A 57,671-nucleotide genomic window follows, 5' to 3' on the forward strand; every position below is an offset into this window, starting at 1 on the left:
ATTACAGGTACCACAACCGGTGTTGAAGACGACCAAAAAGTAACGGTTGTAGTAAAAGATGCAGCCGGTAACGAGCGTAGTTTTGAAGCCACCGTTACCAATAATGCTTACACAATAACAGGTGCAGACGTATCAGGGCTTAACGATGGCACGTTAACCGCCACAGCCACAGTCAGTGATGTAGCAGGTAATACAGCAACCGATACAGACACCGCCATTCACGATAAAACAGCCGTAACCAGCATTGATGTTGCAACAGGTGATGACGCCGTTATTAATACTGCAGAGCAAAACAATGTAGTCGTAAGCGGTGTAATTGATGAAGCCGATGAAAATCAAACCGCCACCGTAATATTTACTGATGTGAACGGTAAGGAAGTTACAGTTGAAAACGTCGCTATTGACGCAGATGGGCAATGGCGAGTTGATGCAGCAGACATAACAGGGCTTGCCGATGGTGAAATTACAGCAAGTGTTAGCGCATTAGACGTTGAGGGCAATTTAGCCACAAGCTCAACCACCTTCACCAAAGACGCCACCATTAATATTGATATTGATACTGGTGACAACGGTATTAACAGTAAGGCATTTAAAGCGGGTGAAGTAACCACGATAAACGGTACAACTGATGCTGAGGATACCTCTACCGTAACGCTTACTATTTTTGATGGTACCAACAGTGAAGTAGTAACTGCCACTGTTACAGATGGCGCTTGGAGTGTTAATGGTATTGACGTGTCTGCGCTCGATGATTCACAGCAGTGGACTATTGTTGCGGCTGTTACAGACTCTGCAGGTAATACTGCGCAAGACAGCACGCCAATACTTGATGCGCTTGATAGCCAAACACTTAATGAAAGCAATACAGGTAATGGCGGAACAAGTTCAGCGACTAGCTCAATAGAAATAGATAACGCTGACCTTACATTAAGTGAAAATCAATCAGGTCTTGAGGGTTTAAAAGTAAATGGTGATGCAGTAACTGTTACATTAGCAACTGATGGCTTATCACTACAGGTTAAAGACTCACAAGGTAACCTAGTGTTAAGTGTTGCGCTTGCGGGTGGTGAGCTTACTACCACGCTACATGCACCAATTGATCACGAAAGTGAAAGTTTACTTACTGATATTTTTGTAGACGCACTACAAACAGATGCCGATGGCACAACTGAGTTAGTAGTTGTACCAACAGCCGTTACTATTACCGATTCAGCCCCACAAAGTAGTGACGACAGCTTTACAGTAACAGAAGCCGATACCGATGCGGGTAGAGTATCAACAGGTAGCTTAGTTACTAACGATAGTGTAGTAGAGGGTGCGCCAACCGTTACAAGCGTAACATTTAATGGCACTGACTATGATGTAACAACAAGTAAACCAGCCACAATAGTAACCGATGAAGGCACATTAACGGTTAACAGCGATGGCACATGGAGCTTTAATGCTGTTGAGAACCAAGATTCTGACCCAGAACCAGAGTTTACTATTGAATACACAATAGCAGACCGCGACGGTGTAGGCAGCTCTACAAGCAAAGCCACATTTACTGTACAAGATGGCAGCGCAGCAAGTTTTATAAATCAAACAGCTACTTATACTGAAAGCGATTATGGCGTTACTACAACAAATAACAAATCCTTTGCTGTTGTGGCGGGCTCTGATGCATTAGTCGCCGATTCAATCACCTTTGATGACACTATCACAAACTTAAACGCACTTAATTTAACAAGTGCTGGTGAAGCTATTACCTTTGCTTTAAGTGCTGACGGTAAAACAATTACGGGCTCTACTAATAGCAGCGAAGTTATCCGCTTTAGCGTAAGCGCAACCCAAGATGCAAATGGCAAAGATTTAGATACCACCGTGCAAACAGTAATGAGTTTACCGATTGATAACCCTAGTGGGAATCGTGTTAACTTTGCACTTTCGCTCAATGGTGAAGATAGTGATGGCACCGCAATCGGTGGTGCTGGTAACGTAATCATTCGTATTAATGATGGCGGCACGCCAGAAGTTGCAGATACTACAGCAACACCAATCAATATTGACGAAAGTGGCTTAGATCCATCTAACAATGTTTCAGTGACTCAACAAGGTACCGTGAGTACAACGTTAGGCAGTGATTCGTTAAAATCACTTACTTTTTCTACCGACTCGCAACCAAAGCTAACCGCAGGTGGCGTAGCACTTGTATACACCTTAAGTGACGACGGACTTACAATAACCGCCAACACAGGTGACGGCACAGAGACAATATTTATTGCAACGTTACCTGTAATTGATGGTACAGCAAGCCAAAACTTAACTTACGACTTTACATTATATCGCCCATTTGATAACGATACAGGCGGAACAGCTGTTCCATTGCAAGTAGACGTACAAGACACTGATGGTGATAGCGATACAGCAACGTTAAATATTACCGTTAAAGATGGTGGCGCTGAGCATACTCAAAATAATATTGATTTAACTGTTTCTGAAACACCTAACAGCGTTGCAGATAGCAACGAAGACGGTGACAACCAAGCAAATACCGATACCGATAACACCTTTAAAGTAACCGCTGGCTTAGATGACGTAGTGGACATGCAAGTTGGTATAACAAATGGAACTGCAGTTTTAGATAGTGGCGGCAATCAGTTAACGCAAACCACGCTTGATAAAGATGGTAATAAAGTAACCACTAACATAGTTTGGTTGATAGGCAGTGACGGTACGGCGCAAGGTATTTTAGAAGGCACTTCAACAGAAGTCTTTAAAATTACGCTACCAGATGTAAATGTAGCAGCACAAACATCTGAAACCTACTCAATTTCATTTGAAATAACAGGTGCAATAGATCACACAGGTGTTACCACCGATGCTCCTCAAATCGTGATCCCAGTATATACAAAAGATACCGATGGCTCACAGGTTACAAGTAACGTCACGGTGACATTAAACGACGGTACCGACCCTGCAATAGCTGACTCAGCTGCAAGTGTTGATGAGGCTAGCCTTAGAGGTAATGACTCAATTACAACTACGGGGCAAATTACAGTTACTCAAGGCTCTGATGAAGTTGTAGAAATTAAGCTTGCAGATGACTTTATAACAACCTTTAACAACGAAGGTTACGTTACTGCGGATGGAAATAATGCAATTACCCTTGGTGATAAAAATGGTAATGACTGGTATATAGCTAAAGCCAATGGTGAAGAAGTATTCCGTATTAAATTTAATCCAGATGGTTCTTACACTTATAAGCAATCTGTAGCAATAGAACACCCTGATGCTGACGGAACAAATACGCAAGATATCAGCTTTGATGTAACTGCTGTTGATGCTGATGGCGATACTAATAACGCAGCAGTGACTATTAAAGTAACTGATGATACACCAACAGTAGATACCACACCTGTCGCTGTTAACCTTGTTGAGGGCGGCGGTAAAACACTCGAACTGCTTGATATTACTAGCAGTAACTTTGTTGGTAACACCAATAACCCAGGTGCAGATGGTGCTAAATTAGCTTCATTTATTTATGGTGGTACAACGTACACTGCGTTTGACTCAGGCTCTGATTCAACCGGTAACTATAAAGAAGTTGCCTTTAAAGGTGAGAGTAACGGTGATACGTCTGGCACATTAAGAGTATACGAAAGCGGTAAAGTAGTGATTACAACTGACGAGTTTGCTCAAAGCGCTGACGAGGATTTTACAGACTCAATTAGCTATACCGTTATCGACAACGATGGTGATGCCGCAACAGGAAGTATTGATTTAACAATAAGTGATTACAAAGGTGAGTTAACCGTTACTGCAACGGACATTAACGAAGATGCCATTGACGGTAGCGGTAATGCTAACAATGCACGTAGTGAAGTAACCATTACCATTGACAGAGGTGATATTACTGACCAAGACGAGACAGTAAGTGAAATAAAAATTGAGGTGGCGTCTTTACAAGGCGGAGAGCTTTACCTTAATGGTAACTTAGCTACAGACAGTGCCGATGTTACAATTGTGGATGGCTATTACGTATTTACAGGCGCAGCATTAACTACTAACGCTGATGAAACAGTGACAGTTGCTAATTTAACTTTTCAATCGGCAGAAAACAGCTCCGATTTTTCTAATACGGTTGAATTTAAAGTTGAAACCACAATAACCATTAAAAATGGTGGAACACCGCGAGAATTAAACGATTCGACTACCATATCAGTTGAATCAGTAGCGGATGCCCCAGAGTGGAATGCTGGTAATACTTACGAATACACCCTAGATGAAGACTCACCTGAAAACCTCACTATTAGTGCAGCATTAACTGATACAGATGGCTCTGAGAAATTGACTTATGTTATTTCAGGTTTAGACGATAACTTAGTACTTAAAATTGGCGGCAGAACAATAACCGAAGGTTCAATACTCACACAAAGTGAACTTAATAACTTAACGGTTAGCAATAAATTGCATGCAACTGGCGAATATACGTTTGATATTCAAGCAACAAGTACAGAAAAAGACAATAACAGCACAGCAACGGCTGATAAACAAACGGTTACAGTAACGATTGATCCAGTAGCCGACGCGCCAAAACTAGCTGTGCGCGTTGATACAATTAACGAAGATTCAAACCCTCAACTGAGTGACCTAATAAACGGACAGCTCGTTGATACAGATGGCTCTGAGCGCCTCAAGTACGAAATAGAAATACCAACTTTTACAGATGCTAATGGTAATGATCAAGTCGTTAAATTATTAGATGGTAATGGAGATGAAGTAGCGCCAGTTGATGGTGTTTACACTATTTTTGACACTGACTTAGCAAATTATACGCTTAAGTTACCTGAGCATTTAGCGCAAGAAGAAATTGCACTTAAGGTAAATGCAATTAGTGAAGAAGTTGTAGATGGTAATGTTGTTAGTAGTGCAGAAACTGGGGTAAAAGAATTTACCTTTAAAGTAGTGGGTGTTGCAGATTCACCTGTATTAAAAAGCAATAATGACTGGGCATACGACGACACAGGGCTTACTTTAACAAATACCACCGGTGTAGAAGATGAATTACTCACGCTCGACTTTTTATTCGAAAGTGAAGACACCGATGGCTCAGAAACCGTTAGTTTAGTAATTTCAGAATTACCCGATGGTGTAACGCTTGTAAATGCAACAACGGGAGAGCCTGCTAATTTACCTGTTGTAGGTATTGGCGCTAATGGCAACCCTAAGTACAGCTTGTTAGCCAGCGAGGCTGGTAATTATGCATTAAAACCAAGTGCTGATTTTAGCGGTAACGTTGACTTTAATATTACAGTGGTGACTACTGAGCCCGATACCGGTGAATTTAATACTAAAGATACTGAAATTAAGGCAAGTGTTACATTTACGCCGGTTATTGACTCCACCAACTTAAATACAAATGTTGTTGGCAATGAAGACAGCCAAATCTCACTTAAATTAAATCCTGAACTCTCAGATATTGATGGCTCTGAAAGTATTACAAAAGCGATTATTAATAGTATTCCAGATGGTACAACGCTTTATATAAACGGCATTGAAACAGCTGTTGGTAGTGGGCTAGATGTTACTGACTACTTAAATACAGATAGTGTTACGCTCAAACCTGATGAAGATTACTCAGGCGAGCTTAGCGTTGGTATAACTTACACGGTACAAGATACTTCTGCTGCTGTATCAAGTGATATAAATGCAAATATTGCGGTAACCGTTAATGGCAAAGTAGATGTAGCCTCAAGCATTGAGGCTGACGGCGCTGTTACTCGTATCGAAACCACAAATGAAACCATTACTAATGAAGGAAGTGGTAATGAGCGTCAAATTAATTTAACTGGCGTTGCATCATTCATTGAAGAAGATATTGATGGCTCTGAGCATATAACATACATCGAAATTATCTTGCCAGAAAACTCCTCATTAAAAGTTATTTACATGCAAGATGGTAAAAATATAGCTTCGCCAGATGGGACTGGCCGCTGGGTTATTCCTATAGACGCTGGTACAAGTGACGCTGGTACAAGTGACGCCATAAACGATTTACTTAATAACGTAATTATTGAAGCTAACTCATCTACTGGTTCTGACGTTGATGTGACAGTTAATGCACGCGTTAAAGACGGTGACGACAGCGCTCTTGTTAGTGGTAACTTTAAAGTACGGTTTAATATTGATGGCGAAGGTGAAACGACTACTGCATCGCCAGTTAATAAGTTACAAATAGAAAATGTTACGGCTGATGAAGGCGGTAGCGTTACTTTTGAGGCAAGTGACTTTAATTTAGGGGAAGATTTATCTCAAGATGCTGATGACAACTATAACGATGTAATCACTATTTATGTTGAGCAGAGCAGCTTGCCAGAAGGCTTCACTATTGAGGGCGATGGTATAATAGCAGTAGAAACAGACACGGGTATAGAGTACATAATTCCTGAAAGCTCGCTAAGTACAATGGTTATTAACAGTAACGATAGTGACTACTCTGGCTTATTAGAGATTCCAGTAAAAATAGTTGCCGTAGACCCGAGTGGCGACCGCGAAATAGATGAAAACCAATCACTACGTGTGGATATTAACCCTGTTGTTGATGGTGGCACCCTAACAGCTGCAACGCAGGCAATTAGTGAAGACAATACAAATACATCACTTGGTATTACGTTTACCTCAACAGACGAAAGTACAAGTTCGCAAGATGGCGGTATTGAAGAAATTGACTTTACTCAGGCAATAACAATTGAGTTACCAGATGGAGGTACATTATATGACCCTTCGGGTAATTTTGAGTTACAAACTGACGGCAGTTATTTATATAAAGGTGATGGCAGTACATTTGACGCTGATTTAGCCGGTGTTGGGATTAACCCACCTGAAAATGCCAAAGGCGACTTTGATATTAATATTAGTGCAACAATAGTAGATAGAGCCACGCTTTCGACAGGTGAAGTAAAAGCTAGCTCTACTATTAACCAAACAATTACAGTAAACGTAACACCTGTAACAGACGGTGTAACGCTTACTGCTAATAGCGTTACTGGCAATGAAGACAGCGAAATTATACTTACGGGATTAGCGGCTACTTCGCGAGATGACTCCGAAACTACCTATTTTACAATTAGCGGAGTACCAAAAGGTGCCACCCTAATTGATGCGGTAACAGGTGAAGAGCTACAAATAATTAATAATGGTGATGACGGTTCAGAAAATGGCACAACGAGCTGGACTATTCCACGAAGCTTACTTGAAGGAAATGCCGATAACATTGTATTACTACCTCCTCTGGATTTTAGTGGAGACATAACACTAAGCTTAAATGCGATTAGCCAAGATGGTACACAGGGCGAGTTATTACAGCAATCACAAAACTTTATTGTGAGTGTTAACCCTGTAGCCGACAGACTTGATTTTAGTCAAAAACCAGAAGATAACTATTCAGGTGACGAAGATAGCAACGTAACTATTGATCTTGCTGCCTTTAGCACTGAGGCTGATGGTACTGAGCAAGTGCAACTTAAAGTTATTATTAATGGCGATTCTGATGAATCTGCATTAGCTGGGTTAGAAAATGGCTATATAGAACTTGCCGATGGTACTAAAGTTAACTTTGCAAAAGAGGGTAATAACTATATTGCTACCGTAACAAGCGAAGAAGGCAGTGGTATAGAAAACTTTGACTTTAACGCTGGTGGCCTTGCGTTTGGCACATTTAATATGAGCGTTGAGGTAGCGACTATGGATAGCGCAGTTATTAATGGTGAAACCGTTACTGTAACGGGCACACCTGAAACGTCAGACTTTATTGTAGAGTTAGAACCACAAGCAGATGCGCCGTTATGGACAGCCGCTGAGGATGTTACAAGTAATTCAACTAATAATATTGCACTTAACCTTGATGTTGATTTACAAAACCCAGCAGCAGATGAAACCGGCTTTATTGAAATTACTGGCTTACCTGACGGTTATAACTTTAACTTTGGTGAAAAGGTAGGTGGTACATGGACTGTTAATATCAATGATATTGAGTCACTTGAGATTGTAAATGCGGATGCTGGCGATAGTTTTGACTTAACGTTAACTGCATTTTCAACACTTAACGGTGAAACTCAAGCAGCTTCGCCTGAGGAAATCAACGTGACTATTTCTGAGTCGGCTACAACTAGCTCAGCGCGTACCGCAAGTGCGAGCGGCGACAGCGCGCCTGATTATGGTGATATGTCTGGTAGTGGTAATACAGCACATGATGAGACAATTGCAAGTATGACCAGTGGCGATCAAAACTAATGAAGCTAATCCTAAACCGAGAACAAATACTGGCATTGGGCAAGCATATTGCCGATGCCCTGCATTTGCGCCATCAAAGCGACAACTTGTTACTTGGTTTACCAAGTAATGAGTTTTCGGCTCATCATTTAGAGCAAGCATTAAGTAATATTAATGTGAGTGCGCAGCAGCAAACTACGCCAAAGCATTATGCTTACCCTGCTTTGGTGCTTGATAAAGAAGGCTACTTTTGGTTTTTTGAAAACGATGGTAAAAGTACCTTTAGCTCACTTGATGAAGCAAAACCTAAACAATTAAGTGATATTGATAAAGAGCTTATTTGGTACTTGTCGCACGATAATGTAACAGATGAGCGCTCAGAAAAACTTCATACCCGTATTCCTAGTTGGTTAAAGCCGGCATGGGATCAAGTAAAACCATTTTATAACTCATTGTTACTCGCCTCGCTAACCGTTAATTTATTAGCTTTAGTGGTGCCGTTGTTTACCATGAACGTATACGACCGTGTTGTGCCTAATGCTGCACTTGATACGTTATGGGTACTGGCAACCGGTGCAACAATAGCTATTGTGTTTGACTGGTTATTAAAGCAAGCACGTGGAAATTTAACCGATGCGGCTGGCAGGCAAATAGATTTACGTATTAGCAGCATGTTATACGCAAAAGTGCTGGGTATGCGATTAGAGCAGCGACCTGCATCTGCTGGTGCTTATGCAAAACAAGTGCAAGACTTTGATAGCGTGCGAGAGTTTATAACCTCAGCAACCCTTGTATCGGTAATCGATTTGCCTTTTACATTGCTGTTTTTAGCACTTATTTTTTGGTTAGGTGGCTTAATTGTTTTAATACCGATTGTAGTACTTACTTTGGTTGTTATTACAAGCGCAGTATTACAAGCAAGACTGAGTGAAAGTGTTGAGCAGGCATCTAAGTTATCGACCCAGCGCCAAGCGTATTTAATCGAAAACCTAAACCAGTTAGTAGAGCTTAAACAAATGAACGGTCAAGCAAGTGCGCAGCAAAAGCTTGAACAAACACTCGCACAAATGGTTGATTGGCAAAATAAATCACGCCACAGTGCAACAACGCTTACACACACCGTAGGAAGCCTTAGCCAATTTACCAGTATTGCGCTTATTGTATTTGGTGTTTATTTAATTAGTAACGGCGACATAAGCATGGGGGCACTAATTGCTATTGTTATGCTGAGTGGGCGTGCATCGAGTTCTATTTCGGCTTTAGCTGGGCTTGTTTTAAAATATAAACAAACACAAACAGCCATTGAGTCGGTTAAAAATATAATGGCGCTTGAGCAAGAACAAAATAGTGGCGAAAACACGATTAATGCGCCTGTAAATGGCAATATTACAGCCCGCCATTTGAGCTTTCAATACCATGAGCAAGAACTTGAGGCAGTGCACAGTATTAACTTTGAAATTAAGCAGGGCGAAAAAATAGGTTTATATGGCCGTGCAGGCTCTGGTAAGTCTACCTTGCTTGCAATTATTGCTGGGCAGTACAGAGCTACATCGGGTCAGCTTTTAATTGACGACATAGATATAAGACACTGGTCGTTAAGTGCGCTGCGTAAACAAAGTGGCTGGGTAGCGCAAAGCCCCAGCTTGTTTTATGGCACAGTGCTTGAAAACATTACTCTAGGCGCACAAAGTATAACCCCAACAAACTTAACCAATGCGTTAGTTAAATCTGGCGTAAGCCGATTTATTGACCGTTTAGAATCGGGGCTTGAAACTCAAGTAGGCGAGTTTGGTCGGCTTTTATCGGGCGGACAACGTCAAGCTGTATGTATTGCCCGCGCTTTGTTAAAAGACGATAACGCATTACTTATTTTAGATGAGCCTTCGTCGGCAATGGACGACGGGCACGAAAAGCTCCTTATTAAAACCCTTCAAGAGCGCACTGAAACGGTTGTTATTTCGAGTCACCGTAAAGATATGCTGTCTATATGCGACAGAATATTTGTGCTCGACCATGGTCGCTTAAAAAGTATAGAAACCCCAAGCTCATTATTTAGTAATAAAGTGCATGGTGGTGTAAAGCTAGTAAGTAAAAAAGTGACAAGGGTGAATAAAACAGAGACTGGGAGTTCATCTAACTAATGGCTGATTTATATATGGGGCAGCTACAAGCTGCTAAACAAGCTAAGAGATTGGTTATTATAGTTTTTGTATTGCTTTTTACTGTGGTTTTATGGGCTAAATTTGCTAAGCTAGAGGAAGTTGTTGTAGGCCAAGGTGCTGTTATACCAGTACAGCGTGTTCAAACTATAGAAAATCTTGATGGTGGCATTTTAAAAGAAGTATTAGTCAAAGAAGGTCAGCTTGTTGAGGTGGGGGATCCGCTGTTATTAATTGATGAGACTCGTTTTGCAGCTGCTTATGCAGAATCAAACCAAGAACTTACGTCGTTATTAGCAAGGCGTAATCGTTTGGTGGCAGAGCTTAAAAGTGTTGTTTTAAATGATAAAAGTAGTTTTGGTGCCGATATAGATCGTTTAGAAATACCTCGAAAAGATATAACCGTAGATGTATACAAACAAGCATACAATACGTATACCTCAAGACTTACTCAGTTAGAATCTCAGCTTCAGCAACGCACTCAAAACTTAATGCAGCAAGAGCAAGCAAGTGTTGAGCAACGTGCAAATATATCGGCACTTAAACAAAACTTAAAACTTATCGCCAGAGAAGTGCTGCTAACACAAGGGGCGGTAGATGCCGGAGCCGTTGCTGAAATGGAATTAGTTAAGCTACAGCGTGATGAAATTGCTATGAAAGGCGAACTAAACCAAGCGAATGCGTTGTTACAGCAATTAAAAGCGGCAAAAAGCCAAGTTAAAGAAGAGCGTAAAGCAATTGTTTTTGATTATTTGGCAGATTCACAAAATCAATTAGATGAAGTAAGTAACGAGCTGGCTAAAATTCAACAAAGTAGCAAGTCGCTAGAAGATAGGCTTATTAAAGCACAAGTAAGATCGCCGGTGCGCGGAACTGTAAAAAATATTGTGTCGCGCTCTATTGGCAGTGTTATAGACCCCGGTGAGGTAATGATGGAAATTGTTCCTCAGAATGATTTGCTCTTAATTGATACCAAAATTCAACCAAAAGATATTGGCTTTATTAGAGTGGGTATGAAAGCAAAAGTTAAATTTACTGCTTACGACTTTGTAATATATGGAGGGCTTGAAGGTGAGGTCACTTATATAGGTGCTGATGCTCAGTATCTTGAAGATGGAACTGCTTACTACCAAGCTTATATTAAAACAACAATAAGCCAAATAGCAGAGCAACCTATCATTCCAGGAATGCAAACACAGGTAGATGTGATTACTGGAAAAAAAACTGTTTTAGATTATTGGCTTAAACCTTTGCTTAGAGCAAAAGCCAATGCAATGCGTGAACCATAATAGGAAGATTAAATGCGTACATTAGGACTACTCTCTGTTTTAGCCTTAACCCCAGGATTATCGCATGCGTTAACGCTTGAACAATCCGTAGCTGAGACGTTAAATACTAATCCGAGATTAATGCAAAAATATGCGAGCTTTGAAGCTAAATATCGTGATAAACGCAGTGCGTTTAGTGAATATTTACCACAAGTTCGTTTATATGCAGCATACGGATATGAAAATGTTAATTATAAATCAGGCCAAGAACTTGATAGTGAATTAAATCGTAGAGAAATTGGTTTAAAAATAACACAAATGTTGTTTGACGGTTTCAGAACCTCATCTGAGGTTGCACGATTAGATAATGAAGCAAAAGCTGATCAATTAGGTCTTATATCGGCTGCTGAAAATATTAGCCTTGAAGTTGTGCAGGTATATTTAGATTTACTTAAATCGGTTGAGTTGGTGCACTTGTCTGAGCAAAATATCGAAATACACAGAAAAATATTAAATGATATTGAACAACGTCGTAAACGTGGTTTATCAAGTGATGCCGATGTAGCTCAGGTGCAATCTCGACTTGCTACGTCGCAATCAAGCCATTTAGCTGCGCAAAATAACTTGCAAGACATTAAAGCAAATTATTATGATTTAGTAGGGCAATATCCTGAAGATTTAATGATTCCAAAAGCGGATGAAACATACTTACCTGCAACTCTTGAAGACGCTGTTAGTATTGCTAAAAAATCACATCCAGAAATAGCCGCTGCTATTTTTGATATTGAAGCCGCTAATAGTCAAATCGAAAGAGAAAAAAGTGATTATTGGCCAAAAGTAAGCTTAGAATTTGATGTGGCTGATAATAACAATATTACAGGTGCACCTGGTCGCGATGAAAACGGGCGAGTAATGCTTACTATGAGCTACGATTTGTATAGCGGTGGACGTACTAATGCACAAACTGATGCGGCAAAATGGCGTTACCAAGAAGCGGTAGCGGTTAAAGATACTACGCACCGCCAAGTTGAAGAAGCAACTAATTTTGCATGGAATGCAAATATGTTTTTAGCGAAACAAAAAGGCTTTTATCAAGAAAATGTTGGCTTTGCAGAGGTTGCCCAAAGAGGTTATGAGCGTCAGTTTGATTTAGGACGACGTTCACTTTTAGACGTGCTTGATTCTCAAATTGAGCTTTTTACTGCTCGTCGTAATTATATTGAATCGGATTATGATCAGCGTGAAGCGAGCTTTAGATTAATAAACGCTACTGGGCGATTAGTTAAAGCTTTGAGAGTTGATAAGCCTGATGCATGGCTATTAGGAGATAGATAAGTATGAAAAGTATTATGTTTTTAAGTGCTGCGTTACTGCTATCTGGCTGTGCGAGTGATGTGAAAAAGTATGAGCATCAAATTCAATCAAACGATTTATTTGATCAAGACCGCGACGGTGTTATTAACGCCAGAGATAAATGCGCAGATACGCCAATTGAAGTGATTACTAATAATGATGGTTGCCCAAGCGAAAAAGAGGTTGCAACCTTTCGAAATATTGTAATTGAGTTTGGTTACGATAAATCTACGTTAACAGATGCTGCTAAGCTAAAGATATCTAACTTTGCAAAAAGTGTGGTGGATTTACCTAATATCACTATTTTATTAATTGGTGATACGAGCACTGAGGGGTCATTACAATACAATCGTAAGCTTGCTTTAAAGCGAGTGGAGAGTGTTAAAACGGCTTTGTTAGCGCATAACGTTAAAAATATTGAGATAAAAGAACAGACGTTTATTAATTCAAAAAATATTCCAAAGTCGCTCGCGGGAAGAAAAACACGTGTTATTGCTTTAGTTAGCGGTGAAACCTCTGTTGAGCTAGAAAGGCAATTTGATGTATATAACACAGGAAATTAAACGCGATACTAAATAAAATTTTATATTTATAAGCCCTTTTTAAGGGCTTTTTTTATAAGCGCTTATTTATTATGGATTTTAAGTTTACATTAATTTTGTTATGTCATTATATGTGAAATGCTTAGCCTTATGGGCAATACAAATTAAATTAAAGCATTACTCATTTCAACGGGTTAAAACTTCATTAGCTGCAATAAATATTAATATAAGTAATTGTATATTGAATATTTAACGTTGTTATTGAGCTTTTAACCGCCGCTATAATTAACCATTTACTTGATGATACAAAAGGATGTTTTAATGGTGATTCAAAAAAAGCTTAAACAAAAAACACGTCAGTTTATAGATTCTAAACACATGCTTACGGGAATTACAGTGGCGTCGTTTTTAGAGTCCACAATAGTGCCTATTCCGCTTGAAGCGGTGCTAGTGCCGTTAATGCAGGCACGTCGTGAAAAGCTATGGCTTATAGCATTAATGGCGACCTTGGGCTGTGTAGTGGGTGCATTGTTTGGTTACGCGCTTGGTTATTACTTATTTGATGCAGTTGGTGATTGGATTATTAATACACTTTCGAGCCCTGAGCAATTTGAGAGCGTTAAACAAAAAATGCAAGATCAGGGTTTTTGGTTTGTTATAACGCTGGGCATTGTGCCTATTCCGTTTCAAATAGCGATGCTTGCAGCGGGGGCGACTAAATATTCAATATGGTTATTTTTACTTGCTAGCGCAATTGCGCGTTCTATTCGCTATTTTGGGTTAGCGATTGTGGTGTATTACGCGGGTAATCAAGCTGAGCGTGTTATTAGTAAGCATAAAACAAAGGCGATGGTTGGCTTAACAGTTTTAATATTAGGCGCATGGGGAATAAGTACCCTTATTTAATATAAATGTGTTTAGCTTTTCTGTGCACCGCACTTTTGCATGTTGGACAGAAAAATTTGAAATGTTAGCTTATTATGGCTGTAGATTAGATGATGACTCCCGATACGCTTAGCTTAAAGCTAAGCCGCTTTATGCATATTACTTGGTTAAACAAGCTGTTAATGCTTGGCCTACTTTCTTATATTGTTATTTTTTGTATTTACTGTTTAGTTAATTATCCGCTTCAAGATTTACATAAAAATACTTATGGTTTGGCGACTGAGTTTATTAACTTGGTCATTATTGTGACTGTTTTTTGGGTTGTACAATGCTCACAATTAGCAAAAAAAGCGTATATATTTGTAAGCTTAGGTTTAATTTTATGGATTATGGGTATAACAGCACAGCTCCTTGGGGATGTAGTTATACTGCCTTATTGGATAAGCCTGTATTTAGATAGTTTTTGCAGAACCATAGGAATAACTATTACGGCTTATGGCTTATTTAAAACCATATCGTTTATGCAAAAAATGCATAACCGCTTAGCGCAAGAATTTATAATAGACGATTTAACTCAAGTTTATAACAGGCGCTGCTTTTACAAAGAAGTTAAGAATGCGACTGCGGTACTGTACACAATTATAATTATTGATATAGACCATTTTAAATTAATTAATGATGACTTTGGTCATGATATGGGCGATAAAATTCTTAAAGAGTTTGCACAAAAAATTAATGCTTTATTTGAAAATGAGAATATTTTTGCACGCATTGGCGGTGAGGAGTTTGCGGGTTATTTTCCATCAAGTAACACTGATGAAATAGTTCAGTTTTCTGAAGATATTTTGAATGTTGCACGCACTATTAATATTAAAGATGAACGTTTTGTATCTGTGAGTATTGGCATTGCTAAAAATACTCAATGTGAGCCCTTTGATAGCGTGATAAAACGTGCTGATCAGGCATTATACAAGGCTAAAAATAGCGGGCGTGATCGCTTTGAAATAGCTCAGTAACGCATTTTAACCAAGTGTAAACTTCGTCCTTATTGTTTGCACATTTACTACACTTTTTAACGTTTTCGTAAAGAAGTGTCAGTGCAGGTAATGCTTTGTAAATCATGAAATTAAAATAGAACATTTGGGTCATAATGGGGATATTAATAATAAGGAATAACCTTAATGACCAACTCCCTTTTAAAAGCTGCATTACCACTAAGTTTAATTACTATTTTATCGGGCTGTGGCTCTGATGATAGCTCTAGCTCAACAGGCTACATTCAAATGTATAATGGCTCGTATAACAGCCCTTACACACGTTTGTTTGTTGAAGAAACTGAGCGTTCAGGCGCTGATTTTGCTGATGTAACAACTCGCCATAATTACAGCACAAGTACTTATGATGTAAGTTTTGAGTACTTAGATGCAAACGACAGCTACATAACAATTAGCGATCAAGAAATATCGATTAAAGGCGATAAAACGCAGTTAATCGTAATGAGTGGCGACTTTGCTGAACCTACATTTACAGAGCTTAGTGTTCCTATTTCAAGCGATACAGGTGAGTTTAATTTAGGCTTTTTTAATATTACGGGTGAAGACACCAGCTACGATATTTACATGGCTACCGACGACGGTGTTTTTGAAAGCGCGACGTTATTTGCTTCTGCACAATATTTAAATGAGCTTGATTTACAAGGTGTTGATGAAGGTTATTACACTATTTATATTACACCTGCAGGTAGTAGCGATGCGGTGTATGAGTCGGCATCTGTTTATTTATATGACGAAGCAAGTTATGTGGCAATTATTCGCCCAAGCTACGCAACAGAAGATGACGGTATTACACTCGATGTAGTAACCGACAATAACTATGTAACTGAGCTTAAGCATCAATCTGCATTAGGGCAGTTACGCTTTATTAATACGGTTGATGATTACTCGCCTGTAAGTTTTTCGACTACACGCGGTACAACTGTAAATACAACAAATACGGTAACAAGCGATTCATACACAGATTATGTTGAGCTTTCGCCTAATAGTTACAGTGTGGCTATGTATGATGAGGCAGGCACTAAGCTTGCTGATAACTTTTTAATGACACTTGAGCGTGAACAAAGTGCGGTTGGTATTTTTTATAACGACGCTGATAATGGTTTACGTATGATGAGCGTTGAAGAAAACCTAACACCAAGTAGTTATAGCCATACTGTATCGGTTGTAAACCTTATTGAAAGCTATGCTGGGCAGTCGGTTTCAGACATTGATGTGTACTTTACACTTAATGGCGAAACAGTAGACGATACAACTAACGTGGTTGACGGGCTTGATAAATACGATCAAGAAGAGCAGGTTGTAGATAACGAAATTTACACTGTTTATGCTGTATTTGAAGATAACGGTCAGCAAATTGTGCTTATTCAAGAAGGCGATATGGACTTTACTCAAGAGGGTAACTACATATTAATTTTAGAGCATGATGAAACAACGAGTTCTGGTTATAAAATGACGTTAAATCGGACTATTACCGACAGCGTTGACTAAATTTAAATAAATTAAGTAACTCAAAGCCTAAGCGTGTTAAATGCTTAGGCTTTTTTATAAACAAAATATACATATACAGATAAACATAGGTACACTAAGCAGGTAAAAAATAACAATAGAGTGTGCCATGGATGATTTAATTGGTTTAGCAATAATATTTATATTGGTTGTTTTAGCGGGCGCTATTTGCGGTTTAATTGCGCTTATAAAACTAAGTAATTTAAAGCATGAGGTTGTACTTTTAAAAACAAAAGTGTACAACTTGCAACCCAATACTGCTGGGCAAAACACTACAGCAGTGCAAAACAATGCTCAGTCAGCAAATTTGCATACCTCCCAGGTTTCAATGCAATCAGTTAATTCATCAAACATCCAAAAGGGTGATGAGTTACTAACTGAGCAAACTATTAAACCAACTATTAGTTCTAATTCTGAACACGTTACTCAAACAGTTCACCCAGCAAGTGCTAAACCCCAATCAGGTCATACAACAAAAGCTAAACCGGTAAAGCCATCTTCTATTGAGTTGTTATTTAATAAACTACGAGCAGGGTTTGAAGAAAACTGGATGACCTGGATAGGCGCAATAGCGCTTGCGTTTGGGGGCATATTTTTAGCTAAATACAGCCTAGAAGCTGGATTACTATCGCCTGTAATGAGGCTGAGTTTAGGCGGCTTATTTGGGCTGGGCTTAATTGCAGCTGCGGCTTATTTGCATTATAAACGTATTGTATTTGAAGGCTTTAATAACTACATACCGGCGGCGCTTGCCAGTGGTGGGTTTATTACCTGTTTTGCTTTAACGCTTTTAGCATACAGTAATTACAATATGCTTAGCCCAACAGTGGCATTTTTTGCACTGGCAGTTATTGCAATTAGTGCGAGCGCTATGGCACTTAGACTTGGTCCGTTATTAGCGGTATTAGGTATTATTGGTGCTTATAGCGTACCAATATGGGTTAATACAGGCAGCGGTAACTTGTTTGCGTTATTTATGTATGTTGGTTTTGTAAGTTTATCGGCTGCGTTAGTTGCGCGTAAAGTACAACGAATTTGGCTTTGGTATTTACTATGGGCAGGGCACATTGGTTGGTATTTAGTGGGCTTTTCATTATTTAAAAATGACACTATTTGGCTTATGGGTGCGTTTGCATTACTAAGTGTTATAGGCTTAATTGCGATACCTCGTTTGGGCTTAAAATTAGATGTTATTGAACATCGACCACACAGTTTAAAGCGCCTAATAAAAGTGTTTCCTGATCATCTATTACTTGTTGCTTTAATAGCACCGCTTGTATTTGCGATGGCTATTGATTCTTTTGATATGCAATGGCAGGTAATTAGCTTAATAAGCATTGTTGTTATTTTATTTTTAGTACTTAAAAATAGCCGCTGGGATTTATGGCAAGGTGTAGCGCTAGTGACTGCTACGGTATTAGTGCTCAGTGCAGAGCAAACCCAATTTACCCCTGAGCTATTTGGTGACGCTTTATTTATATTTAAAAACGAATATGGCTTAGGGATATTACTAGGGCTTGCGCTTACGGCTTATGGGCTTTACTACGGTAAAAAGCAATCTAAACGTTTGGCTTTTCATATTACCGCTGCATTTAGCTTATTTGTAATGATAGGTACTTTATACGCAATAATTCCAAATTCGGCGTTAAGCACCGCATACCCATTTTGGGCCGTAATTTTGTTTTTAGTCAGCGCCGCTTTAATTAAATTAGCGCAGCAAGGCACTACACTTTGGCAGCGTTTTACGTATTGGGTTGGTGCTAATGCTAACATTACGCTTGCCATAACTATGCTATTAAACGACAGCGGTTTAACTATAGCGCTTGCCGTTCAAGTGTTGCTTATAAGCGTACTGGTTAAACGCCATAATGTACCTATGCCGCACTGGCCTATAAAAGCGCTAGTAGCTGTATTATTACTGCGGTTGACTGCTGCACCATGGCTAGACAATTACGATGCACTAACTATATTGGGCTTGCATTGGAGTATTGTGGTGTATCCGTTATGTACTGCGTTATTTTTTGTAGCGGCCAAGTGTTTTAACGAATCTAAAATGAAGGTATGGCTAGAGGGCGCTGCGCTGCACTGTTTAGCACTTTTTATTACCACCGAAACAAGTTATCAGCTAGTCGGGCATTATCCGCAATTTGATTCACTTAGCTTTTACGAGCAAGTGCTACTTACCTGTAACTGGCTTGCGCTTGGGTGTGTGTATTTACACAGAGCACGCATTGCTGGCAGTTTAACTAAGCTGTACCAAGTTGCGGGCTTTGCGCTTGCAGGGTTTGCGGGGCTTTTTGCACTAAAAACACTGTTAGATAATAATCCATTATTTGAATCTATTTATGTTGGTGAGTTGCCATTATTTAACTGGTTATTGTTATTGTGGTTAGTGCCTGGTGGATTAACGCTTTGGCTTTCAACATTTATAAAGCCTATTAACGCTAAAGCGACGCCGTTTATATTGGCTATTGCTGGCGCATTTGTTTTGTTAGCAATAAACAGTTTTATTCGCCAATACTGGCAAGGACCTTATATTTATTTATCAAAAGGGGTAAGCGATGCAGAACTTTATAGCTACTCTGTTATTTGGTTAGTATTAGGTGCGGGTACGGTTATTTTTGGTCATCTTAAAAATCAGCTATTAATACAAAAATTAGGCTTAGGTATATTGGCTGCCGTTATTGTAAAAGTATTTTTAATTGATATGGCTAACTTGGAGGGCTTACTTAAAGCGCTTTCGTTTATTGGTTTAGGGCTTTCGTTGGTTGGGTTAAGCTGGTTATTTCAAAAGCTTAGAAGCCGAGTTAGTTAAGTAAACAGAACTCAGGTTAAGAAAGTTAACTAAAGCAAAGCCCAGTATTAATACTGGGCTTTTTGTTTTGTGCCGGTAAAAGTTAGCTAATAGTTATTGGTATTAAGTACTGTGGTTAAGCAGTGCTTTTAGTTTTCCTGGTTTAATTGGCTTACTTAAATAATGAATATTGGCGGCTTTGGTTTCTTGTTTAAGTTCTGTGTCGCGCACTGCTGTAATTAAAATAGCAGGTACTTGGCTTTGCCATATTTCACGCAGAGTTTTAATAAGCGTTATGCCATCGCAGTCATTACCTAATTGGTAGTCCATTAAAATAACATCGGGTGCGCCGTTTTCTTTAGCGTGCCTTAGCACCGTATCTACGTTATCAAATAGTGTGTAATTAGCCTGCCATTTTTTAAGTAAGCTTGCCATTGCAGCTAGGTTTTCAGGGTCGTCGTCTACGGCAACAATATTAATTGCTGCACGGTTTTCTATTAGGCTGTTTGTAGTACTTTTTTGTTGTACAAACTGCTCGTCGCCATAAGGTACTTCAATGCTAAAACGGCTACCTTTATTAGGCTCAGAATGCACATCAAGCGGCAAACTTAATAAGTCAGCCATACGTTTTACAACACCTAAGCCTAAGCCTACGCCTTTGTTATCGCCCGACTCAACACGGTAAAAGTCGTTAAATATTTTAGCTTGCTCTACTTCGCTAATACCAGGGCCTGTATCCCATACTTCTATTCGTAAATTGTGCTTTCGGTTCCTACAGGCAATTAATACACGGCCATTATCGGTGTATTTAACTGCATTAGAGACCAAGTTTTGAATAATTCGGCGTAAATAGGTTATATCGCTGTGCACAATTTGTTGGTTAGAACGCACACTAAGCTTAAGGCCTTTATCACTTGATAAAATAGCGTACTCACTTTGCAGTGGCGCTAAAATATCTTCAATATAAAAGTGGCGAGGGGTTGGGGTCATAGCGCCTTGTTCTAGCTTGGCTATTTCAAGTAGTGCCGACATTAAGTGCACGGTTGAATCGAGACTGTCGCCTAATTTTTCAAAGCTGTTTTGGTTAGTGCTATCGAGTTGCTTTTCGTCAATGGCAGCAAGGTATAAACGTGCTGCGTTTAACGGCTGTAAAATGTCGTGGCTCGCCAGTGCTAAAAAGCGCGTTTTACTGTCGTTGGCTTGCTCTGCTTCTCGTTTGGCTAAAGTAAGTGCTTGCTCGGTTTGTACACGGCTATCTATTTGAGCTTGTAAGTCTCTATTAATGGTTTGCACTTCTTGAGTTCGCGCTTCTATGCGGTTTTCAAGATCCATGTTTACTTCTTCAAGCGCATTTTGCGTACTTATGTGATTGGTAATATCCGAAAAGCTGGTAACAAATCCGCCATCGGGCAGCGGATTACCAATCATTTCGTATACTTGGCCATTACGACGGTGGCGAATAAAGTGATGCGAGCTACCGTATTTTAAATGCTGCACACGTTTTTCTACTTGGCGTTCTATTTCGCCAGGGCCACATTCACCACGGTTAGCGTTGTATCTAATAATATCTTCTATGGGTTGGCCTACTTCTAGAAATCCTTCAGGGTAGCCGAACATTTCGCTGTAGCGTTTATTCCAAGCTACTAGCTTTAAATCTTTATCGACAACCGAAATACCATGGCTTAAATTTTCGAGTGAGGTAAATAACAGATTTTGATTAAATTGCAGCGCTTGTGTGGTTTCGTCAAAAAAGTTTACAACTTCTTCAAACGCCATACGCTTACCCGACGATACCGTATGTATTAACGCTTGTGCGGAAGATGCGCCCAGCACGCCTGTTAACGCGCGTTCGCAGTAGGCTATAAATTCAGGCTCTGGGTGTGCGTTGTTATCGCTCAAGTGATGGGCGAGCGCGTAATGCGCCAATACTTGTTGGCTGCGCTGAATACCTAAAAAGGTTTGCAGTAGTATTTTAAAGTCGTAAACAGTGGCTTTTACGTCTTTATTTAAGCGCCTTGATAAAATAGCCTGATCTTTAGGGTTAACAAAAGCAGCTGCCTGAATCTTATCAATTAAGCGCTCCTCAGCCCCAAGTGAAAAACTAATATAACACCCAATATTGGCAAACAAAGCTATCAAGGTTCCGCGTGTTATAAGCGTTTGTTGTAGCTCGCTATCAAGCGTTGCTCCGGCATCGAGTATTGGCAGCATTAAAAATAGTACCCAGCAAATAAAGCCCGCTACTAAACCTGCATAAACCCCATAAGCATGGCCTTTTCGCCAGTATAAACCGCCCACAATAGCGGGTAATAATTGAGTAACAAGTGAAAAAGCAACTAAGCCCATACTTGCCAGTGCGCTGCTATGGCCAAACCATTGCTGATAGAAATAGGCCAAAATTAATATGCCTGCAATAGCAAAGCGCCTTACAAGTAAAATTCGAGACTTATAACTGGTAGTAATTAAGTTGCGTTTAAATTTACGACGTAGCATTAGGGGTAATACCACATCGTTTGAAATCATTGTGCTTAATGTAAGCGTTGCTACCACTATCATTGCGGTGGCGGCCGATAAACCACCTATAAATACAAAGGTGGTTAAAAAGGCGTTGTCGTTAATTAACGGTAGGGCAAGTACAAAGCTATCTGGCGAATAGCCGCTGCCAATTTCAGGATGAATAGCCGCAGTAGCAATAGGTAAAATCATTGCGGCAGTTAATAATAAATACAGCGGAAAAGCCCAGCGAGCGGTAAGTAAGTGGCGTTTGTTTTGGTTGTCGACCACGGTTACATGAAACTGGCGTGGTAAACATATAATAGCCGCCGCAGCCATTAAAGACTGGCCAATAAAGTTAAAGCTAAAGAAGTTAAAGTCGCTCCAATGGGCCCAAATCGACTCGGTTACTTTATTTGAAGTAGGCTCTGGCATATTAAATAAGGTGTAAACAGCAAGGCCTGCTACAGCAATAAGTGCAATAAGTTTAATCATCGATTCAAACGCGACAGCAAGCATTAACCCAGAGCGATACTCTGTTACGTCCACTTTGCGGGTACCAAAAAATATTGCAAATAAGGCCATAATTAATGTGGCAGAAAGCGCGAGCATATCACCTGATATTTTATTACTGTTTTGCAAAAGTAAAAAGCTGGTACTAAGCGCTTTTAATTGCAGTGCAATATAGGGAATAGTCGCGAGTAAGGCGATTACAGTAACCATAATCGCGGTAGTTTGGCGTTTGCCGTAACGAGCTGAAATAAAGTCAGCAATAGTGGTTATGTTTTGTTTTTTGCTTACCAGTACCAGCTTACGTAAAAACCCTTGGCCGAATAAAAACAGCAGCGCAGGGCCCAATAATATTGGCAAATAACTCCAACTGCTGGTGGCGGCTGTACCCACTGAGCCGTAGTAAGTCCAAGAGGTACAGTAAATCCCAAGTGAGAGTGAATACACAAAAGGGTGATGGCTAATACGCTTCGCCAAAGGGGTTGTTTTATCGCCCCAATTGGCGAGCCAAAACAGCACACCTATATAACTTAAAGCAACAATAATGAGTACGGCAGTCATGTTGTTATTAAACCTTATTATTTTAAATAGTCCCTCAACCCTATGAGGGATTAACACAATACCAGAACTGAGGTTAAGTGTGAGGCTTGAATTTAAAATAAAACTTTCATTTTATTTCTATCTTATTGAATATTAATAACAAAAATAAAATCATCTCAAGCATTAGACTAATGTCGCATTAATAACCAACTTACCAATTTAACAGTAAAGCCAATTCAAAAAATTAAGCTAACCAATTGAAATAAAATGAAAATGTATAAAGTACGTTTGAATGATAAATACAGTTTACGTAAACGTTAACAGGCTGTTACGACTATGGTCTCAATTCAATATGTAACCAGCGTTGCTAAATTGGTAAGCGAAGATAAAAAACCACTCATCGCGATATTGCGGTGCTTAAAGGGGAAAACAAAAATGGCTTTTAAAGATGAAGAACAAGCAAAAGCTTATTGGGCAGAAAACATTTCGCTGTTATTTAAACTATTAGCAGTGTGGTTTATCGTGTCTTTCGGCTTTGGCATATTACTGGTTGATGTACTTAATGAAGTGCGTTTTTTTGGGTTTAAACTTGGCTTCTGGTTCGCCCAGCAAGGCGCGATTTATACCTTTGTTGCTTTGATTTTTGTGTACGTTTTCAAAATGAATACGTTAGATAAAAAATACGGCGTAGACGAATAGGAGCTAAGCAATGGATGTTCAAACACTCACGTTTATAATTGTTGGTTTAAGCTTTGCGCTTTATATCGGCATAGCAATTTGGGCCCGTGCGGGTTCAACTAAAGAGTTTTATGTAGCAGGCGGCGGCGTACCTCCTCTTGCTAATGGTATGGCAACGGCTGCTGATTGGATGAGCGCCGCGTCGTTTATTTCAATGGCGGGTATTATTTCGTTTGCAGGTTACGATGGCAGCGTTTACTTAATGGGGTGGACAGGTGGTTATGTACTATTAGCCATGTGTTTAGCGCCTTACTTACGTAAATTCGGCAAGTTTACTGTGCCAGACTTTATTGGCGACCGTTACTACTCACGCACCGCGCGTTTAGTGGCAATTGTATGTGCCATATTCATTTGTTTTACTTACATTGCAGGGCAAATGCGTGGCGTAGGCGTCGTATTTTCACGCTTTTTAGAAGTAGAAATTGAAACCGGTGTTTACATTGGTATGGTGATTGTATTCTTTTATGCGGTACTTGGCGGCATGAAAGGCATTACCTACACACAAGTAGCGCAGTATTGTGTACTTGTATTTGCCTACCTTGTACCAGCCATTTTTATCTCGATGATGATGACGGGTCATTTCTTCCCACAAACCGGTTTTGGTGCCACATTAATTGGCAGCGATGGCGTGTACGTACTTGATAAACTAGACGGCTTAAGCGCTGAACTTGGTTTTGCGCAATATACCGAAGGCTCTAAGAGCATGATTGACGTGTTCGCTATTACTGGCGCGTTAATGGTAGGTACTGCTGGTTTACCACATGTAATTGTTCGCTTTTTCACTGTACCTCGCGTAAAAGACACGCGTATTTCTGCAGCATGGACACTTGTGTTCATCGCGATTGTTTATACTACAGCACCTGCGGTTGCAGCCTTTGCTCGCGTAAACATGGTTGATACTATTAATGGTAAAGACGGTAGCGGTACAGCTTACGCAGAAGCACCTGGATGGATTAAAAACTGGGAACGCACAGGTTTAATTACATTTGATGATAAAAACGGCGATGGCAAAATGTTCTACACGGCGGGTAAAATCACCGATCCGAACAGTGCTAACGAAGTAAACGTAGACCGCGACATTATGGTATTAGCAAATCCAGAGATTGCTAACTTACCAGCATGGGTAATTGCACTTGTAGCTGCTGGTGGTATTGCCGCTGCACTTTCTACAACAGCAGGTTTACTACTGGTTATTTCGACCTCCGTTTCGCACGATTTACTCAAGCGAACTCTCAAGCCCGATATTACCGACAAGCAAGAGTTACTTGCAGCGAGGTTGGCAGCCATGGTCGCTATTGTTATCTCCGCGTACTTTGGTATTAACCCGCCTGGGTTTGTGGCATCGGTAGTGGCATTTGCATTCGGCTTGGCGGCAGCGAGTTTCTTCCCAGCAATTATTATGGGTATATTCTCTAAAACAATGAACCGTGAAGGCGCCATTGCAGGCATGGTAACGGGTATTGGCTTTACCGCTGCGTATATCATCTTCTTCAAGTTTGTTAGCCCAGAGCTAAACAGCCCTGAAAACTGGTTCTTAGGTATTTCGCCTGAAGGTATTGGCTTAATTGGTATGATTATTAACTTTGCAGTAGCTGCAATTGTTCTTAAGTTTACTAAACCTACACCGGTTGAAATTCAAGAAATGGTTGAAAGCATTCGTAACCCTAAAGGGTCTGCAGAAGCACACGACCACTAGGCTACAATTTATAGATATAGTTTAGAAAACATAAAGCACCCAAAGCCCGACTTTAGTCGGGCTTTTTATTTGTTTAATAAATAAGTACATTAGATTGGTACATCACCATTTAAAGAGCGAATACAATGAGTGTAGAACAACAAGAAATAGCCCAATACGTTTGTTTGCAAGCGCCTTTTACTATGCTTGATAGCAGCGCATACGAATATTTTGTAAATCATCTTGATATTATTTACCTCACCCGCGAAAACCAGACTCAGTGGTTACAAAGTGAAAACCCTAAACTGTTTTTAATTCGCTCTGGTTTGTATGACCTAGTTGATGGTAAGGGCGATGTTGTTACACGCTTGGCGCAAGGTGACTACTTTGGTTTTCCGTCGCTGTTAACCGGTGAGGCAATTCAAAATAGGTTGGAAGTACAAAAAGAGGGCATAGTGTATATGCTCTCTCAAACGCACTTTGATTTTTTACGCAGAGAATATAAATCGTTTGAGCAATACTTTGTACGCGCTCATGCTAACCGGTTGCTGTCATCGCATTATAAAAGTAAAAACGATAGTTGGTCTGAACGTAAAATATCAGAGCTGATGACCCGCACAGCAATTACACTTTCGCCCGATGCAAGTATTAGACAAAGTGCTAAAAAAATGAAAGAGCATGGCGTATCGTCAATAATGATAACGCAGCACGCGCACTTAGTAGGGGTGGTAACCGACCGCGACTTACGTAATCGAGTACTTGCCGACGAAGTAGATCCACAAGACGCAGTAAGCAGTATTATGACCGCCAAGCCTAAGTTTATATTTGAAAACAACCGGGTGTTTTCGGCGCTGCACTTAATGCTTAAATACAATATTCATCATTTGCCCGTGCTTGACGAAAACCATAACCCTATAGGGATGATAACCAGCACCGATTTACTGCGCCAACAAAAAAGCGACCCCGTACAGCTTATTGGGCGCATATATAAAGCGCATACTGTTACTGATTTAAAACGCTACGCTAAAGAAATTCCCGAACTTTTGCGTGGTTTTTCGTACAACATTGACGACATATCGCTCATTGGTAAATTACTCAGTGGTTTAACCGATGCGCTTACATCGCGCCTTATTCACTTATTTCAAGAAGAGCATGGCGCAGCGCCAACCAGCTTTAGTTTTATTTGCTTTGGCTCGCAAGCACGAGAAGAACAAACTCTGCATTCAGATCAAGACAACGGCTTATTACTCCCTAACGACTTAACCCCCGATCAACACGCTTACTTTAAAAGCATGGGAGAGTTTGTATGTGAAAACTTAGTTGAGTGCGGCATTAGGCGTTGCCCAGGTAATATTATGGCAAGCAGCGATGAGTGCCGGATGAGCGTAAACGACTGGAGCGAGCGCTTTTTTAAATGGATAAAAAGCCCTACTCCTAATGCAATGCTCAACTGTAAAATATTTTTTGACCTGCGATTTATTGAAGGCTCAAATGCTTTATACACCGCTTTTTGCGAGCAACTAATTCGTATATCGCGTAACGACTTATTCTATGCCGCAATGGCAACGGACATAAGCAGCAACAGCGTGCCAATTGGTTTATTTAATAAATTTAAAACCGAAAAAACAGATCAAAATAATAAATACATAGATTTAAAAAAACGCGGTGTCGTAATTATAAATGACATAGTGCGGTTATACGCTTTAAAAGCGGGTATTAGGCGCGCCAACACGCAAGAGCGATTAGACGCACTACTAAAACATAAACTGATCAGCAAAGAAGATATATACAACCTAAAAGACTGCTGGCGGTTCTTAACGCAGCTTCGTTTGAGTACACAAATAAACGAAGAGGGCTTACCGAGTAATTGCATTAACCCTAATAAATTAAACTCACTAGAGCGCCATCAACTAAAAGAAGCGTTTTACCTTGTTAAACAAGCGCAGCAAGCCGCCGCGTTTAAGTTTGCTCGCGGCAGTTTATAATGATGGATTACTAACATGGTAAAAAAGCTGCTCACTCGGTATTTAAAGCGCCGTAAATTACTAGGTAAAAATGCCTTACAACAACGTTATTTGGTGATTGATTTAGAGCTCACTGGCCTTGATGCAAAACAGCACGAAATTGTATCGGTAGCGTGGGTGATAATAGATAACCAATGTATAAAAATGAGTGAGTCACAGCACCTTATAAATAAAGACGTAAAAAGCCTTGAGCAAAGTCCTGTTTTTCATGGAATTAGCGACGATGCTATAACAAAAGGACAGAGCTTGTGCAGTATATTAACGCAACTAAGCAGCCACTTTAGTGATTGTATTTTAGTGTTTCATAATGCCATGCTCGATTGGGGGTTTTTAAAAATAGCGCTTAAAAATGCCAATATAACTATACGTCCTAAACTCATAATCGACACACTCCATATTGAACAAAAGCGCTTACTCCATCATTCAACTGAAATAAAACAAGATGATTTAACCCTTAATGCATGCCGCACACGTTATGAGTTACCAAGCTATCATTGCCATCATGCACTGACCGATGCACAAGCCACCGCCGAGTTACTGCTAGCCCAGTGCCATCAAATAAGCCGTGGTAAAGAGCTAAAAGTAGGTGAGTTGATGTAGGTTGGCTGTAGGCGGGGCTTTATGCCGCGCGAGATAAACTCCCGCCTACAATAAAGAGCAGTTTACTTTTATTGTTATCCGTATAACTATAGGTACAGTTACGTAATCATTATTTACTAATTACTTCAAGGAACGAACATGAAACTCATCACTACTATTTTCTTAACCTTATTCCCACTCATCACTTTTGCTAATTCAAGCTTGCCTGCTAATCGCCATATTGCAGTGCAGGGTACTGCAGAGGTATTAGCAAAGCCCGATATGGCTAAGATTTCTTTTGAAGTAATAAGCTTTAAAGACAAATCACTTGATGCAAAACGTGATGTTGATGACCGAGTAAATTTGTTACTTAAAGGTTTAAGCAAGTATGGTGTTAAGGAGACAGATGTTTCTGCTACAAGCCTGTTAACTTACAATGATGACGACAAGTTTAATGTTGAGAGTGGCACAATGATTAATGCAGGATATGTAGCAACAAGAACACTTAAAGTAACATTAAGAAATATTGAAAAGTTGAATGATTTTATCGATTTTGCATTAAGTGTAAAAATTAATGAACTGACGAATATTGAGCTTATGTCTTCAAAAGCCGCGCAGTTAAAAGCTGAAGCAACACAAGGCGCAATAGATAACGCTATAGTTAAAGGGGGTAAGCTTGCCAAAGCATTTGGCGAAGAGCTTGGAAAAATTTACAGTATTAATTCATATTCTAACCGTTCAAGTTATGGTTATGGCGCAGATAATTTTGAGAGAATAGTTGTGACCGGCTCTAAAGTTACTAGAAATCCATTCGAGCAAGGCAGGTATTTACAGGAAACTATTACATTTAAATCATCAATAAACGTGGTATTTGATTTAGAGGTAGATGAATAAGCTAAAATTTTCATTTCAAATACATTTTCATAATGTAAGCTGGCTTTAAGTTTTTGATTAATTTGAAGGTAGCCATATAATGAGCGATGAAAATAACACGTTAAAAGCACAAACTGAGGCAAAAATAGCCGCAGGGCGTAAAGGTAATCCTGATTTTATGAAAGGCGTTGATGAAACGATTGCACAAGCAAAAGCGTTTCAGCAAGGTGCTAATGCACTTGATTTAAACCAAAGCGCACCAAGTTTTGAGTTACCAAATCAACATGGTCAATCGGTGCAGTTAACCGAGTTACTTGCTAAAGGGCCTGTGGTTGTTACTTTTTATCGTGGAAGTTGGTGTCCGTACTGCAATTTACAGCTCAAAGCGCTTCAAGCACGTTTACCTGAAATTCACGCATTAGGCGCACAATTGGTGGCTATTAGCCCACAAGTACCCGATGGCTCACTTAGTAATGATGAAATAAGTAAAATGGATTTTTTAGTGCTGAGTGATCAAAATGCCGATGTAGCAGCAAGCTACGGCGTAGCATGGCAAGTACCCACATTTTTACTAGAGCATATGCGAGTAGACCGAGGCCTAGATTTAGAGTCGGTTAACAATGGCAATAGTAGTGTTTTACCGATCCCTGCCACCTTTGTTTTAGATAAACAAGGTAAAGTGACTTGGCGTTATGTTGACGTTGATTATCGTACTCGTTCTGAGCCAGAAGATATAATTAACGCATTGAAAAATTTAGTATAAAAAACTTAATTTAAAAAGTCAGAACCATCGAAGAGCTTGCAATGCGTAAGCTCTTTAACCTTAATTTAAAGTTTCTAATGCTACCCTCTTATAATAATGCTCAAGGTCGATTACAATACAGCCATCTAAAAGGCGTATTGCCTTTATCTGCACGCTAAAAGAGTGGATTTTATATTTCATGGCAATCAAACTTGCAATTAATGGTTTTGGTCGTATTGGTCGAAATATTGTCCGCGCGTTATACGAGTCTGGTTTGAGCGACGATATAAAAATTGTTGCGATTAACGAACTTGCTGATCCTGAAGCTATTGCTCATTTATTAAAATACGACACATCCCACGGTCGTTTTTCTTTTCCTGTAAAACTTGGTGAAGACACAATTAGTGTTGCAGGCGATACCATTGCACTTTTTTGTGAAGAAAACCCAATTGAATTACCTTGGCAAACGCTCGATGTAGACGTTGTACTTGAATGTACAGGTGTTTATCACTCGCGTGAACATGCGCAGTTACATATTACTGCAGGCGCTAAAAAGGTGTTGTTTTCGCATCCGGCTGATAACGATGTTGATGCTACGATTGTGTATGGCATTAACGACGATGAGCTTAAAAGCGAGCACACAATTGTGTCTAACGGCTCGTGTACAACTAACTGTGTTGTGCCGGTTATTAAAGTATTAGATGATGCATTTGGTATTGAGTCAGGCGCTATTACAACGATTCATGCGTCGATGAACGATCAACAAGTGATTGATGGTTATCATCATGATTTACGCCGTACTCGCGCTGCAAGCCAATCAATTATTCCAGTTGATACAAAGCTCGCCCGTGGTATAGACCGTATTTTACCTAAATTTAAAGGCCGTTTTGAAGCCATCGCTGTACGTGTACCGACTATAAATGTCACGGCAATGGATTTAAGTGTAACGGTTAATACCGATGTAGATTTAAACGCAGTAAATAACGCACTTAAAGCACAAGCAAAAGACCGCTTAGAAGGTATTTTAAGTTATACCGAAGAGCCGCTTGTGTCGGTTGATTTTAATCACGACCCACATTCTTGTATTATTGATGGCACACAAACACGTGTTAGTCACAAACGACTGATAAAGTTATTAGTATGGTGTGATAACGAATGGGGTTTTGCTAATCGTATGCTCGACACAGCGCGTGCTATGATGGCAGTGAATAAGTAATTTATTAATATAATAATTTTAAACGTATTTTTCAGGTTCAGTATCGTTAACTAAGGAGATGTTCATGTCGGTCATAAAAATGGCAGATTTAGATTTAAACGGCAAACGCGTATTAATTCGTGAAGATTTAAATGTACCAGTTAAAGCAGGTAAAGTGACGTCAGATGCGCGTATTCGTGCAGCACTACCTACTATTAAATTAGCGCTTGAGATGGGTGCTAAAGTAATGGTTATGTCACACCTTGGCCGTCCTACGGAAGGGGAATATGATGAAGCGTTTTCGCTAGCACCTGTAGCTGATTACTTAAACGATGCCCTTGAGCAAACTGTACGTTTAGAAAAAGATTACCTAAACGGTGTTGATATTGCGGATAACGAAGTTGTTGTTTTTGAAAATGTGCGCTTTAACAAAGGCGAGAAGAAAAACGACGAAGCGCTATCTAAGCAACTTGCAGCACTGTGTGATGTATATGTAATGGATGCATTTGGTACGGCTCACCGTGCACAAGCATCTACGCATGGCGTTGGCTTATTTGCTGATGTGGCATGTGCAGGTCCATTGTTATCAGCTGAACTAGAAGCGTTAGGCAAAGCACTTGATAACCCAGCTCGTCCATTAGTGGCGATTGTTGGTGGTTCTAAAGTTTCAACTAAGCTAACCGTTTTAGATTCACTTTCTAAAATTGTTGACCAATTAGTTACCGGCGGCGGTATTGCAAATACCTTTATTGCTGCATCAGGTAGCCCAGTTGGTAAATCGCTTTACGAACCAGATTTAATGGATGAAGCGAACCGTTTATGTGCAGCAGCGATTGCTAATAATGGTGAAATTCCGGTACCGACTGACGTAGTTGTTGGTAATGAGTTTTCTGAATCTGCTGTAGCTACGCTTAAAGATGTAAGCGAAGTGACAAGCGACGATATGATTTTTGATATTGGTCCTGATACAGCGAGCAAGCTTGCAAAAATTATTGCAAATGCGGGCACTGTTGTATGGAATGGCCCTGTTGGCGTGTTCGAGTTTGACCAGTTTGGTAATGGCACACGTGCTATTGCACAAGCAATTGCTAACTCAAATGCGTTTTCAATTGCTGGTGGTGGTGATACCTTAGCCGCAATTGATAAATACGGCATTGCCGATAAAGTTTCTTATATTTCTACTGGTGGTGGTGCGTTCTTAGAGTTTTTAGAAGGCAAAAAACTTCCAGCAGTTGAAATGCTAGAGTCTCGCGCTAAGTAATTTTAGTAGCGTAAGTTGAGGGGGTAATAGCCCTCACCGACAATTAATTATTAAATACCTCTCACCCTAATTTAATAGTTAATTTAGACGGAATATTACTGCAAAGCAGTGGTTTTTCGTGGCGTTGTTATAACGCCAAACTAACACATCCGTTCAAACTAGATGGTAGGGAACTACTGTCGATAAATTGGAGAATACCCAATGGCTTTAATCAGTATGCGACAACTTTTAGATCATGCAGCAGAGCATGGTTACGGCGTACCTGCTTTTAACGTTAACAATCAAGAGCAAATGCGCGCAATAATGGAAGCGGCTGACAAAACAAACAGCCCAGTAATCGTTCAGGGATCAGCTGGCGCACGTGCTTATGCTGGTGCTCCATTTATTCGTCATATGATTTTAGCAGCCGTTGAAGAATGGCCACATATTCCCGTTGTTATGCACCAAGATCACGGCACATCGCCAGGTGTATGTCAGCGTTCAATTCAGCTTGGTTTTTCATCAGTAATGATGGATGGCTCGTTAATGAGCGACGGCAAAACTCCTTCAAGCTACGAATACAATGTAGAAGTAACGCGCGAAACTGTTGTTATGGCGCATGCTTGTGGCGTATCGGTTGAAGGCGAGCTAGGTGTACTTGGTTCACTGGAAACAGGTGAAGCTGGCGAAGAAGACGGTGTTGGCGCAGAAGGTATACTAACCACTGAGCAAATGCTAACAGACCCTGAAGAAGCGGCTGACTTTGTAAATAAAACACATGTTGATGCACTTGCAATTGCATGTGGTACTTCGCATGGAGCTTATAAATTTACTCGCCCACCAACAGATGACATTTTAGCGATTGACCGCATTAAAGCGATTCATGCACGTATTCCTAACACGCATTTAGTGATGCATGGTTCATCTTCAGTTCCTCAAGAATGGTTAGAAATTATTAATCAGTATGGTGGCGAAATTCCAGAAACTTATGGTGTGCCAGTTGAACAGATTGTTGAAGGCATTAAGTTTGGTGTTCGTAAGGTAAATATTGATACCGATTTACGTTTAGCATCTACCGGTGCAATTCGCCGTCATATGGCGCTTAACCCATCTAACTTCGATCCACGTAAATACTTAGCTGAAGCAACTAAAGCAATGACAGAGATTTGTGTTGCACGCTATAACTCGTTTGGTACTTCTGGTCAGGCTAGTAAAATTAAGCCAATTTCACTTGATGAAATGCACCTTAAATACTTAAGCGGCGAACTAGACCCTAAAATTAGATAATAGATCAATTTATAATTGATCATTATTAGGGCCTGTTTATCTTTCGAGGTTAAATTTGCAGCAGTATGTTTGGTATTTAGGCAAGGCAGAGCCTATGCAGTGTGGTTATTCCCCATAAATAGGCGATAACGTGGAATAAATGCCAAACATGCGCTGCCCGAAGGGTTCTGCCTAGGGGCAATTTACTCTTTGTTGCTCGGTTTTTACTTAGCCCGCTAGGTTACAAACCTCACGCCGCGATTAAATCGCCCCTAGATTGAACAAATTTTAATCCTGAAAGGTCAACAGGCCCTAAGCCAGTAACTTTGTTGCTGGCTTTTTTAATGTCAGCCCTTTTTATATTGCAGGTTACGGCTTCTATTGATCAGATCGCTGTACTATCAACGCCGTACTTTGGGATCACGCATTTACTAACACAGCCTTTTCGGATCATTACTTTACTAAGCCAAATACACTTTTTCGCTATTTTAGGCTCTGAGATAATTTGATCGTTATTTATTTGTATAAACAATCAACAACTTATGGCTTTGACTAGGTACAACTCTGATCTGAGAGTGGATCGGCTTGGTAAAAATCTGATCCTTTATTTGGGGCTTAGTAAAATTTAGATCTATTTTTAAACGTATTGATTGTTACACAGGCGGGTTTATTAATTTTAAAATGGCTTTAAAGTTACTTTTAAACGATCGATCTGTAAAAAAGTCTTGGTTAGTAAAACAATGATCCCAACTAATTTTGTATTATTTAATGATTCAACTAGCGACAAAAAGCAGATAATTTCAAAAATTAGCTATTTTATAAATTTATCGTAAATCTCTTTTTATTACGTTAAATATTAAAAAGGTTTTAAAAATATGACGTTAATGAGGTTTTTTGTCACTAATTTGTGTTTTTTTTACCATCATTTTAATTTACACGTTACACTTTCATAAAAATGTCATACTTAGTCATAATAATGAAAACTAATTCGATAGCGTAAGAGATAAATTGGAATGTCACGTAAAGTACTAGTCGTAGATGACGAAGCTCCTATCAGGGAGATGTTGGTTTTTGTTTTAGAGCAAAATGGATTTCAAGCAATTGAAGCAGAAGATTACGACTCTGCTATTGCAGCTATGGTTGAACCTTACCCAGATATGGTTTTACTTGATTGGATGTTACCAGGTGGAAGCGGTATTCAAATTGCTAAAAAGTTTAAGCAAAACGAACACACCCGCCAAATCCCAATTATTATGCTTACAGCCCGTGGCGAAGAAGAAGACAAAGTACGCGGCCTTGAAGTAGGTGCTGACGATTATGTAACTAAGCCGTTTTCTCCTAAAGAGCTTATGGCACGTATTAAAGCGGTTATTCGCCGTGTATCGCCAACCTCATTAGAAGAAGCGATTGAAGTACATGGCCTGCGTTTAGACCCTATTTCGCATCGTGTTACCTCAGAAGGTAACGAGCTTGATATGGGGCCAACCGAATTTAGATTACTGCACTTTTTTATGACTCACCCAGAGCGTGTTTATAGCCGTGAACAACTGCTTGATCATGTATGGGGAACTAATGTTTACGTAGAAGATCGCACGGTTGATGTGCACATTCGTCGTCTGCGTAAAGCAATTGGCCCACTTGGACATGACCGTTTGGTGCAAACTGTACGTGGTGCTGGATATCGTTTTTCAAGTAAGCTGTGATCAGCTTAAAGCTTAGCTAATGTATGAAATACGCATGTATTACTACTCTAAGGTAAAGTGAGTGTATGTATCGAGTTGTTAATAAGCAGGCGTTAGTAAAGCGCCTGTTTATCTATTTTTTACCCTTACTATTAATTGGTGTGCTGGTTGGCGCGCCATTTTTGCTTTTATTTTTAGGATCTTTTTCCCTCCTCATTTGGCACTACCATCAACTTTATCGTTTGAGCGATTGGCTACTTAATCAACGTAGCTTTAATCCACCTGAGGGCGAGGGTGCATGGGAGCAAGTGTTTGAAGGTATTTATCATCTACAGCACCGTAATCGTAAAAAACGTAATGAGCTTGCTGATTTAATTCGTCGCTTTCGCGATGGAGCTGAAGCAGTACCTGATGCGGTAGTGGTATTACAAAACGATTTAAGTATTGTGTGGTGTAATCAATTAGCTCTTAAAGTGCTTGGTTTGCAGTGGCCAACCGATCATGGTCAGCGTCTTGATAATTTAATTCGCGAACCTAAGTTTGCTAAATACATGCACAAAGGTGAATTTGACGACGCGCTTGAGCTGGATAATGGCCATAGCATTGAGCAAGTACTAGAATTTAGGGTAATGCCTTATGCAAGCACGCAACTTATGGTTGTTGTGCGTGATGTAACGCGCTTAAAACAGCTAGAACAGATGCGTAAAGACTTTGTAGCCAATGTGTCACACGAACTACGTACACCGCTTACTGTGGTTACTGGGTATCTTGAGATGATGGATGGCGACATGATGCCGCCGCCAGCAATGTGGAACAAAGCGCAAAATACTATGCTTGAACAATGCAAGCGCATGGATAGCTTAGTCAGCCAATTACTATCGCTTTCACGTATTGAAGGTGCTCGTCGCCAAGATAACGATAAAGCAATTAATGTTCCTCAGTTACTTACTTATATTCAAACTGAAGCGCAATCAATCAATCAAGACAAAGAGCACGAGCTTATTTTTGATGTAGACACCTCTTTAGATATTAAAGGCTCTGAGGACGAATTACGCAGTGCATTTTCTAATTTAGTCTTCAACGCGATTCATTACACAAAGCCTGGTGGCAAAGTAGAAGTGTGCTGGCAGCGTAAAAATGACAAAGCGTGTTTTAGTGTTACCGACAACGGTAATGGGATTGCACCAGAGCATATTAACCGTTTAACTGAGCGTTTTTATCGAGTAGATAAAGCACGCAGTAGAACAACTGGTGGCTCAGGATTGGGTCTTGCCATTACAAAACATGTATTAACACGCCACGATAGCCAATTAAATATTACGAGTGAAGTAGGTAAAGGATCGTGTTTTTCTTTTGAATTTTCAATGGATAAGATTGTTCCATTAACTAAAAAATTAAGCTAATCAGTCAAGTCATAAAAGTGTCATTTAAGAGTAATGTAACTGTCATGTACTCACTTTAGAGTGGGCAGCAGTTAGAAAATGGGACGAACAAACCGGAGAACCCTACATGAAATTTAAAAACTTAGTTGCCGCAATGGGTGTGGCTGTTACAACTTTCGTATCTGCACAAGCAGTTGCTTTAGACCAAGATATTCCTGAGTATCAAAAAATTAGTGGTGTTTCAGGTAACTTCTCATCAGTAGGTTCTGACACTTTAGCCAACATGATGACGTTTTGGGCTGAAGAGTACAAACGTATTTACCCAAATGTAAATATTCAAATTCAAGCGGCAGGTTCTTCTACTGCACCACCGGCACTTACCGAAGGTACAGCTAACCTAGGTCCAATGAGCCGTAAAATGAAATCTAAAGAAATCGAAGCGTTCGAAAAACGTTACGGTTACAAGCCAACAGAAGTTCGCGTAGCTATTGATGCACTTGCTGTATTTGTACATAAAGATAACCCAATTGAAGGTCTTCGTATTGACCAAGTAGATGCTATTTTTTCATCTACTCGTAAATGTGGCGCACCAGAGCAAGTTAATCGTTGGAGCGATGTCGGCCTAACAGGCGATTGGGCTGCTAAAGACGTTCAGCTTTATGGACGTAACTCAGTGTCAGGTACTTATGGCTACTTTAAAAAGAAAGCACTGTGTAAAGGTGATTTCCGTAATAACGTAAATGAGCAACCGGGTTCTGCATCGGTAGTACAGTCAATTTCATCTTCATTAAATGCAATTGGTTACTCTGGTATCGGCTATAAAACATCGGGCGTACGTACAGTACCGCTTGCTAAAAAAGGCGATAACTTTGTTGATGCAACACTTGATAACGTTGCGCAAGGTAAATACCCGCTATCGCGCTTTTTATATGTTTATGTGAATAAACACCCGAATAAGCCACTATCACCTATGGAAGAACAATTTTTAAGAATGGTACTTTCAAAAGATGGTCAGCAAATTGTAGAAAAAGATGGTTATGTACCACTTTCTGCAAAGCTAGTAAAAACAGAACTTAAAAAGCTGGGTTTGAACTAATACCAATTGCATTAAATTAGTGAGTTATTATAGCGATAAGAAAATAGCGCAATAACAAGGCTAAAATTATGATACATAGTTGTTCTATATAAATAATTTTTAACGTAGTTAGTGAGTTATTTAATACGCTAGAATGGTCATGTTTTTAATAAAATTGGTATGATAAACCATAGGCAATAAAAAACCGCTCATTGAGCGGTTTTTTTGTGCCTAAAACTAAAAACTTTTAGGCATTAAATATTACCTAATTTTTCGGCTTGTGCTTTACATTGATTATAGCTCTCAACACATTTTCCAGAGCATACTTGTTGCTTTAAGCCCTCAGCAGTTGTTTGCTGTTCACATGTACTTTCGCATTGGTAATTTTGTTGAGCACACTGATTCATTTCAGGGTTTTCAACTTGGTTTTGGCAACCTACTAATAGTGCAAAAGTAAGGGCGACTACGCTTGTTTTTATTAAAGTGTGCATGCTTCTTATCCTTAAAATGGAGTCGCAATAATATTAAATTTCGACTTGAATATTGTCGATCAATCTAACACCACCAAAATAGGCTGCGGCTAAAATAACAAATTGAGTATCTTCGATTGTAGCAGTTTTTAATGTATCTCGTTGAGCAATCTCAAAATAGTCTGGCTTTAGGCCAGCTTGCTCTAAGCTCTGTTTAGCTAAGCTTTCAAGTTTTACGAAGTCTTTTTCGCCGCTTTTAAGTTGCTCAGCGCATGTATTAAGTGCTTTAAATAATACGGTTGCAGTCGCTTTTTGCTCATCAGATAAGTAACCATTACGTGAGCTCATAGCAAGGCCAGAAACTTCTCGCATTGTAGGTACACCAATAACTTCAACCGGAATTGATAGGTCGCGTGCCATGGTTTTAATTACTTGCAGTTGCTGAAAATCTTTTTCACCAAAGCAGGCGTAATCGGGTTGTACAAGGTTAAATAATTTTGTAACTACCGTGGCAACACCTCTAAAGTGACCAGGACGTGAGCCACCACAGTAACCTAATGAAATATCAGGCACATCTACAAAGCTCTGTGCGCCAAGTCCATTTGGATAAATTGTCTCTACACTTGGGGTAAATACAATATCAGTGCCTAGTTCTGCAAGGCCTTGTTTATCTTCGTTTAGTGTACGAGGATAGTTATCTAAATCTTCGTTAGCACCAAATTGCATTGGGTTAACAAAAATACTCACAACGACTTTATCGGCTAAGTTTTTTGCTTTTTCTACTAGCGAAAAATGCCCACGGTGCAAGTTGCCCATTGTTGGCACAAGTGCCACGCTAAGACCCGCTTGGCGCCATGCTTTAATTTGACTACGTAACGATCTGATTTCAGTAATTGACTGCATTATTTAAACTCGTGTTCAGCGCTTGGAAACGCGCCATTTTTAACGTCTGTACAATACTTTTGAACGGCTGCAGGCATATTGCCTGTTTCGAGCAAAAAGTTTTTAGAAAATTTAGGAATGTAACCTGCTGAAATACCAACAAGGTCATGCATTACCAGTATTTGGCCGTCAGTTAAACTGCCCGCACCAATACCAATTGTTGGGATGCTTAGGGCGTCTGTAATGCGTTTTGCCAATGCACTTGGAATACATTCAAGTACTAATAATTGTGCGCCAGCAGCTTCAAGTGCTTTTGCGTCATCAATCATTTTTTGTGCTTTGTCTTCTTCGCGACCTTGTATTTTAAAGCCACCAAATACATGTACTGACTGTGGTGTAAGGCCTAAATGCCCGCAAACTGGGATACCTTGTTGAGTGAGTGTTTTAATACTCTCGTAAAGCCACTCTCCGCCTTCAAGTTTAATCATGTTTGCGCCAGCGCGCATAAGCTCAGCTGCATTTTTACAAGTATCACTTACGCTTGAGTAGGTCATAAAAGGTAAGTCAGCAATTACAAATAATTCGCGGCTACCAGCGCGTACACAGCGGGTATGATATGCAATATCTTGATTGGTTACGCCAAGGGTGTCATCGCCGCCTTGTAGTACCATGCCCAAAGAGTCGCCCACTAAAATAACTTCAACGCCGTTATCATGAAATAACTTTGCAAAACTAGCGTCGTAGGCTGTCAATGCAGTAATTTTGTTATTTTCTGCTTTCATTTTATTTAAAGTAGAAACGGTTATTTTAGACATAATATCCTCGCAGGCAAAAGCCTAGGTTAATTACAGAGGTAATTGTTGTAAGTCGTTGAGCGGTAAATTATTTGCAATGGTTTTTAATGCAATGCCGCTAGGTAAAATAAGTTCAGGTGCAAGCTCTAATAGTGGATAAACCACAAACTCGCGATTATTCAAACCATAATGAGGCACAGTTAAGCGCACCGTATTTATAATTTGATCATCAAATAATAGAGTATCTATATCGAGAGTGCGTGGACCCCAACGTTCAGCCTTTCTTACTCGACCATGCTCAAGTTCAATACGTTGCGTTAAATCAAGTAATTGCTCTGGCTCAAGGGTCGTTTTAATGCACGCTACTGCATTGATATAGTCTGGTTGATCTTGTGGGCCCATAGGCTTACTTGCATAGTAATGCGATACGTTTATAAATTCACAATTAGGCAGCTTTTTAAGCGCGATTACCGCGTTATCAAGCTGCTCTTTTGGTGAGTTTAGGTTGGCACCTAAACCCAAATAAACACAGTGCATGTTATTACTCAGCTGGCTTTTTAGTAGGTCGACGGCGCTTTCGCGGCTTAGGACCACCTTGGTGACCTAAGTTTTTAACCATCTCTTTTTGGCCGTTTATATCTTGGCTTAAGTATTGTGTCCACCACTGGGCAAGCTCAGTGTGCTGTGTTTCGCCTGCATCTACGCGTAAGAGTAAAAAGTCGTAGGCGGCTTTAAAGCGAGGTTGCTGCGTTAGTCTGTAAGCACGTTGGCCTGCACGTTTATCCAAACGGTGCTGAATATGCCAAATATCGCGAGCACCTAAAGTAAAGCGTTTAGGAACCGCAATGTGTTGTGAGTTATCGCTTAGTACTTTATTCATTGCTTGTGCGAAAGCATCGTATTCTGCAAGTTGTTCTTGGCTTTGAATCTTTTTAGTACGTTCAAGCAGCGGGAACCAAAGTAGTGCGGCAAAAATAAACGCTGGTGTTACTTTTTTATCTGCATTAATACGTTTGTCGGTATTTTGAAACATTTGCTGAATAAGCGTGTGTTCTAAGCCACTTGGATTTTTATCTAAGATTTTATCAAGCTCAGGAAACAGTGAGCGGAATAAGCCGTATTTACGCAGCATTAAAAAGTTAGCTTCGGCCTTGCCGTTTAAAAACAGCTTAAGAATTTCTTCAAATAAACGTGCTGGCGGAATGTTATCAAGCAAACTTGCAAGCTCGCTAATTGGCTTTTCACTTTTAGGCGCAATGCTCATATCAAGTTTAGTAGCAAAGCGAACTGCACGTAACATACGAACAGGGTCTTCGCGGTAACGCGTTTCAGGGTCGCCGATTAGCTCAATTTGTTTAGCTTTAATTGCCGCTAAGCCGTTGGCGTAATCGTGAATACTAAAATCTTTGATTGAGTAATAAAGTGCATTGATTGAAAAGTCGCGGCGTTCTGCATCTTCTTCAATACTGCCAAATACGTTGTCACGTAGTAATTGGCCTTCATCGCTTGATTGGCTTATTTGATTTTTGTCTTCTTGCGCTTCGTGGTGGCCACGCATAGTCGCCACTTCAATAATTTCACGGCCAAATACAATATGTGCTAAACGAAAGCGACGACCAATAAGGCGACAGTTTCTAAATAGTTTTTTTACTTGATCTGGCGTGGCATTAGTAACTACGTCAAAATCTTTTGGCTGTTGGCCTAACAATATATCGCGAATACAACCACCAACAAGGTAGGCATCGTAGCCACCGTCTTTTAAGCGGTATAATACTTTGATTGCATTTGGGCTAAATTGTTTGCGAGAAATACCATGCTCACCACGAGTGACAACAATAGGTTCACTGCTTACAGAAGCGCTTTCGGCACTGGTATTCGGGCCGATTATTTGTCGGCAAAATTGAAAAAGCTTGGAAATAATAGTCTGTCTCCTAGAAGGTGTGATTGACTCTGCATCGCAATCAAAAGTTACAGCAAAAGGGGCGGTTATAACCCAGTACAAGCTGTTTGACGTAATTAGCATATATTTAGGCGGCTATCATATACCAGCAGGGTTTAAAAATTAAGTTGATGTGTTGAAATTAAGCCGTTTTTAGCTATTTTATTTACTTAAATGTGTAAATTGGACTTTCTGACTACGTGGATGCTGAGAAATTTGTATTTCGGATACTTGTGGTACCTGTTTTAAGCTAAAGTTTTTAATTCCCCAAGCGATTAATTGTTCAATATTTAAATCGATTAAATCAGCTATAACAGGCAATCCTAAAAATTCAAATGCACTAATTAAAGCAGGCTTTGGATTTTGTTTGCTAATGGCAGGAGCATAATTTTGTTTAGACAATTTGAAACCAGGCTTGGCAACCGCTAAAGGTAAATGAGCAAATTCAGGCACAGGGCTATCGAGTTGTTTAAACAAACTAATTTGCCGAGCGGTTGGCTCAATTAAATCAGCACCTCTTACAATTCGATTAATCCCTTGATCAATATCATCGACGACCACAACAAGTTGATATGCAAATAAGTCATCGCTGCGTTTAATTAAGTAATCTTCATGGGAAAGGGCGCTATTTACCGTTATATCACCCTGAATTAAATCATTAAATTGAGTCGTTGGATGTTGCTGAACTAAGCGAAGCGCACCGGATTGAGTATTATGATTAAGTGTTTGGCAATGCCCCTGATAAATACCGCCAATGGCTTTTATTTGTTTGCGAGTACAGGTGCAACCATAAACAAGGTTTTGTTTTAAAAGTGAGTGGGTAATATCTTGGTATAAAGGCAGACGCTGCGTTTGATATACAACAGGTTCGTCCCAGTGAAGGGCGTAGGCATGTAAGGTATTAAGAATATCGGAGTCGGCGTTTTTAACCACGCGCGTAGTGTCAATGTCTTCTATACGAACTAACCATTTTCCTTGATTAGCTTTTGCATCTAGATAGCTACCCACAGCCGCTACAAGTGAGCCAAAATGTAATGGCCCAGAAGGAGACGGTGCAAAACGACCGCGATATTTACGCATAGGCGCAGTAACGGCTGTAGGAGACATAACTAATTAATAAGTATTAATTAGCCGCGTCCAGATTGCTTTTCTTTGATTTCTGCAAGTGTTTTGCAGTCTACGCATAAATCGGCAGTAGGACGTGCTTCTAAGCGACGTATGCCAATTTCGATGCCACAAGACTCACAAAAGCCAAAATCATCTTCTTTAATCAAATTAATTGTTTTTTCAATTTTTTTGATTAATTTACGTTCGCGGTCACGAGTACGAAGTTCTAAAGAGAACTCTTCTTGTGCAGCGCGGTCAACTGGGTCAGGAAAGTTAGCAGCTTCGTCTTGCATGTGTGATTTAGTACGATCAACTTCGTTACGTAAATCATTACGCCAAGTTTCTAAAATCGCTCTAAAATGAGCACGTTGTGCATCATTCATGTACTCTTCGCCTGGTTTTTCTTGGTATGGTTCTAAACCGGCTTGAGCCAATAAACCATGTTTCTTTTGGTCTGGCATAACTCTCTCCTAAATCCTTAATTTAATGCCTCAGCATTAGCCGGCGGTATAAATAACAGAATCTTATACCCTAGGCAAATTTATTTTTAATTAATCGAATTAGCTTCAACCATGCTTACTGAGTAAAAAGTGTATTAATAGTTTATTTACACTTTTAATTAATTCACATATTCGCTTTCTAAAACTTGCCTTGTTATATGGGCAAAAGCTTTAAAAACAAGTTAATTTTTATAATTCACTTTGTATAACTTTATTTAATTTGAGTACTTTGCTTATTTTGCAAATTACGCTTAGTTCAATCCCTTGGTTTAATACACTATTGTGCAAATACTATTTTTTTATGAAGTAAAACTTCATTAGCAGAAATTGTGGCCTTGTATGCTAATACTTCAACGCCGGCTATTATTGCTTGGCTTAATAGCGTGGCGTATTTTTTATCAATATGCGCAGCTGCACTTACTGTATTTATTCCTTCATGCAAAACAGCGAACAGTAATACTGCTCGGTGGCCTTGTTCGATCATTTCTATTAGTTCGCGAATATGTTTTTGTCCGCGCAGTGTTTGCGCATCAGGAAAGTAGCCTTGCCCGCTTTGTGGTGCATCCTCGCTTAATAATGTGACTGATTTAACTTCTACGTAGCAATCAGGCTTATTTTCGTCTGTGAGTAAAAAGTCGATTCTGCTGTTTTCGCTGCCGTACTTTACTTCGCTTTGCAATTGACTGTAGTCGAGTAGCTCGCTTATTACATTATTGTTTATTGCTTCTTCTACTACTTTATTAGCCACTGCTGTATTTACACAAATAAGCTGCGATAAGTTATTTTGCGTAAGCTCTAATGAATGCGGGTATTTTCGTTTTGCGTTATCGCTTGTTGAATAAAAAGCAGCAAAACCCGGCTCTGCGCATCCCGTCATTTTACCTGTATTAGCACAGTGGGCGGTAAATTCACTGCCATCACTTAATTGCAAATCAGCTAAAAAGCGTTTGTAGCGTTTTAATAAGGTGGCAGGTTGCAGAGTTGGCGTGTACTTCATGATAACTTCCAAAGCGTAAATACTGCACAGCAGTGTGGTTTATGTTATTTACCTCAAGCTGTTGGGAACTTAAGCGCTCTATAGTAAACTCGGTGGCACATTTAAGTGCAAGGGTATTCTAACATGAGTGAAAAATTTGTTGTTCAACTAAGCGAACAAGCAGCAGCGAGTCATTGGGGCGATAATGCGTCATTGTCTTTTAATGAGCGCGGTGCAACGGTTCATTTGTCTGAGCAAGAAACATTGAAAAATGTTCAAAAAGCTGGTCGTACTATTGCAATCCAAGGTATTAAAAACGTTGAATTAGCAGGTGATGCTTGGTGTACAGAAAGCCAGTGGGCTTTTTATCAAGGCTTTGTAACACCAAAATCGTTAAATGGTGTTGAGTTTGTTGATAACGCACAATCAGATATTAAAGAACTTGCTCACTTAAAAACGTCAGCAATTTGGGCACGTGAAATGGTTAACGGGACTGCCGATGACATTTACCCAGAAAGCCTTGCTGAAAAAGCAGCTGAGTTTATTCAATCATTAGCGCCTGAGCATGTAAGTTACCAAATTATTAAAGGTGATGCGTTACTAGAGCAACAGTGGATTGGTATTCATGCTGTTGGTCGCGGTAGTGTTCGCCCGCCAGTATTGCTTGAGCTTGATTACAACCCAACAGGCGACGAAAATGCACCAGTAAGTGCAGCGCTTGTAGGTAAAGGTATTACGTTTGACTCAGGTGGTTACTCAATTAAATCAAGCGAAGGTATGCTTGGTATGAAGTGCGACATGGGCGGCGCTGCAACAGTAACTGCAGGTTTAGCATTGGCTATTAACCGTGGTATTGAAAAACGTATTAAACTGTTTTTATGTTGTGCTGAGAACTTAATTTCGGGTCATGCATACAAATTAGGTGACATTCTTACTTATAAAAATGGCACGACAGTTGAAATTGTAAACACCGATGCTGAAGGTCGCTTAGTACTTGCAGATGGCCTAATGGCCGCAGGTGAGACTGGCGCTCCACTTATTATTGATGCAGCAACACTAACTGGCGCAGCGCTTGTTGCTGTTGGCCAAGAGTACAATGCATTATTTGCACTTGATAAAGAACTTGTACGTGAAGTTGAGAGTTTTGCATCTCAAGAAATGGAAGCTGCTTGGCCACTTCCTCTTGAAAAATGGCATCAACAAAACTGCCCATCTCCTTATGCTGATACGGCAAATAGTCGTGCGCAAAAAGGTGGCGGTTATGGCGGTGCATCGAATGCTGCAGGCTTTTTATCGCGCTTTGTGCCAAACGATGGCAAAGGCTGGGTACACATCGATTTAGCGGCTGCATTTAACATGGGCAGTACAAGTCAATGGGCAGCGGGTGCAACAACTCAAGGTATGCGTACAGTTGCTCGTACTTTACAAGAAAAAGCATAATATTTACTAAATTACGCTTTTTACGCTAAAAATAGGCACCCTTGGGTGCCTATTTTTTAATTTACAGGCAAGCAATTTTATTTCATTTACGGTAAAATCAGTCGCCAATACCTGTTTGAGTTTAATTTTTGCTTAACTCTAAGCTGCGCTCAAATCTTATATCCACCACTGGGGTTTCTAATTATGTCAGATAAGTGCTACATCACAGCTCAACAGCTGCTTGAAGATTCGTTCCGCGTAGCGGCACAAGTATACCAAGATGGCTTTCGTCCTGATTTTATTATTGGTATTTGGCGAGGTGGTGCACCGATCGGTATTGCTGTTCAAGAATATTACGATTACAAAGGCATTGAGACTGATCACATTGCAGTACGTACATCGTCTTATTACGGTATTGGTAAACAGTCGAAAGAAATTAAAGTACACGGCTTACATTACATTGTAGAGAACGCAAATGCAGGTGATTCATTATTAATTGTTGATGATGTATTTGACTCAGGTCGTAGTATTGTTGCATTAAAAGAAAAGCTTTCAGAGCTTATGCGCTTAAACTTGCCACGTGATATTCGTATTGCATGCCCGTACTACAAGCCAAAAAACTCAAAAGTAGACACTGTTCCAGATTATTATATTCATGAATCTGAAGAGTGGTTAGTGTTTCCGCATGAACTATCGGGTTTAACACCGGATGAAATTATTGCTGGTAAATCTGATCTTGCGAAAATTCATGACATTTTGCTAGAGAAGTAATTAGTAATTTGCATAAATAAAAAAAGGCCGTTAAGGCCTTTTTTTATTTTAAAGCTGAGCAAAGCTATCTACGTATTCACTTAGTTTTGGTATATCGACTGCTTGCAAGCCATCGTTACTTCTAAGTACCAAGCCTTTTTCTACGAGTTCTGTAACAACACGTCTGTAAGCTCGCTCAGTGGTAGCAAAACGTTCGGCTTCAGCATTTACAGTTGGGTAGGCTCTAAGTAGCGTAGGGTTGTTGTTCTCGGCCCTTAGTAAGCAATCTTTAGCTATGTTATAGCTAAGTGGTAGTAATAACTTATCTAAATTGATTTTTTGGTTTTCCTGAAACTTAGCCGCAATAGTTTGTGCTGTGTATAAGCTTAGTTCTGGTTTTTCGAGCAGTAGAGCACGCCAATGCCTTAATTCAATAAGGTTATAAGTGACATCGCTAAAGCACGTTACCGTATATATACACGGATTATTATTTAGCGCTTCTATTTCACCAATAAGGGTGTTGTTACAATCCAATTGTCCTAACAGCAGGCGTCGTCCATTACCTACGTCGTAACTAAACGACACAGTGCCACTGCGTACAAGCACAAGCTTGCTTAAAGGCTGATCTTGATGGATCAGAACTTCTTTTTTTGATTGTTGATAGCTACTACCGGCAAAGGTTAAAAGCTGATCAACAAGGTAACTAGAAAAATGGTATTGAAACATCAATGTGCTCTTCGGACATTTGTCCTATTTATTACATCTTAATGACGATAGCATTAAGACACTAAGAATTTACGCTAACTTGCTACTAATATTATTAGCTTTGCTAAGAGTATTATTTTACCTTCATTTCCCGTGTAATGATTTAAGAATTTGCTGGTATTTTCCGGCAAACTTTTTCAGGTTTTTTAAGCAGGTTAGCTTTTTTATTTTGTTGTAACTTTGCAATACTTACAAGTGCCATAAGATAGCAGTACATGTAATGCTAACCTAAAGGCTAGGAGAGAACAATTGAGTTGGGAATATTTAGGTTATATTGCATCAGCTTTATTGGTTGCATCGTTAACAATGACAGATGTAGTAAAACTACGTTGGTACAACATGTTTGGTTGTATTGTATTTACTGCATACGGTGTTGCCATTGGCGCAGTGCCTGTTATTTTTACCAACGGCTTATTGTCGCTTGTAAATTTATACCACATTATAAAAATATATCGCCAACCTAAAGTTGAAGACGCTAAAAGCTAAAATAAGTTATCTGCACAAAGTAAGTTAATGGTTTTAATTAAAATCAAAAACTTCAGCTTTTGTGCAGTCCAGCTTAAAGCGTATATAGATAATCTCATATCACTCTACATAACTTACCTTGATGAACCTTTGAACCATGCTGTAATCTCCTACTTAAAAGATGATTACCTTAGGTTTTAATACGTCGATCGTTAGCTAAATACTGTTCGCGGTTTAGATATAAATAAGTGCTTCTAAATTTCATAAAAAAATCCGATAGCAGTAAACTGCTATCGGATTTTTATCTGTTATACCAACCTACTTACATATGCTATTTAATTCATTAAATTGCTTAAATATTTATGCAGGTAGGCACTATGGTATTTACGCTTTTTCTAAATCTTCAACGTCACCTAAACCTGCAGTTAGCTCTTCAAGTAATTGCTTTATTTCTTCAGAAGCTAAAATAAAGTCAGCATCAAGTTTTAAAGCCATATCTTCTTTAGGTATATCTGCGTTTTCTTCTTTTAGAGTTTCAGAGTAGCTTAAACGTTTGATAGAGCCATCGTTTTGCAGCATAAACTTAAGACGCTCTTGCCAATCAAGTGCAAGTTTAGTTACGCGTTTACCACTTTCTAAATGCGATTTAACTTCATCACACGATAGATCATGACCTTTAAGCTTTACTTGTGCGCCGCTGTCGTCTGCTTCTTCAAGTTCAGCGTCTGAGCCAATAGCAAAACCTTCTGGTGTACTAAAGTTAGTTAACCAATCAGTTAAAAACACATCTAGATCGTAGTTAGCAAACGCAGGTACAACCGGAAGCGTTCCTAACGATTTACGAAGTAGTGCTAGTAGCTCTTCTGCTTTATTAAAGCTGCCACTATTTACAACAACCCAACCGTTTTCTTGGTCAATAAAGGCAAATTGTAAGCTCGACTTTTTAAATGCTTGAGGTAGAAGAGTATGAAGAATGTTTTCTTTTAATTCGTCTTTTTCTTTCTTTTTAACTGGGCGGTTTTCTTCAGCTTCTATCAGATCAATTTTCTCAGCAACTAGTTCATTAATAACAGAAGCAGGGAGTACTTTTTCTTCGCGTTTAGCGCAAACTAGAATACTTTTTTGAGAAAAATGCGATAGCGTATCGCCATGTTTTCCAAACGCTTTTGTCCAACCAAATGTTGCAAGCTCTTGACCAGTACATGGGCGAAATAAATCTTGCTCTAATGCTTTATCAAAGTCTTCTTGAGTATATGAAACGTCTTGCTTAAAGCGGTAACAAATAAGGTTACTAAACCACATAGGGGAATTGATCCATTTGAAAAATTTGTACAATCATAGCAATAAAAACAGTATCTCGAAATGACTGATTTGTTACTAGGGCGTGTTGAACTTTATGGATTGAAATTTGTTCAATCTAGGGGCGATTAAATCGCGGCGCGAGATTTGTAACCTAGTGGGCTAAGTAAAAACCGAGCAAAGCTTCCGCGTCCTGCTCACGCCCCTTACCTACATCCATGTAGGCAACAAAGAGTTAATCGTCCCTAGAAAGAACCCAGAGGGCAGCGCATGTTTGGTATTTATGCTGCGTTATCGCCTATTTATGGGGAATAACCACACTACATAGGCTCTGCCTTGCCTAAAAACCAAACATGTTGCTGCAAATTCAACCACCAAAGATTAACACGCCCTAATAATTTAATGCATATACTTTTATTTATTCATATTTATCAAAAATAGGCAGTGGCTTAGCCATGTTCTTCGGAAATTGAATATAGTAACGCAGACCTTTGCCCGGTTCACTCGTTGCATCAATAGAGCCACTAAGGGTTTGCTTGACCAAATTAAGCATTATATGGGTGCCTAATCCGCTACCGCCTTCATCGCGTTTGGTAGTAAAAAATGGGTCAAATAATTTTTTTAATTGCTCGTTGGTAACACCGTTACCGTCATCTTTGTAATCAATAGTTAAGTTAGTGTCATCAGCGCTTATTTTAATATCCATTACACCGTTGCTTTTACCTTCAAAGCCATGAATAAGTGAGTTCATAATTAGGTTAGTAAAAATTTGGCTTATAGCCCCTGCAGGTAGATTTAAAACTAAATCATCAGGACATTCTAATTTTATAGTATGGGATGTCTTTTTTAGTTTTGGGTGCAGTGAGCGTATTACTTCGTTAGTGTAATCTTTAAAGTTAATGGTTCTTACTGCTTCACTGGCTTGATCGACCGCTATTTGTTTAAAACTAGCTATAAGCTCCGAAGCTCTATCTAAGTTAGTGGTTAGTAAGCTTGTGCTTTGCTTTGCTTCGTTAATAAATTCTTCTAGTGCTTTTGGCGAAAGTGTTTTTTCGGTATAAGCATTTTCGAGTTTATTTAAGCGTTCTTGTAAAAATGATATTGCCGTTACACCTATCCCAATAGGGGTATTTATATCGTGTGTAATACCTGCCACAAGTCCGCCTAGCGCAGCCATTTTTTCTGTGCCTAATAAACGTTCCTGTGCAAGGCTTAACTCTTCTATATAGCGCTGAGATTCAGTTTGCTTTGTAATTAACTCTTGCTCTGTGCTGCGGCGTAAGTCTACTTCTTCGGTGAGGACAATTTTTTGCTTTTCGAGTTCGTATTTTTGCTGCTGTAAATCCATCATTGCTTGGCTTAAGTTGGATGTTTTACGGGCTACGTCTTGTTCAAGTTGTATGTTGTGTTGATCAAGCTTTTCGTTACTTATAATGAGTTCTTTTTGGGTGTGTTCAAGCTCTTTTCTATACTGAACCACTTTATCTATTAGTTTGTTAAATGACTGCTCCATCACTTTTAGTTCATTATGTTCTTCTGTTTCTATTTCTATATGTTGACCTTCTAGCTCGTCTAGTTCTAAATTTTCTAGTTGCTCAGTGAGTTCTGCTAAAGGGTCTGTAAGAAGTTTTCTAAATGCCATTAAAAATAAGATGATCAAAAAGGTGGTTTTAATCATCGCATTACCAATCAAAAAGTAGATTGATACCATAATGCGGCTAAAAACAACTTCTCGACTTGAGAATAAGGTAACGTCACCAACTTGAGTAGCACGACCTGAAAATTCAAAAATAAGTGGAAAGGTATAACCAAATAAACCCGATTTTGCGTCTTCTAAAATAACCTCTTCTTGTACTAACTGTTGGTTATATAGCTTGTGTATATCAAGAGATCGCCCTAGCTGTGAAATAATTTCGCCGCTGTCGTCTCGAACAATAATCCCTTCAATCATGGGAATGGCGAGTAAACCTTCTGCTGTTGTAATTGTTTGCTTGGTATTAAGCTCCCAAATTGCACGTGTTAAGCTGCGACTAAAGGTTTTTTGTAAGGTACTAAGTTCATCGCGAATATAGTCTTTAGTATTGACGTATTCAGCAAGCACTTGTCCACAGGTCACTACAAAGGTAAGCAAAAAATAGACGGATAAAACGCTAGTCAGTAGCTTCTTAGAAAGACTTTTTTGTAACATGAGTGACTTGTTCATCCTTTATTATTTTTGTAACGTTACGGTAGTAATTTAAAAGTTAGTCAATAAACCTCTAAAAATAAATAAAAAAGTTAAAATTTAATAAGATAAACCCAAAAAGTGAGCGTGTAGTATCAAAGTATTTAAACCAAGGTATAAATTAATAAATTCGTTATCTGTTATGTATTGTAGGTTTAATTAGTATTTGCTTTGGTTAATTATATCTTAAACGGATTTATTCTATATTTATCATTGTATTAAATTATTAATGCGCTGAGTGCTTGGAGGCGTGTTAAAGTGTCTAAAATGCAATGGAAGGCATTAGTTTAATAACCTTTTAATAACTTTGATGGTTGTGTAGTAGTAAACATGATGAAATTTTCGATATTAGTCTGTGACGATTCTGCAGTTGCCCGTAAACAAGTCGTGCGGTGTTTAAATGAATGTATAGACGCTCAAATACAACAAGCTACAAATGGAGCGCACGCTCTAGAACTTTTACGAGCACAAAGCTTTGATTTATTGTGCTTAGATCTCACCATGCCCGAAGTTGATGGTATACAAGTACTCGAGACTATAAAAATAGAAAAAATAGAGTGCTTTGTTTTAGTTATTTCTGCCGATATACAAGAGAAAATGAAGCAACGAGTCGCACAACTTGGCGCAATAGACTTTATCGATAAACCTATCAATAAATCTAACTTAAACGAAATATTGCATAAATTTGGCATTCATTAGGTTTTTTCATGTTAAAAAAGGCTGTTTTATCTTTTAATTTAGGGTTGACAGCATAGCCTTTGTTAAGGCAGTCTTAACATATGAAAACAATTAATCGCGTACTGACCATTATTATTACAACCATCATTCTTACTGGATAGTGGCATAGGTCGGTGCAACAAATTTAAAGGCCTGTGTTCACTTAGAACACAGGCCTTTTTTCGTTTTATGGGATGAGGAACATAAACAATGCGAGTTTTAAAATTTGGTGGGTCTTCGCTTGCCGACTATGCATGCTTACAACAGGTAGCTCAGCTAGTTAAAGTACAATTAAAAGATGAAATGCTTTTGGTACTTTCTGCTCCCGGTGGAATGACCGATTCGCTAGTTGCACTTGCAAGTGCTGCAGAACAAGGCTTAGATTTTTCGCAGCAATGGCAAACATTAGTTAGCCGCTGTGAAGGTTTGAAAGCTGACGTTGAAAAAAGTGGTGTAGTAGTTACAAGTTGGCCAAACTTAGGCGAACTTAAAAATAAACTAGATGGCGTGTCACTTATACAATGTTGCCCTGATCAGGTTCGCGCATTTGTGATTAGCTTTGGAGAGCGCGTTAGCGTTTCTTTAATGCAGGCTTTATTGAACTCGCACGATGCAAGATACTTAGAAGCAACAAGCTGTATCGCTTCAACTGGCGGTTATATTGACGCTGAGGCTGATTTAGTAAAAAGTAAAGCGCGCTTTCAAGCTGTGCTCAAAGAAAGCCCTGCAACTATCTATATCATGCCTGGTTTTACAGCGAGTAATGATAAAGGTGAGCTTACAACGCTTGGCCGTAATGGCTCAGATTACTCAGCAGCAATTGCAGCAGCATGTTTAGAAGCTGAAATTTGCCAAATTTGGACAGACGTTGATGGTGTATACAGTGCTGATCCTCGTTATATTAAAAAAGCGACTAAAGTAGATTTTTTATCTTATAAAGAAGCGATGGAGCTTTCTTACTTTGGTGCAAAAGTACTTCACCCTAAAACAATTTTACCGTGTGCTAAAGCAGGCGTGCCGTGCGAAATTAAAAATACGCATAACCCAGACGCACAAGGCTCATTAATTGGTAACGATTATTCATCAGATGAGCCAGTAAAAGCGCTTTCGAGCCTACAAGACCTTGCAATGCTAACTGTCTCAGGGCCAGGCATGAAAGGCAAAGTAGGTATGGCGTCTAAGGTATTTAACGCGCTTGCTCACGATAACGTATCAATTGTATTGATCACGCAGTCATCATGCGAATTCAGCATTAGCTTTTGTGTACACGAAACAGACCTAGCACTTGCACTTGATGCGCTACAAACTGCATTTGAGCTTGAATTACAAGCAGGGCTTATTGAGCCTGTACAAGTGCAGCGCAATTTAGCCATTGTTACTTTAGTGGGCGATAACATGCGCGCGCACCGTGGCTTAGCGGCTAAGTTTTTTGCATCGCTTGCACAAGCGCAAGTAAATATCGTGGCAATTGCACAGGATTCTACAGAAAGTGCTATTTCAGCAGTAATTGATGGTGAGTTATGTAACGACGCCGTAAAAATATGCCATGAAAACTTTTTCACGCATGTGCCGTCAATTGATGTGTTTTTACTAGGTTGTGGCTTAGTAGGGCAAGAGCTTATTAATCAGCTTGAGCGCCAGCAAGCGTGGCTTGAAAAACGTAATATTAAACTTAACTTGTATGGTGTTGCTAACTCTCGCCAATTACACCTTGATAGTGAAGGTATTGCTTTTGGTGATTGGCAGCAAAAATTGGCCTCATCTGAGCAGGCGTTTGATTTAAAACTAGTAGAGCAGTTTGTTAAGCAAAATCATTTAGTAAACCCTGTGCTTGTTGATTGTACGTCGTCGGATGCACTTGCTGCGCAGTATGTAGACTTTTTAAATGCAGGTTTTCATGTGGTTGCTGCCAATAAAAAAGCAACAACAAGCTCATACACGTATTACCAAGATTTAATTGCAGCAACACAAAAAAATAATCGTAAATTTTTATACGAAACAAACGTTGGTGCAGGCTTACCAGTAATCGACAACTTACAGTCATTATTTGGTGCCGGTGATGAGTTATTAGAGTTTAGCGGTATTTTATCAGGTTCACTTTCGTATATGTTTGGCGCACTTCAAGATGGTTTATCACTTTCTGAGGCAACTATTAAAGCCAAAGAAAGTGGCTTTACTGAGCCAGATCCTCGTGATGATTTATCGGGTACCGATGTCGCACGTAAGTTATTGATCATCGCTCGCGAAGCCGGTATGAAATTAGAGCTAAGCGATATTGAAGTTGAGTCAGTATTACCACCAGGTTTTGCACAAGGTGATAGCGTTGATGAGTTTATGGCAAAACTACCAAGCTTAGATGCTGATTTTAACGACCGTATCAAAAGCGCTGCGAGCGAGGGTAGGGTACTTCGCTATGTAGGCACAATTAAAGAAGGCCACTGTAAAGTAGGTATTGAAGCGGTAGATGCAAAGCATGCGCTTAGTGTCATTCGTGATGGTGAAAACGCACTGGCTATTTTAAGCCAATACTACCAGCCACGTCCGTTTGTAATTCGTGGTTATGGCGCCGGCTCGGAAGTAACAGCCGCGGGTGTATTTGCTGATATTTTAAAAACGTTATCGCGCTAGGAGCTCGTTATGATTGAAGTATATGCTCCGGCGTCTATTGGTAATTTTGCAGTGGGTTTTGATGCCCTTGGCGCAGCGCTTGCGCCAATTGATGGCAGTTTGTTAGGTGATGTAGCCGTTGTAAGCGCAGCACCAAGCGACGAATTTATTTGCACAGGCGAGTACGCTCACAAGTTACCCAGTGATGCTAATGAAAATTTAGCGTACCAGTGCTTAGTGCATTTTAGAGCGCATGTTGCGCCTAATATGCCAAGCGTAAAGCTCGAGCTTAAAAAGAACTTACCAATTGGCTCAGGGCTTGGATCTAGCGCGTGTTCGGTCGTGGCTACCTTTGCTGCCCTTGATAAGTTTGCAAAAACTAATTTAAGTCAGGTTGAGCTTATTGAACTGATGGCTGACTTTGAAGCTGTAGTAAGCGGCGGTCGTCATTACGACAACATCACGCCATGTTATTTAGGTGGCTTGCAGTTAACAGGTGATTTAATTCCTGATAAATCGATTGCACTGCCTGTTGATGAAAACTGGTACTACGTTGCTGCGTTTCCTGGTTTTTCACTCAACACTGCAAAAGCGCGCTCTGTTTTACCAAAAGAGTTGAACATGCATGCAAGTGTTGAGTTTGCTCAGCGTTTGTCGGCATTTAGTAGCTTACTGTTAACTAACCGTTTTGACGATGCGCTGAGCATAATGAAAGATGAAATAGCAGAACCTTACCGGGCACCGCTTATTAAAGGCTTTAGTGAAGCCAAAGCAAGCTTGCCAGCACTGGGCGCTAAAATAGTCAGTATTTCGGGCGCAGGACCAACCTTATTTACTGTGTGTAAAACACTTGAAGCTGCACAGCAATGCGCGCAGTGGTTAGAAACCAATTACATTAACGAGCAAGGCTTTTGCCACATTTGTAAATTAGATAACGACGGCACGCGTCAATTAACAGTTTTATAGGATAGGTAGTCATGCAATTACATAATTTAAAAGATAGCTCACAAAAAGTGTCGTTCGTTGAAGCTGTAAAAACAGGTTTGGGTCGTAACCAAGGTGTATTTTTCCCAGAATCACTGCCGCCACTGTCCGATGTTGATGCATTGCTTGATATGGACTTTGTTACGCGCAGCGGCAAAATATTATCTCACCTAATTGGTGATGAGTTACCAAGCGATACCGTGGCACAAATGGTTAAAAATGCATTTAACTTTCCAGTTAAGCTGGTGGAAGTTGAAGAGAACACATACTGTTTAGAACTGTTTCATGGTCCTACACTTGCGTTTAAAGACTTTGGTGGTCGCTTTATGGCAGAGTGTTTAACGCAGTTTAATAAAGACGAGAAAGTAACTATTTTAACAGCAACATCGGGCGATACCGGTGCAGCCGTTGCGCATGCTTTTTACAACAAACCAAATATCGATGTTGTTATTTTATACCCTAAAGGCAAAATTTCACTTGCTCAGCAAAAGCTATTTACTACGCTAGGTAACAATATTCATTGTTATGCAGTTGAGGGCAGCTTTGATGATTGCCAAGAGTTAGTTAAAAATGCCTTTTTAGATGAAGAAGTTAAATCAACACTTGGGCTTAACTCAGCTAATTCAATTAATATTAGCCGTTTAGTTGCTCAGGTTTGTTACTACTTTGAAGCCATTGCACTGCTACCAAAAGAAAAGCGCGCAACAGCGCATATATCAGTGCCAAGTGGTAATTTTGGTAATGTGTGCGCCGCAATGATTGGTGCGGTTATTGGTTTACCTGTAGGTAAATTAAGTGCAACAACAAATCAAAATGATACTGTGCCGCGCTTTATGCTTGATAAAAACTGGACGCCAAACGCAACGCTTGAGTCGCTTTCAAATGCGATGGATGTAAGTAAGCCAAACAATTGGCCGCGTGTACAAACAATGTTAGATAATAACTGGTTTAGCTACGATAATTTTTATTCAATAAGCGTAAACGAGCAAGACACGCAAGCCGTGATGAAAAAAATTCAACAAACTGGCTATGTTGCAGAGCCTCATACTGCTATTGCTTACCAAGGTCTTGTTGAAAATCGAGCGCCAGGGGCCGCGGGTATCTTTTTAGCGACAGCTCATCCTGCTAAGTTTAAAGAAAGCGTAGAGGGTATTCTAAATATTGAATTAGGTATGCCAAAACCACTTGCTGATGCACTAGCAAAACCATGCCTAGCAAGCGATATGAACGCCGATTACGACGCGTTACGTACCGAAATGCTCGCTAAATTAGGCTAAGTTAAATTAAAAGGAAAAGCGGCTTGAGCCGCTTTTTTTATAACTTTATACGGATGAATACACTTAGTTATATTTACTAATTAAATGTAGTAAATATAATTCATTTAAAATTATTATGGCTTTATAAAAAAATATCATCTTAAAAGAGCTGTGAAATAGTTTCAATCCCTGTTTAAATATCCTCAACTTAAGAGCGTAGGCAAAGAGTCGTTTAAAGCGTACAATAAAGCCTCTAAAAAACACCATACACGTTGCCCTAGGAGACCCCAATGTTAGAACGTAGCATGAATATTTCGGATTTTGATCCAGAGTTATTTGACGCGATAACCAAAGAAACTGCTCGCCAAGAAGAGCATATCGAACTAATCGCTTCAGAAAACTACTGTAGCCCACGCGTACTAGAAGCGCAGGGTTCACAGCTTACAAACAAATACGCAGAAGGTTACCCAGGCAAACGTTATTATGGCGGTTGTGAGCATGTAGATGTTGTTGAGCAATTAGCAATTGACCGTGCTAACGAATTATTTGGTTCTGACTACGCTAACGTGCAGCCACATGCTGGTTCGCAAGCTAATGCTGCTGTTTTTCTAGCATTATTAGACGCTGGCGATACTGTATTAGGTATGAGCTTAGCTCATGGTGGTCACTTAACTCACGGTTCTCACGT

The 57,671-nt window shown here is 39.7% G+C and carries 41 protein-coding genes (1 of these 41 running past the window's edge); 29 read left to right on the forward strand and 12 right to left on the reverse strand.

Annotated features, from left to right (window positions below; genetic code table 11):
- From AAEY68_RS11205 to AAEY68_RS11245, 9 genes are all read left to right on the forward strand, one after another.
- On the forward strand, positions 1-8,274 hold an 8,274-nt coding region (locus AAEY68_RS11205), incomplete at its 5' end, for a T1SS-143 repeat domain-containing protein (protein ID WP_350585934.1).
- Positions 8,274-10,394: an ATP-binding cassette domain-containing protein gene (locus AAEY68_RS11210; protein WP_024593711.1), complete on the forward strand. Its 2,121-nt coding sequence runs from the start codon at positions 8,274-8,276 to the stop codon at positions 10,392-10,394. The genes AAEY68_RS11205 and AAEY68_RS11210, both read left to right, overlap by 1 nt.
- Positions 10,394-11,701 carry an HlyD family type I secretion periplasmic adaptor subunit gene (locus AAEY68_RS11215; protein ID WP_024593710.1) on the forward strand — a complete coding sequence of 436 codons (1,308 nt, stop codon included), beginning with the start codon at positions 10,394-10,396 and terminating at the stop codon, positions 11,699-11,701. The genes AAEY68_RS11210 and AAEY68_RS11215 overlap by 1 nt, the downstream gene beginning before the upstream one ends.
- A 12-nt stretch (positions 11,702-11,713) precedes the next feature.
- Positions 11,714-13,015, forward strand: coding sequence for a TolC family outer membrane protein (locus AAEY68_RS11220; RefSeq protein ID WP_024593709.1), 1,302 nt, complete (start codon positions 11,714-11,716; stop codon positions 13,013-13,015).
- 2 nt (positions 13,016-13,017) lie between these two features.
- Positions 13,018-13,596: an OmpA family protein gene (locus tag AAEY68_RS11225; RefSeq protein WP_024593708.1), complete on the forward strand. Its 579-nt coding sequence runs from the start codon at positions 13,018-13,020 to the stop codon at positions 13,594-13,596.
- A 300-nt stretch (positions 13,597-13,896) separates the two neighbouring features.
- Positions 13,897-14,481, forward strand: coding sequence for a YqaA family protein (locus AAEY68_RS11230; protein ID WP_024593707.1), 585 nt, complete (start codon positions 13,897-13,899; stop codon positions 14,479-14,481).
- Positions 14,482-14,573: 92 nt separating this feature from the next.
- Complete coding sequence (locus AAEY68_RS11235) at positions 14,574-15,476, forward strand: GGDEF domain-containing protein (RefSeq protein ID WP_024593706.1); 903 nt, start codon at positions 14,574-14,576, stop codon at positions 15,474-15,476.
- A gap of 165 nt (positions 15,477-15,641) precedes the next feature.
- Positions 15,642-17,003, forward strand: coding sequence for a hypothetical protein (locus AAEY68_RS11240; RefSeq protein ID WP_024593705.1), 1,362 nt, complete (start codon positions 15,642-15,644; stop codon positions 17,001-17,003).
- Positions 17,004-17,130: 127 nt separating this feature from the next.
- Positions 17,131-19,836: a DUF2339 domain-containing protein gene (locus AAEY68_RS11245; protein WP_024593704.1), complete on the forward strand. Its 2,706-nt coding sequence runs from the start codon at positions 17,131-17,133 to the stop codon at positions 19,834-19,836.
- A gap of 102 nt (positions 19,837-19,938) precedes the next feature.
- Here the strand turns inward: AAEY68_RS11245 and AAEY68_RS11250 are convergent, their stop codons facing one another.
- Positions 19,939-23,379, reverse strand: coding sequence for a PAS domain-containing hybrid sensor histidine kinase/response regulator (locus AAEY68_RS11250; protein WP_350585935.1), 3,441 nt, complete (start codon positions 23,377-23,379; stop codon positions 19,939-19,941).
- Between the two features lie 414 nt (positions 23,380-23,793).
- On the opposite strand from AAEY68_RS11250, the gene AAEY68_RS11255 reads away from it, so the two are divergent.
- From AAEY68_RS11255 to AAEY68_RS11310, 12 genes are all read left to right on the forward strand, one after another.
- Positions 23,794-24,057, forward strand: a complete 264-nt coding sequence (locus AAEY68_RS11255; RefSeq protein ID WP_007377498.1) for a DUF4212 domain-containing protein — start codon at positions 23,794-23,796, stop codon at positions 24,055-24,057.
- Positions 24,058-24,067: 10 nt separating this feature from the next.
- A complete protein-coding gene (locus AAEY68_RS11260; RefSeq protein ID WP_007587184.1) occupies positions 24,068-25,792 on the forward strand; it encodes a sodium:solute symporter family protein in 1,725 nt (574 codons plus the stop codon).
- Positions 25,793-25,917: 125 nt separating this feature from the next.
- The gene (locus AAEY68_RS11265; RefSeq protein WP_350585937.1) at positions 25,918-27,756 is read left to right on the forward strand and encodes a DUF294 nucleotidyltransferase-like domain-containing protein; all 1,839 of its coding nucleotides are present in this window, start codon (positions 25,918-25,920) and stop codon (positions 27,754-27,756) included.
- A 15-nt stretch (positions 27,757-27,771) separates the two neighbouring features.
- Positions 27,772-28,395 (forward strand): 3'-5' exonuclease, encoded by a 624-nt coding sequence (locus AAEY68_RS11270; RefSeq protein ID WP_350585938.1) that lies wholly within the window; start codon positions 27,772-27,774, stop codon positions 28,393-28,395.
- Positions 28,396-28,533: 138 nt separating this feature from the next.
- Complete coding sequence (locus AAEY68_RS11275) at positions 28,534-29,268, forward strand: SIMPL domain-containing protein (RefSeq protein WP_350585939.1); 735 nt, start codon at positions 28,534-28,536, stop codon at positions 29,266-29,268.
- Positions 29,269-29,347: 79 nt separating this feature from the next.
- Positions 29,348-30,010: a peroxiredoxin-like family protein gene (locus AAEY68_RS11280; RefSeq protein WP_350585940.1), complete on the forward strand. Its 663-nt coding sequence runs from the start codon at positions 29,348-29,350 to the stop codon at positions 30,008-30,010.
- A 178-nt stretch (positions 30,011-30,188) separates the two neighbouring features.
- Positions 30,189-31,205 carry an erythrose-4-phosphate dehydrogenase gene (gene epd / locus AAEY68_RS11285; RefSeq protein WP_002961528.1) on the forward strand — a complete coding sequence of 339 codons (1,017 nt, stop codon included), beginning with the start codon at positions 30,189-30,191 and terminating at the stop codon, positions 31,203-31,205.
- Positions 31,206-31,269: 64 nt separating this feature from the next.
- Entirely contained in the window at positions 31,270-32,445 is a 1,176-nt protein-coding gene (locus AAEY68_RS11290) for a phosphoglycerate kinase (RefSeq protein ID WP_007587175.1), read from the forward strand.
- A 201-nt stretch (positions 32,446-32,646) separates the two neighbouring features.
- Positions 32,647-33,711, forward strand: a complete 1,065-nt coding sequence (gene fba, locus AAEY68_RS11295) for a class II fructose-bisphosphate aldolase (protein ID WP_350585941.1) — start codon at positions 32,647-32,649, stop codon at positions 33,709-33,711.
- Positions 33,712-34,703: 992 nt separating this feature from the next.
- On the forward strand, positions 34,704-35,393 hold the full coding sequence (gene phoB / locus AAEY68_RS11300) for a phosphate regulon transcriptional regulator PhoB (RefSeq protein WP_006791869.1): 690 nt from the start codon (positions 34,704-34,706) through the stop codon (positions 35,391-35,393).
- Positions 35,394-35,458: 65 nt separating this feature from the next.
- Positions 35,459-36,775, forward strand: coding sequence for a phosphate regulon sensor histidine kinase PhoR (phoR, locus tag AAEY68_RS11305; protein ID WP_350585943.1), 1,317 nt, complete (start codon positions 35,459-35,461; stop codon positions 36,773-36,775).
- A gap of 106 nt (positions 36,776-36,881) precedes the next feature.
- Positions 36,882-37,850 carry a PstS family phosphate ABC transporter substrate-binding protein gene (locus tag AAEY68_RS11310; RefSeq protein WP_010554592.1) on the forward strand — a complete coding sequence of 323 codons (969 nt, stop codon included), beginning with the start codon at positions 36,882-36,884 and terminating at the stop codon, positions 37,848-37,850.
- A 233-nt stretch (positions 37,851-38,083) separates the two neighbouring features.
- Here the strand turns inward: AAEY68_RS11310 and AAEY68_RS11315 are convergent, their stop codons facing one another.
- The 8 genes from AAEY68_RS11315 to sfsA all read right to left on the reverse strand — a co-directional run bounded on the left by AAEY68_RS11315 (position 38,084) and on the right by sfsA (position 44,518).
- A complete protein-coding gene (locus tag AAEY68_RS11315; protein ID WP_007587168.1) occupies positions 38,084-38,320 on the reverse strand; it encodes a hypothetical protein in 237 nt (78 codons plus the stop codon).
- A gap of 33 nt (positions 38,321-38,353) precedes the next feature.
- Positions 38,354-39,202, reverse strand: a complete 849-nt coding sequence (gene panC, locus AAEY68_RS11320) for a pantoate--beta-alanine ligase (RefSeq protein ID WP_007587167.1) — start codon at positions 39,200-39,202, stop codon at positions 38,354-38,356.
- A complete protein-coding gene (gene panB / locus AAEY68_RS11325) occupies positions 39,202-39,996 on the reverse strand; it encodes a 3-methyl-2-oxobutanoate hydroxymethyltransferase (protein ID WP_007587166.1) in 795 nt (264 codons plus the stop codon). The genes panC and panB overlap by 1 nt, the downstream gene beginning before the upstream one ends.
- A 30-nt stretch (positions 39,997-40,026) precedes the next feature.
- Complete coding sequence (gene folK / locus AAEY68_RS11330; RefSeq protein WP_007587165.1) at positions 40,027-40,512, reverse strand: 2-amino-4-hydroxy-6-hydroxymethyldihydropteridine diphosphokinase; 486 nt, start codon at positions 40,510-40,512, stop codon at positions 40,027-40,029.
- Between the two features lie 4 nt (positions 40,513-40,516).
- Positions 40,517-41,998 carry a polynucleotide adenylyltransferase PcnB gene (gene pcnB / locus AAEY68_RS11335; RefSeq protein WP_257983197.1) on the reverse strand — a complete coding sequence of 494 codons (1,482 nt, stop codon included), beginning with the start codon at positions 41,996-41,998 and terminating at the stop codon, positions 40,517-40,519.
- A gap of 78 nt (positions 41,999-42,076) precedes the next feature.
- The gene (gluQRS, locus tag AAEY68_RS11340) at positions 42,077-43,021 is read right to left on the reverse strand and encodes a tRNA glutamyl-Q(34) synthetase GluQRS (protein WP_350585944.1); all 945 of its coding nucleotides are present in this window, start codon (positions 43,019-43,021) and stop codon (positions 42,077-42,079) included.
- Between the two features lie 20 nt (positions 43,022-43,041).
- Positions 43,042-43,482 (reverse strand): RNA polymerase-binding protein DksA, encoded by a 441-nt coding sequence (gene dksA, locus AAEY68_RS11345; RefSeq protein ID WP_350585945.1) that lies wholly within the window; start codon positions 43,480-43,482, stop codon positions 43,042-43,044.
- Between the two features lie 316 nt (positions 43,483-43,798).
- Positions 43,799-44,518, reverse strand: a complete 720-nt coding sequence (gene sfsA, locus AAEY68_RS11350) for a DNA/RNA nuclease SfsA (RefSeq protein WP_007587160.1) — start codon at positions 44,516-44,518, stop codon at positions 43,799-43,801.
- A 123-nt stretch (positions 44,519-44,641) separates the two neighbouring features.
- Between sfsA and pepB the strand changes: the two genes are divergently transcribed.
- On the forward strand, positions 44,642-45,937 hold the full coding sequence (pepB, locus tag AAEY68_RS11355) for an aminopeptidase PepB (protein WP_024589754.1): 1,296 nt from the start codon (positions 44,642-44,644) through the stop codon (positions 45,935-45,937).
- A 183-nt stretch (positions 45,938-46,120) separates the two neighbouring features.
- Complete coding sequence (locus AAEY68_RS11360) at positions 46,121-46,687, forward strand: phosphoribosyltransferase (RefSeq protein ID WP_007377478.1); 567 nt, start codon at positions 46,121-46,123, stop codon at positions 46,685-46,687.
- A 48-nt stretch (positions 46,688-46,735) separates the two neighbouring features.
- Here AAEY68_RS11360 and AAEY68_RS11365 read toward each other — a convergent pair whose 3' ends face one another.
- Complete coding sequence (locus AAEY68_RS11365; RefSeq protein ID WP_002962665.1) at positions 46,736-47,392, reverse strand: Crp/Fnr family transcriptional regulator; 657 nt, start codon at positions 47,390-47,392, stop codon at positions 46,736-46,738.
- A 288-nt stretch (positions 47,393-47,680) separates the two neighbouring features.
- Between AAEY68_RS11365 and AAEY68_RS11370 the strand changes: the two genes are divergently transcribed.
- A complete protein-coding gene (locus AAEY68_RS11370; RefSeq protein ID WP_002962663.1) occupies positions 47,681-47,917 on the forward strand; it encodes a YgjV family protein in 237 nt (78 codons plus the stop codon).
- 363 nt (positions 47,918-48,280) lie between these two features.
- On the opposite strand, the gene rdgC is transcribed toward AAEY68_RS11370, so the two are convergent.
- Positions 48,281-49,198, reverse strand: a complete 918-nt coding sequence (gene rdgC, locus AAEY68_RS11375; protein WP_024589755.1) for a recombination-associated protein RdgC — start codon at positions 49,196-49,198, stop codon at positions 48,281-48,283.
- Between the two features lie 415 nt (positions 49,199-49,613).
- Positions 49,614-51,383 (reverse strand): sensor histidine kinase, encoded by a 1,770-nt coding sequence (locus AAEY68_RS11380; protein ID WP_010554589.1) that lies wholly within the window; start codon positions 51,381-51,383, stop codon positions 49,614-49,616.
- Positions 51,384-51,749: 366 nt separating this feature from the next.
- Here AAEY68_RS11380 and AAEY68_RS11385 point away from each other — a divergent pair, with 366 nt between their 5' ends.
- The 5 genes from AAEY68_RS11385 to glyA form a co-directional block, all read left to right on the forward strand.
- Positions 51,750-52,118, forward strand: a complete 369-nt coding sequence (locus tag AAEY68_RS11385) for a response regulator (protein ID WP_024589756.1) — start codon at positions 51,750-51,752, stop codon at positions 52,116-52,118.
- A gap of 228 nt (positions 52,119-52,346) precedes the next feature.
- Complete coding sequence (thrA, locus tag AAEY68_RS11390; RefSeq protein ID WP_350585946.1) at positions 52,347-54,764, forward strand: bifunctional aspartate kinase/homoserine dehydrogenase I; 2,418 nt, start codon at positions 52,347-52,349, stop codon at positions 54,762-54,764.
- A gap of 9 nt (positions 54,765-54,773) precedes the next feature.
- Positions 54,774-55,709, forward strand: coding sequence for a homoserine kinase (thrB, locus tag AAEY68_RS11395; RefSeq protein ID WP_350585947.1), 936 nt, complete (start codon positions 54,774-54,776; stop codon positions 55,707-55,709).
- A gap of 11 nt (positions 55,710-55,720) precedes the next feature.
- Complete coding sequence (gene thrC / locus AAEY68_RS11400; RefSeq protein ID WP_350585948.1) at positions 55,721-57,004, forward strand: threonine synthase; 1,284 nt, start codon at positions 55,721-55,723, stop codon at positions 57,002-57,004.
- Between the two features lie 269 nt (positions 57,005-57,273).
- Positions 57,274-57,671, forward strand: partial view of a serine hydroxymethyltransferase gene (glyA, locus tag AAEY68_RS11405; RefSeq protein ID WP_024589760.1) — the beginning only. It continues 859 nt past the right edge of the window; the window shows 398 of its 1,257 coding nt (coding positions 1-398); its start codon is at positions 57,274-57,276; its stop codon lies off the right edge, out of view.

It is taken from the genome of Pseudoalteromonas sp. RB2-MNA-CIBAN-0110 (genome assembly GCF_040309305.1).
Classification (GTDB): domain Bacteria; phylum Pseudomonadota; class Gammaproteobacteria; order Enterobacterales; family Alteromonadaceae; genus Pseudoalteromonas; species Pseudoalteromonas arctica.

Bases quoted from the DNA above. Each gene is read 5' to 3' on its own strand.
- AAEY68_RS11210 (WP_024593711.1), top strand. From the start codon at position 8,274: ATGAAGCTAATCCTAAACCGAGAACAAATACTGGCATTGGGCAAGCAT.
- AAEY68_RS11215 (WP_024593710.1), top strand. From the start codon at position 10,394: ATGGCTGATTTATATATGGGGCAGCTACAAGCTGCTAAACAAGCTAAG.
- AAEY68_RS11220 (WP_024593709.1), top strand. From the start codon at position 11,714: ATGCGTACATTAGGACTACTCTCTGTTTTAGCCTTAACCCCAGGATTA.
- AAEY68_RS11225 (WP_024593708.1), top strand. From the start codon at position 13,018: ATGAAAAGTATTATGTTTTTAAGTGCTGCGTTACTGCTATCTGGCTGT.
- AAEY68_RS11230 (WP_024593707.1), top strand. From the start codon at position 13,897: ATGGTGATTCAAAAAAAGCTTAAACAAAAAACACGTCAGTTTATAGAT.
- AAEY68_RS11235 (WP_024593706.1), top strand. From the start codon at position 14,574: ATGACTCCCGATACGCTTAGCTTAAAGCTAAGCCGCTTTATGCATATT.
- AAEY68_RS11240 (WP_024593705.1), top strand. From the start codon at position 15,642: ATGACCAACTCCCTTTTAAAAGCTGCATTACCACTAAGTTTAATTACT.
- AAEY68_RS11245 (WP_024593704.1), top strand. From the start codon at position 17,131: ATGGATGATTTAATTGGTTTAGCAATAATATTTATATTGGTTGTTTTA.
- AAEY68_RS11250 (WP_350585935.1), bottom strand. From the start codon at position 23,379: ATGACTGCCGTACTCATTATTGTTGCTTTAAGTTATATAGGTGTGCTG.
- AAEY68_RS11255 (WP_007377498.1), top strand. From the start codon at position 23,794: ATGGCTTTTAAAGATGAAGAACAAGCAAAAGCTTATTGGGCAGAAAAC.
- AAEY68_RS11260 (WP_007587184.1), top strand. From the start codon at position 24,068: ATGGATGTTCAAACACTCACGTTTATAATTGTTGGTTTAAGCTTTGCG.
- AAEY68_RS11265 (WP_350585937.1), top strand. From the start codon at position 25,918: ATGAGTGTAGAACAACAAGAAATAGCCCAATACGTTTGTTTGCAAGCG.
- AAEY68_RS11270 (WP_350585938.1), top strand. From the start codon at position 27,772: ATGGTAAAAAAGCTGCTCACTCGGTATTTAAAGCGCCGTAAATTACTA.
- AAEY68_RS11275 (WP_350585939.1), top strand. From the start codon at position 28,534: ATGAAACTCATCACTACTATTTTCTTAACCTTATTCCCACTCATCACT.
- AAEY68_RS11280 (WP_350585940.1), top strand. From the start codon at position 29,348: ATGAGCGATGAAAATAACACGTTAAAAGCACAAACTGAGGCAAAAATA.
- epd (WP_002961528.1), top strand. From the start codon at position 30,189: ATGGCAATCAAACTTGCAATTAATGGTTTTGGTCGTATTGGTCGAAAT.
- AAEY68_RS11290 (WP_007587175.1), top strand. From the start codon at position 31,270: ATGTCGGTCATAAAAATGGCAGATTTAGATTTAAACGGCAAACGCGTA.
- fba (WP_350585941.1), top strand. From the start codon at position 32,647: ATGGCTTTAATCAGTATGCGACAACTTTTAGATCATGCAGCAGAGCAT.
- phoB (WP_006791869.1), top strand. From the start codon at position 34,704: ATGTCACGTAAAGTACTAGTCGTAGATGACGAAGCTCCTATCAGGGAG.
- phoR (WP_350585943.1), top strand. From the start codon at position 35,459: ATGTATCGAGTTGTTAATAAGCAGGCGTTAGTAAAGCGCCTGTTTATC.
- AAEY68_RS11310 (WP_010554592.1), top strand. From the start codon at position 36,882: ATGAAATTTAAAAACTTAGTTGCCGCAATGGGTGTGGCTGTTACAACT.
- AAEY68_RS11315 (WP_007587168.1), bottom strand. From the start codon at position 38,320: ATGCACACTTTAATAAAAACAAGCGTAGTCGCCCTTACTTTTGCACTA.
- panC (WP_007587167.1), bottom strand. From the start codon at position 39,202: ATGCAGTCAATTACTGAAATCAGATCGTTACGTAGTCAAATTAAAGCA.
- panB (WP_007587166.1), bottom strand. From the start codon at position 39,996: ATGTCTAAAATAACCGTTTCTACTTTAAATAAAATGAAAGCAGAAAAT.
- folK (WP_007587165.1), bottom strand. From the start codon at position 40,512: ATGCACTGTGTTTATTTGGGTTTAGGTGCCAACCTAAACTCACCAAAA.
- pcnB (WP_257983197.1), bottom strand. From the start codon at position 41,998: ATGCTAATTACGTCAAACAGCTTGTACTGGGTTATAACCGCCCCTTTT.
- gluQRS (WP_350585944.1), bottom strand. From the start codon at position 43,021: ATGTCTCCTACAGCCGTTACTGCGCCTATGCGTAAATATCGCGGTCGT.
- dksA (WP_350585945.1), bottom strand. From the start codon at position 43,482: ATGCCAGACCAAAAGAAACATGGTTTATTGGCTCAAGCCGGTTTAGAA.
- sfsA (WP_007587160.1), bottom strand. From the start codon at position 44,518: ATGAAGTACACGCCAACTCTGCAACCTGCCACCTTATTAAAACGCTAC.
- pepB (WP_024589754.1), top strand. From the start codon at position 44,642: ATGAGTGAAAAATTTGTTGTTCAACTAAGCGAACAAGCAGCAGCGAGT.
- AAEY68_RS11360 (WP_007377478.1), top strand. From the start codon at position 46,121: ATGTCAGATAAGTGCTACATCACAGCTCAACAGCTGCTTGAAGATTCG.
- AAEY68_RS11365 (WP_002962665.1), bottom strand. From the start codon at position 47,392: ATGTTTCAATACCATTTTTCTAGTTACCTTGTTGATCAGCTTTTAACC.
- rdgC (WP_024589755.1), bottom strand. From the start codon at position 49,198: ATGTGGTTTAGTAACCTTATTTGTTACCGCTTTAAGCAAGACGTTTCA.
- AAEY68_RS11380 (WP_010554589.1), bottom strand. From the start codon at position 51,383: ATGTTACAAAAAAGTCTTTCTAAGAAGCTACTGACTAGCGTTTTATCC.
- AAEY68_RS11385 (WP_024589756.1), top strand. From the start codon at position 51,750: ATGATGAAATTTTCGATATTAGTCTGTGACGATTCTGCAGTTGCCCGT.
- thrA (WP_350585946.1), top strand. From the start codon at position 52,347: ATGCGAGTTTTAAAATTTGGTGGGTCTTCGCTTGCCGACTATGCATGC.
- thrB (WP_350585947.1), top strand. From the start codon at position 54,774: ATGATTGAAGTATATGCTCCGGCGTCTATTGGTAATTTTGCAGTGGGT.
- thrC (WP_350585948.1), top strand. From the start codon at position 55,721: ATGCAATTACATAATTTAAAAGATAGCTCACAAAAAGTGTCGTTCGTT.